This window comes from Streptomyces sp. NBC_00285 (assembly GCF_036174265.1).
Classification (GTDB): Bacteria; Actinomycetota; Actinomycetes; order Streptomycetales; family Streptomycetaceae; genus Streptomyces.
The window spans coordinates 5,483,915-5,540,814 of record NZ_CP108055.1 but is presented as its reverse complement, the minus strand read 5'-3'; the positions used below and the strand labels follow the sequence as shown (position 1 = coordinate 5,540,814).

53 protein-coding genes and 1 tRNA gene (2 of these 54 running past the window's edge) are annotated in these 56,900 nt (G+C 70.6%); 28 read left to right on the top strand and 26 right to left on the bottom strand.

Going from position 1 to position 56,900, the window contains the following annotated elements; all coding sequences use genetic code 11:
• The 3 genes from OHT57_RS25485 to OHT57_RS25475 form a co-directional block, all read left to right on the top strand.
• Positions 1-182 carry the end of a M18 family aminopeptidase gene (locus OHT57_RS25485; RefSeq protein WP_328748808.1) on the top strand. 1,114 nt of this gene lie to the left of the window's left edge, so 182 of the gene's 1,296 nt are visible here — the last part of the coding sequence; its start codon lies beyond the left edge, outside the window; its stop codon occupies positions 180-182.
• 68 nt (positions 183-250) lie between these two features.
• Entirely contained in the window at positions 251-484 is a 234-nt protein-coding gene (locus OHT57_RS25480) for a DUF6458 family protein (RefSeq protein ID WP_328748807.1), read from the top strand.
• Between the two features lie 199 nt (positions 485-683).
• Positions 684-1,181, top strand: coding sequence for an LURP-one-related/scramblase family protein (locus tag OHT57_RS25475; protein WP_328748806.1), 498 nt, complete (start codon positions 684-686; stop codon positions 1,179-1,181).
• A gap of 18 nt (positions 1,182-1,199) precedes the next feature.
• Here the strand turns inward: OHT57_RS25475 and OHT57_RS25470 are convergent, their stop codons facing one another.
• Positions 1,200-1,973 (bottom strand): carbon-nitrogen family hydrolase, encoded by a 774-nt coding sequence (locus OHT57_RS25470; protein WP_328748805.1) that lies wholly within the window; start codon positions 1,971-1,973, stop codon positions 1,200-1,202.
• 159 nt (positions 1,974-2,132) lie between these two features.
• Between OHT57_RS25470 and OHT57_RS25465 the strand changes: the two genes are divergently transcribed.
• Complete coding sequence (locus tag OHT57_RS25465; protein WP_328748804.1) at positions 2,133-2,957, top strand: maleylpyruvate isomerase family mycothiol-dependent enzyme; 825 nt, start codon at positions 2,133-2,135, stop codon at positions 2,955-2,957.
• Positions 2,958-3,124: 167 nt separating this feature from the next.
• Here the strand turns inward: OHT57_RS25465 and OHT57_RS25460 are convergent, their stop codons facing one another.
• Together OHT57_RS25460 and OHT57_RS25455 are read right to left on the bottom strand one after the other, a co-directional pair.
• Complete coding sequence (locus OHT57_RS25460; RefSeq protein WP_328748803.1) at positions 3,125-4,420, bottom strand: MFS transporter; 1,296 nt, start codon at positions 4,418-4,420, stop codon at positions 3,125-3,127.
• A complete protein-coding gene (locus OHT57_RS25455; RefSeq protein ID WP_328748802.1) occupies positions 4,417-5,067 on the bottom strand; it encodes a GntR family transcriptional regulator in 651 nt (216 codons plus the stop codon). Before OHT57_RS25455 ends, OHT57_RS25460 begins: the two co-directional genes overlap by 4 nt.
• Before the next feature lie 208 nt (positions 5,068-5,275).
• Between OHT57_RS25455 and OHT57_RS25450 the strand changes: the two genes are divergently transcribed.
• Positions 5,276-6,175, top strand: a complete 900-nt coding sequence (locus OHT57_RS25450; protein ID WP_443053484.1) for a D-alanyl-D-alanine carboxypeptidase family protein — start codon at positions 5,276-5,278, stop codon at positions 6,173-6,175.
• 173 nt (positions 6,176-6,348) lie between these two features.
• Complete coding sequence (locus OHT57_RS25445; protein ID WP_328748801.1) at positions 6,349-7,308, top strand: BRO-N domain-containing protein; 960 nt, start codon at positions 6,349-6,351, stop codon at positions 7,306-7,308.
• A gap of 88 nt (positions 7,309-7,396) precedes the next feature.
• Here OHT57_RS25445 and OHT57_RS25440 read toward each other — a convergent pair whose 3' ends face one another.
• From OHT57_RS25440 to pdhA (OHT57_RS25430), 3 genes are read right to left on the bottom strand one after another with little or no spacing between them, the layout of a single operon-like run.
• Positions 7,397-8,785, bottom strand: coding sequence for a dihydrolipoamide acetyltransferase family protein (locus OHT57_RS25440; RefSeq protein ID WP_328748800.1), 1,389 nt, complete (start codon positions 8,783-8,785; stop codon positions 7,397-7,399).
• Positions 8,786-8,795: 10 nt separating this feature from the next.
• Entirely contained in the window at positions 8,796-9,791 is a 996-nt protein-coding gene (locus OHT57_RS25435; protein ID WP_328748799.1) for an alpha-ketoacid dehydrogenase subunit beta, read from the bottom strand.
• 2 nt (positions 9,792-9,793) lie between these two features.
• Complete coding sequence (gene pdhA, locus OHT57_RS25430) at positions 9,794-10,942, bottom strand: pyruvate dehydrogenase (acetyl-transferring) E1 component subunit alpha (protein ID WP_328748798.1); 1,149 nt, start codon at positions 10,940-10,942, stop codon at positions 9,794-9,796.
• A 352-nt stretch (positions 10,943-11,294) separates the two neighbouring features.
• Here pdhA (OHT57_RS25430) and OHT57_RS25425 point away from each other — a divergent pair, with 352 nt between their 5' ends.
• The 3 genes from OHT57_RS25425 to OHT57_RS25415 all read left to right on the top strand — a co-directional run bounded on the left by OHT57_RS25425 (position 11,295) and on the right by OHT57_RS25415 (position 13,626).
• Positions 11,295-11,951: a response regulator transcription factor gene (locus tag OHT57_RS25425; protein ID WP_328748797.1), complete on the top strand. Its 657-nt coding sequence runs from the start codon at positions 11,295-11,297 to the stop codon at positions 11,949-11,951.
• Between the two features lie 59 nt (positions 11,952-12,010).
• A complete protein-coding gene (locus tag OHT57_RS25420; protein WP_328748796.1) occupies positions 12,011-12,436 on the top strand; it encodes a pyridoxamine 5'-phosphate oxidase family protein in 426 nt (141 codons plus the stop codon).
• 122 nt (positions 12,437-12,558) lie between these two features.
• Entirely contained in the window at positions 12,559-13,626 is a 1,068-nt protein-coding gene (locus tag OHT57_RS25415; protein WP_328748795.1) for a phosphotransferase, read from the top strand.
• 75 nt (positions 13,627-13,701) lie between these two features.
• Here OHT57_RS25415 and OHT57_RS25410 read toward each other — a convergent pair whose 3' ends face one another.
• Positions 13,702-15,267, bottom strand: coding sequence for a protein kinase domain-containing protein (locus tag OHT57_RS25410; protein ID WP_328748794.1), 1,566 nt, complete (start codon positions 15,265-15,267; stop codon positions 13,702-13,704).
• Between the two features lie 512 nt (positions 15,268-15,779).
• On the bottom strand, positions 15,780-16,322 hold the full coding sequence (locus OHT57_RS25405; RefSeq protein WP_328748793.1) for a bacterial proteasome activator family protein: 543 nt from the start codon (positions 16,320-16,322) through the stop codon (positions 15,780-15,782).
• Between the two features lie 136 nt (positions 16,323-16,458).
• Here OHT57_RS25405 and OHT57_RS25400 point away from each other — a divergent pair, with 136 nt between their 5' ends.
• Positions 16,459-17,103 carry a hypothetical protein gene (locus OHT57_RS25400; protein ID WP_328748792.1) on the top strand — a complete coding sequence of 215 codons (645 nt, stop codon included), beginning with the start codon at positions 16,459-16,461 and terminating at the stop codon, positions 17,101-17,103.
• Here OHT57_RS25400 and OHT57_RS25395 read toward each other — a convergent pair.
• Positions 17,100-18,080, bottom strand: coding sequence for an NAD(P)H-quinone oxidoreductase (locus tag OHT57_RS25395; protein ID WP_328748791.1), 981 nt, complete (start codon positions 18,078-18,080; stop codon positions 17,100-17,102). The genes OHT57_RS25400 and OHT57_RS25395 overlap by 4 nt on opposite strands.
• Positions 18,081-18,217: 137 nt before the next feature.
• On the opposite strand from OHT57_RS25395, the gene OHT57_RS25390 reads away from it, so the two are divergent.
• Positions 18,218-19,228 (top strand): ATP-binding cassette domain-containing protein, encoded by a 1,011-nt coding sequence (locus OHT57_RS25390; RefSeq protein WP_328748790.1) that lies wholly within the window; start codon positions 18,218-18,220, stop codon positions 19,226-19,228.
• On the top strand, positions 19,225-20,073 hold the full coding sequence (locus OHT57_RS25385; RefSeq protein ID WP_328748789.1) for an ABC transporter permease: 849 nt from the start codon (positions 19,225-19,227) through the stop codon (positions 20,071-20,073). Before OHT57_RS25390 ends, OHT57_RS25385 begins: the two co-directional genes overlap by 4 nt.
• Here OHT57_RS25385 and OHT57_RS25380 read toward each other — a convergent pair whose 3' ends face one another.
• From OHT57_RS25380 to pdhA (OHT57_RS25355), 6 genes are all read right to left on the bottom strand, one after another.
• A complete protein-coding gene (locus OHT57_RS25380; RefSeq protein ID WP_328748788.1) occupies positions 20,074-21,171 on the bottom strand; it encodes a potassium channel family protein in 1,098 nt (365 codons plus the stop codon).
• The gene (locus tag OHT57_RS25375) at positions 21,168-22,574 is read right to left on the bottom strand and encodes a molybdopterin molybdotransferase MoeA (RefSeq protein ID WP_328748787.1); all 1,407 of its coding nucleotides are present in this window, start codon (positions 22,572-22,574) and stop codon (positions 21,168-21,170) included. The genes OHT57_RS25380 and OHT57_RS25375 overlap by 4 nt, the downstream gene beginning before the upstream one ends.
• Positions 22,571-23,479 carry an NTP transferase domain-containing protein gene (locus OHT57_RS25370; protein ID WP_328748786.1) on the bottom strand — a complete coding sequence of 303 codons (909 nt, stop codon included), beginning with the start codon at positions 23,477-23,479 and terminating at the stop codon, positions 22,571-22,573. Before OHT57_RS25370 ends, OHT57_RS25375 begins: the two co-directional genes overlap by 4 nt.
• A gap of 200 nt (positions 23,480-23,679) precedes the next feature.
• On the bottom strand, positions 23,680-25,086 hold the full coding sequence (locus OHT57_RS25365) for a dihydrolipoamide acetyltransferase family protein (protein WP_328748785.1): 1,407 nt from the start codon (positions 25,084-25,086) through the stop codon (positions 23,680-23,682).
• Positions 25,086-26,090 (bottom strand): alpha-ketoacid dehydrogenase subunit beta, encoded by a 1,005-nt coding sequence (locus OHT57_RS25360; RefSeq protein WP_328748784.1) that lies wholly within the window; start codon positions 26,088-26,090, stop codon positions 25,086-25,088. Before OHT57_RS25360 ends, OHT57_RS25365 begins: the two co-directional genes overlap by 1 nt.
• On the bottom strand, positions 26,087-27,217 hold the full coding sequence (gene pdhA, locus OHT57_RS25355) for a pyruvate dehydrogenase (acetyl-transferring) E1 component subunit alpha (protein WP_328748783.1): 1,131 nt from the start codon (positions 27,215-27,217) through the stop codon (positions 26,087-26,089). Before pdhA (OHT57_RS25355) ends, OHT57_RS25360 begins: the two co-directional genes overlap by 4 nt.
• A 175-nt stretch (positions 27,218-27,392) precedes the next feature.
• Between pdhA (OHT57_RS25355) and OHT57_RS25350 the strand changes: the two genes are divergently transcribed.
• Positions 27,393-27,893: an Lrp/AsnC family transcriptional regulator gene (locus OHT57_RS25350; protein ID WP_443053483.1), complete on the top strand. Its 501-nt coding sequence runs from the start codon at positions 27,393-27,395 to the stop codon at positions 27,891-27,893.
• Between the two features lie 2 nt (positions 27,894-27,895).
• Here OHT57_RS25350 and OHT57_RS25345 read toward each other — a convergent pair whose 3' ends face one another.
• Positions 27,896-28,486, bottom strand: a complete 591-nt coding sequence (locus OHT57_RS25345; protein WP_328748782.1) for a TetR/AcrR family transcriptional regulator — start codon at positions 28,484-28,486, stop codon at positions 27,896-27,898.
• Entirely contained in the window at positions 28,483-30,000 is a 1,518-nt protein-coding gene (locus OHT57_RS25340) for a 3-hydroxyacyl-CoA dehydrogenase (protein ID WP_328748781.1), read from the bottom strand. Before OHT57_RS25340 ends, OHT57_RS25345 begins: the two co-directional genes overlap by 4 nt.
• A 160-nt stretch (positions 30,001-30,160) precedes the next feature.
• Between OHT57_RS25340 and paaN the strand changes: the two genes are divergently transcribed.
• The gene (gene paaN, locus OHT57_RS25335) at positions 30,161-31,852 is read left to right on the top strand and encodes a phenylacetic acid degradation protein PaaN (RefSeq protein WP_328748780.1); all 1,692 of its coding nucleotides are present in this window, start codon (positions 30,161-30,163) and stop codon (positions 31,850-31,852) included.
• On the opposite strand, the gene OHT57_RS25330 is transcribed toward paaN, so the two are convergent.
• From OHT57_RS25330 to OHT57_RS25320, 3 genes are read right to left on the bottom strand one after another with little or no spacing between them, the layout of a single operon-like run.
• Entirely contained in the window at positions 31,849-32,595 is a 747-nt protein-coding gene (locus OHT57_RS25330) for a TrmH family RNA methyltransferase (protein WP_328748779.1), read from the bottom strand. The genes paaN and OHT57_RS25330 overlap by 4 nt on opposite strands.
• A complete protein-coding gene (locus OHT57_RS25325; RefSeq protein ID WP_328748778.1) occupies positions 32,592-34,010 on the bottom strand; it encodes an HTTM domain-containing protein in 1,419 nt (472 codons plus the stop codon). The genes OHT57_RS25330 and OHT57_RS25325 overlap by 4 nt, the downstream gene beginning before the upstream one ends.
• A complete protein-coding gene (locus OHT57_RS25320; RefSeq protein WP_328748777.1) occupies positions 34,007-35,149 on the bottom strand; it encodes a DUF5819 family protein in 1,143 nt (380 codons plus the stop codon). The genes OHT57_RS25325 and OHT57_RS25320 overlap by 4 nt, the downstream gene beginning before the upstream one ends.
• A gap of 316 nt (positions 35,150-35,465) precedes the next feature.
• Between OHT57_RS25320 and paaA the strand changes: the two genes are divergently transcribed.
• The 6 genes from paaA (at position 35,466) to OHT57_RS25290 (ending at position 40,324) form a co-directional block, all read left to right on the top strand.
• On the top strand, positions 35,466-36,476 hold the full coding sequence (paaA, locus tag OHT57_RS25315; protein ID WP_328748776.1) for a 1,2-phenylacetyl-CoA epoxidase subunit PaaA: 1,011 nt from the start codon (positions 35,466-35,468) through the stop codon (positions 36,474-36,476).
• Positions 36,473-36,760 (top strand): 1,2-phenylacetyl-CoA epoxidase subunit PaaB, encoded by a 288-nt coding sequence (paaB, locus tag OHT57_RS25310; RefSeq protein WP_328748775.1) that lies wholly within the window; start codon positions 36,473-36,475, stop codon positions 36,758-36,760. The genes paaA and paaB overlap by 4 nt, the downstream gene beginning before the upstream one ends.
• A complete protein-coding gene (gene paaC / locus OHT57_RS25305; protein ID WP_328748774.1) occupies positions 36,757-37,506 on the top strand; it encodes a 1,2-phenylacetyl-CoA epoxidase subunit PaaC in 750 nt (249 codons plus the stop codon). Before paaB ends, paaC begins: the two co-directional genes overlap by 4 nt.
• Positions 37,500-38,024, top strand: coding sequence for a 1,2-phenylacetyl-CoA epoxidase subunit PaaD (paaD, locus tag OHT57_RS25300; protein ID WP_328748773.1), 525 nt, complete (start codon positions 37,500-37,502; stop codon positions 38,022-38,024). The genes paaC and paaD overlap by 7 nt, the downstream gene beginning before the upstream one ends.
• Entirely contained in the window at positions 38,024-39,082 is a 1,059-nt protein-coding gene (locus tag OHT57_RS25295) for a 2Fe-2S iron-sulfur cluster-binding protein (RefSeq protein WP_328748772.1), read from the top strand. Before paaD ends, OHT57_RS25295 begins: the two co-directional genes overlap by 1 nt.
• Positions 39,083-39,181: 99 nt before the next feature.
• Positions 39,182-40,324 carry an acyl-CoA dehydrogenase family protein gene (locus tag OHT57_RS25290; protein WP_328748771.1) on the top strand — a complete coding sequence of 381 codons (1,143 nt, stop codon included), beginning with the start codon at positions 39,182-39,184 and terminating at the stop codon, positions 40,322-40,324.
• Positions 40,325-40,454: 130 nt separating this feature from the next.
• Here the strand turns inward: OHT57_RS25290 and OHT57_RS25285 are convergent, their stop codons facing one another.
• The 5 genes from OHT57_RS25285 to OHT57_RS25265 form a co-directional block, all read right to left on the bottom strand.
• Positions 40,455-40,784 (bottom strand): rhodanese-like domain-containing protein, encoded by a 330-nt coding sequence (locus tag OHT57_RS25285; RefSeq protein WP_328753323.1) that lies wholly within the window; start codon positions 40,782-40,784, stop codon positions 40,455-40,457.
• A gap of 57 nt (positions 40,785-40,841) precedes the next feature.
• Entirely contained in the window at positions 40,842-41,696 is an 855-nt protein-coding gene (locus OHT57_RS25280; protein WP_328748770.1) for a J domain-containing protein, read from the bottom strand.
• Positions 41,697-41,776: 80 nt separating this feature from the next.
• A complete protein-coding gene (locus OHT57_RS25275; protein ID WP_328748769.1) occupies positions 41,777-43,294 on the bottom strand; it encodes a DUF2252 domain-containing protein in 1,518 nt (505 codons plus the stop codon).
• Between the two features lie 399 nt (positions 43,295-43,693).
• Positions 43,694-44,308, bottom strand: a complete 615-nt coding sequence (locus OHT57_RS25270) for a response regulator transcription factor (protein WP_328748768.1) — start codon at positions 44,306-44,308, stop codon at positions 43,694-43,696.
• Between the two features lie 17 nt (positions 44,309-44,325).
• Positions 44,326-45,606 carry a sensor histidine kinase gene (locus OHT57_RS25265; RefSeq protein ID WP_328753322.1) on the bottom strand — a complete coding sequence of 427 codons (1,281 nt, stop codon included), beginning with the start codon at positions 45,604-45,606 and terminating at the stop codon, positions 44,326-44,328.
• A gap of 391 nt (positions 45,607-45,997) precedes the next feature.
• On the opposite strand from OHT57_RS25265, the gene OHT57_RS25260 reads away from it, so the two are divergent.
• Complete coding sequence (locus OHT57_RS25260) at positions 45,998-46,738, top strand: ABC transporter ATP-binding protein (protein ID WP_328748767.1); 741 nt, start codon at positions 45,998-46,000, stop codon at positions 46,736-46,738.
• The gene (locus tag OHT57_RS25255) at positions 46,732-49,173 is read left to right on the top strand and encodes an ABC transporter permease (protein ID WP_328748765.1); all 2,442 of its coding nucleotides are present in this window, start codon (positions 46,732-46,734) and stop codon (positions 49,171-49,173) included. Before OHT57_RS25260 ends, OHT57_RS25255 begins: the two co-directional genes overlap by 7 nt.
• A 630-nt stretch (positions 49,174-49,803) precedes the next feature.
• On the opposite strand, the gene OHT57_RS25250 is transcribed toward OHT57_RS25255, so the two are convergent.
• Positions 49,804-49,887, bottom strand: a tRNA-Leu gene (locus tag OHT57_RS25250).
• Positions 49,888-50,354: 467 nt separating this feature from the next.
• On the opposite strand from OHT57_RS25250, the gene OHT57_RS25245 reads away from it, so the two are divergent.
• The 6 genes from OHT57_RS25245 to pknB form a co-directional block, all read left to right on the top strand.
• Complete coding sequence (locus tag OHT57_RS25245; RefSeq protein ID WP_328748764.1) at positions 50,355-51,251, top strand: DUF3662 and FHA domain-containing protein; 897 nt, start codon at positions 50,355-50,357, stop codon at positions 51,249-51,251.
• A 10-nt stretch (positions 51,252-51,261) separates the two neighbouring features.
• Complete coding sequence (locus OHT57_RS25240) at positions 51,262-51,777, top strand: FHA domain-containing protein FhaB/FipA (RefSeq protein ID WP_328748763.1); 516 nt, start codon at positions 51,262-51,264, stop codon at positions 51,775-51,777.
• 98 nt (positions 51,778-51,875) lie between these two features.
• Entirely contained in the window at positions 51,876-53,438 is a 1,563-nt protein-coding gene (locus OHT57_RS25235) for a Stp1/IreP family PP2C-type Ser/Thr phosphatase (protein WP_328753321.1), read from the top strand.
• Positions 53,439-53,465: 27 nt separating this feature from the next.
• Complete coding sequence (locus OHT57_RS25230) at positions 53,466-54,911, top strand: FtsW/RodA/SpoVE family cell cycle protein (RefSeq protein ID WP_328748761.1); 1,446 nt, start codon at positions 53,466-53,468, stop codon at positions 54,909-54,911.
• Positions 54,908-56,383, top strand: a complete 1,476-nt coding sequence (locus OHT57_RS25225) for a peptidoglycan D,D-transpeptidase FtsI family protein (RefSeq protein WP_328748760.1) — start codon at positions 54,908-54,910, stop codon at positions 56,381-56,383. The genes OHT57_RS25230 and OHT57_RS25225 overlap by 4 nt, the downstream gene beginning before the upstream one ends.
• A gap of 169 nt (positions 56,384-56,552) precedes the next feature.
• Positions 56,553-56,900, top strand: the start of a protein-coding gene (pknB, locus tag OHT57_RS25220) for a Stk1 family PASTA domain-containing Ser/Thr kinase (RefSeq protein WP_328748759.1). It continues 1,668 nt past the right edge of the window; the window shows 348 of its 2,016 coding nt (coding positions 1-348); it begins with the start codon at positions 56,553-56,555; its stop codon lies beyond the right edge, outside the window.

The window sequence follows — 56,900 nt, the reverse complement described above, 5'->3', positions numbered from 1 at the left end:
TCGTCTCCAACAACTCCATGCCCTGCGGCACGACGATCGGCCCGATCACCGCGGCACGGCACGGCATCAAGACCGTGGACATCGGTGTGGCGATCCTGTCGATGCACAGCGTCCGGGAGTTGTGCGGCGCGGACGACCCGCATCTGCTGGCGAACGCTCTGGTGGCGTTCCTGGAGGGGTAGTTCGCGGAAAGTGGGGGTACTCGCGAGTTCGGACCGGAACGACCGGACCGGACAGGGAGGCGACACTCATGGGCCTCGGCGGGTGCATCATCCTCATCGCCGCAGGAGCAATCCTCACGTTCGCCACCGACTGGCACATGCAGGGGGTCAACCTCGACCTGGTCGGTGTGATCCTGATGATCGTGGGACTGATCGGCGTGACGACGTTCAGCAGCATCGCCCGGCGACGGCGTGTGGTGGTACCGCCCACCGCGCCGACGGTCATAGAGCAGGAGCGGCGCCGGGACGGATACGGCATGTAAGTCGCATTCGTGAACAACCGTCAGCAATGCGCGGATCGGGTCGACGTTGTGAGCCCGGGGGGTCTGCGGTACCGGGCGTGAACCAGCAGCACACCCGGGGGCTCCCCGTGCTTCGCGCGCGTGTGCGAAGTGGGACGGGACTCGGCCCGTCGGCCTACAGACGGCGTTTCGGGCCGGCCACGGGGGAAGCGGTAACGGCATGAGATTCCTCGTACGCGACCGGCTCCTCGGCTTCGGTGACGACTACTGGATCGAGGACGACCGGGGCACCAAGATGTTCCTGGTCGACGGCAAGGCAATGCGGCTCAGGGACACCTTCGAGTTGAAGGACACCCGCGGGCGGGTCCTGATCGACATCCGCCAGAAGATGTTCGCCCTGCGCGACACCATGCTGATCGAACGGGACGGCGAGCCGCTGGCGACGATCAGACGGAAACGCCTGTCGCTGCTGCGCAACCACTACCGGGTCGCCCTCGCCGACGGCAGCACCGAACTCGACGTCAGCGGCAAGATCCTCGACCGCGAGTTCGCCGTGGAGTACGACGGCGAGCTGCTCGCGGTGGTCTCACGACGATGGTTGCACGTCCGCGAGACCTACGGCGTCGACATCGTCCGCGAGGACGCGGATCCGGCGCTGCTCATCGCCGTGGCCGTGTGCGTGATCCACCTCGCCGAGAAGGAACGCGAGGACGACTGACCGCCCCGCGGTGCGGCGTCAGAGGACCCGGTCCTTCAGAGCCGGGAACTGTTCCCTGGTCACGGCCACCTTGCCGGGGTCGAACTCCACGCTGAGGACCTCCTCGCCCGCGCCCGCCTCCGCCAGGACCTCGCCCCACGGATCCACCACGATCGAGTGACCGGCCTGTGGAACTCCGGCGTGCGTCCCGGCCGTTCCACAGGCAAGCACGAACGCCTGGTTCTCGACCGCCCGCGCCTGGGCCAGCAGCGTCCAGTGCGCCCGGCGGCGCTCCGGCCAGCCCGCCGAGATCAGCAGGGTCTCGGCGCCCGCGTCGACGAGACCACGGAAGAGTTCGGGGAAACGGAGGTCGTAGCAGGTGGCGATGCCCAAGGTCGTCCCGGGCAGTCGGACCGTCACCAAGTCCTCGCCCCGGCCCATCAGCACGGCCTCGCCCTTGTCGAAGCCGAAGCGGTGGATCTTGCGGTAGGTGGCGGCCAGTTCGCCCGAGGGGGAGAAGAAGAGGGAGGTGTTGTAGAGAGTTCCGTCAGCGGACCGCTCCGGGATCGAGCCCGCGTGCAGCCACACGCCCGCGTCGCTCGCCGCCTTCGCCATCGCCTCGCACGTCGGCCCTTGCAGCGGCTCGGCCTCGCGCCCGAACTCCTCGAAGGCGAACGCCCCGGTGGTCCACAGCTCCGGCAGCACGACGAGATCGGCACCGGCCTGATCCCGTACCAGCGAGGCCATCCGGCCCCGCCGCGATGCGACCGATTCGCCCTCATCCACGGCGATCTGGATCAGAGAGGCGCGCACACTACCACCGTCCTGGCATTCGAGCCGTTCACACGGGCCTACGATCGTCACACGAAAGCACTGCCGGGGTGCCTCACAGCAGCGTAACTTAGCGTTCCAAGACACCCGCCGACAGCCACCACCTCCACCCGTGCTCCGACCGCCGAGGGGTCCCGTTCCGTGAGTCTGCATCCCACCCTCCAGCCCTACGCCGACGCCTGGACCCACTCCATCGAAGCGATATCCGAGCTGGTGAACCCCCTCGTGGAGGGCGAGTGGAACCGTCGTACGCCGTGCCCGGGCTGGTCGGTCCGGGACATCGTGTCTCATGTCATCGGCCTGGACACCGAGATGCTCGGAGATCCGCGCCCCATCCACTCGCTGCCCCGCGACCTGTACCACGTCACCAACGAGCACCAGCGGTACACGGAGATGCAGGTCGACGTCCGCCGTCACCACACGGCACCGGAGATGACGTCCGAGCTCGAGTACGTGATCATCCGTCGCAACCGTCAACTGCGCAACGAGTCGCGCGACCCGGGCACCAAGGTCCGCGGCCCCCTCAGCACCGAACTCACGCTCGAAGAGTCGATGCGCCGACACGCCTTCGACGTCTGGGTGCACGAACAGGATCTGCGTACCGCCCTCGGCCGGCCCGGCAACCTCGACTCCCCCGGCGCCCACATCGCCCGTGACGTCCTTCTCGCGGCGCTCCCCGACATAGTGGCCACCAAGGCCGACGCGCCCCGCAGTTCGGCGATCGTCCTCGACGTCCACGGCCCCATCGAGTTCCTGCGCACGATAAGGGTCGACATCCAGGGCCGCGGCACCCTGGAGACCGCCCCGGCCCTCGGTCCCGCCGCCACCCTCAGCCTGGACTGGGAGACCTACGTCCGCCTGGCCTGCGGCCGGGTGACCCTGGAGTCGGTGGCGGACCGGGTGAAGGCGGAGGGTGTCCCGGAACTGACCTCGGCAATCCTCAGGAACTTCGCGGTCACGCACTGAGGGACGGCGGTCGGGGCAGTCACGGTGGATCCGTCCCCGCGGCGGGCGGCGATTCCGGTCCGTCCCCGACAGCCGTGGCGGGGGCCCGGTCGCCGGCGGTCGAGCCATGACCGGCGCGCGGCGCGACGCCGGCCATGCGCGGCCCGCCGGTTCAGCAGCTCCGCGGCTCACACCGGCACGTGCACCGTCTCCACCCGGCTGGCCACCAGCCGCTCCCGCTCCCGCCGGATCGCCCGCTTCCGCAGCCGCAGGATCTGGCTGACGCCGAGCGCCTGGAGCACGAAGACGGACGAGAAGGCGACGCTGTAGTTCCCGTCGGTCGCGTCGAGGAGCACACCGACGGCGAACAGCGTGGTCATGGAGGCGACGAAGCCGCCCATGTTCGTGATGCCGGAGGCGGTGCCCTGTCGTTCCGGCGGGTTCGCCGGCCGCGCGAAGTCGAAGCCGAGCATCGAGGCCGGCCCGCACGAGCCGAGCACCGCGCACAGCACGATCAGCAGCCACATCGGCGCGTGGTCACCCGGGTACGCCAGCGTGGCCGCCCAGAGCAGGGCCGTCGCCCCCACCGTCCCGAGCGCGAGCGGCAGCCGGGCCTCGTGGTGCCGGGCGACGACCTGGCCGTAGACCAGTCCGACGACCATGTTGGACAGCACGACCAGCGTGAGCAGTTCGCCCGCCACCGCGCGGGACAGCCCCTGCGCCTCGACGAGGAACGGCAGGCCCCACAGCAGCAGGAACACCATCGCCGGGAACTGGGTCGTGAAGTGCACCCACAACCCCAGCCGGGTGCCCGGCTCCCGCCAGGACGCGGTGATCTGCCGCCGTACGTAGGCCGCGCCCCGGTGCGGGAACGGCTCCGGCTCGTGGCCCTCGGGGTGGTCCTTGAGGAAGAGGAGCAGCAGGACCAGCACCACGACCCCGGCGAGTGAGCTGCCCGCGAACGCGGGTGTCCAGCCGATGCCGTGCAGCAGCCGGGCCAGGACCAGCGTGGAGACCAGGTTGCCCGCCATGCCGACGAGCCCGGCGAGCTGCGCGACCAGCGGACCGCGCCGGGCCGGGAACCAGCGGCTGCCCAGGCGCAGCACGCTGATGAAGGTCATCGCGTCGCCGCAGCCGAGCAGGGCACGCGAGGCGAGGGCGGTGCCGTACGACGGTGAGAACGCGAAGCCGAGCTGTCCCGCCGTGAAGAGCACCACGCCCAGCGTCAGCACCTTCTTGGTGCCGAGCCGGTCGACGAGCAGGCCGACGGGTATCTGCATGCCCGCGTAGACGAGGAGCTGGAGGATCGAGAAGGTCGACAGGGCCGAGGCGTTCACATGGAAGCGGTCGGCGGCGTCGAGGCCGGCGACCCCGAGGGACGTACGGAAGATGACGGCGACGAAGTACACGGAGACGCCGACGCCCCACACGGCCATCGCGCGCCGCCCGCCCGGAGGGTCGCCGGGGAGGCTGTACCGGCTCATCGGACCTCGCCCCGGGCCAGGTGGGAGAACCACTCGACGTGCCCGTGGATGAGGCCCACGACCGCCTCCGCGTCTCCGGAGCGCAGGGCCGTCAGGATCTGCTCGTGCTCGACGAGGGTCTTGGTGATGCGGTCCGGGTGGGCGTGCATCACGGCGACGCCCATCCTGAGCTGGCGGTCGCGGAGCTGGTCGTAGAGCCGGTTCAGGATCTCGTTGCCGCCGCTGCGGACGATCTCGGCGTGGAAGCAGCGGTCGGTGACGGCGGCGCCCGCCAGGTCCCCGGCGGCGGCCTGTTCCTTCTGCCGTGCGAGCAGTTCCTCAAGACGCGCGATGAGCTGAGGGGACGCCGGTACGGCCTTGCGCGCGGCGTGCTCCTCCACGAGCTGCCGGGTCTCCACCACGTCCGCGATCTCCTGGGCGGAGACGGGCAGGACCAGCGCTCCCTTTTTCGGGTAAAGCTTGATCAGCCCCTCGACCTCCAGCCGCAGCAGCGCCTCGCGCACCGGAGTGCGGGACACCCCGGTGGCCTCGGCGAGCTCGCCCTCGGTGAGCAGGGTCCCGCCCTCGTAGCGGCGGTCCAGGACACCCTGTTTGACGAGGGCGTAGACACGGTCGGCGGCGGGGGGCTGTTTCACGGCCAGGCTCATGGCGACAGCTTAGATACAACACGTACGCAAGAGGAGACCGGTCCAGCATGCGGACCACCGGCGGCCCCCCGGCCACCGAAACCCACACCCGCCCCAACTGGCGCACAACCTTCCGTGCTATCTACGAGTCAGACATGTGCGGCCTCAGCTTTTTCCCCACCAACTCGGCCGCACCACAGGGTCATTCGACGTATTCGGGGTATTTAAGTTGATTACCGCCACCAAGGGCTTCCGGGCCCGCAGAGCCGCAGCCGTCGCCCTGACGACCGGCGCAGTGCTCGCCACCGGAGCCCTCACCGCGGCACCTGCGCAGGCGCTGACGACGCCCACCATCACCGCCAAGGGCGGATTCCTGATGAACAGCGCGACCGGCGCGACGCTCTACAGCAAGGCGCCCAACACGAAGCGGCTCACCGCTTCCACCACGAAGATCATGACCGCGAAGATCGTGCTCTCGCAGTCGAACCTGAACCTGGACGCCAAGGTCACCATCAAGAAGGCGTACAGCGACTACATCGTTTCCAAGGGCGCCTCCTCCGCCCACCTGATCGTCGGCGACAAGGTCACCGTCCGTCAGCTGCTCTACGGGATGATGCTGCCCTCCGGCTGCGACGCCGCGATGGCCCTCGCCGACAAGTTCGGTACCGGCACGACGGTCTCCGCGCGTACGAAGTCGTTCATCGCGAAGATGAACACGACGGCGAAGAGCCTCGGCATGACGAACACCAAGTTCGACTCGTTCGACGGAAACAGCAACGGCGCGAACGCCTCCACGCCGAAGGACCTCACGCTGCTCGCTCGCAGCGTGATGAAGAACTCGACCTTCAAGTCCGTCGTCAAGACCAAGTCGTACACGGCGAAGACGGTCACGAAGACCGGCAGCACCCGCACCATGGCTGCCTGGGCGAACACCAACACCCTGCTCGGCTGGAACGGCACGCTCGGCATCAAGACCGGTTCGGGCACCGAGTCCAAGTACTGCCTCGTCTTCGCCGCGACGAAGAACGGCGAGTCCGTCATGGGCGCCGTCATGACCGCCCCCGATGCGACCAACCGCACGGCCGACGTGAAGAAGCTCATCACCTACGGCTACGCGAAGATCAGCTGACGCCTTTGCGTTTCACCGCACACGGCCCGTGCACCTGGGACAGCACCCAGTGGCACGGGCCGTTCGCTTGCACCAGCGAAATCAGCGGCATTCCCTCGCAATAGTGAACATCACTGCGCTGGTTGGCATATTCGATTTCCTCCGCCCTAAGTTCCGCAGCGGAGGTGGTTCACATGATCGAACCCAGCAAGCACGAACCCAGCCCGCGTATGCGGCACGAGGCGATCGATATCGGCGACTTCGTGTACGCGGCCACAGGAGCTCGCGTACGACGGCTGACCATGCCGGACTCGGCACACTGGTTCCCGGCAGTCGACGTGTGCAGGCAGTTGGGACACACAAATCCACAGAAGGCACTCTCCGACCACGTCCCAGAGGACCAGCGAGAGACCCTTGAGACCCTAACTGGAGGTTACGGTCTCAGCATTCCCGCAGGTAGAGAGTGGCGTCGAGACCTGAACGTCATCTCTCTCCAGGGTTTGATCCTTCTGGTCAACGCCTGTACGAAGCCCACGTGTCTGCCCTTCAAGCAGTGGGTCGCCGAAGTGATCGAGGCCGTGCAGAGGGACGGTTCCTACGCACTCGCGGAAGCCGAGGTGCAGACCTCCGCGCCCGGCGGCCCCATCGCGTACGCCATGCCGGAACAGATCGCCGAAGCCATCATCCGGCTCGAAGAGCGCAATCTCCTGGCGGACGAACAGTTCGCCGCCTCACAGCACAGGTCGATCGCGCTCCAGGAGGAAATCCTGGAAACGCAGCGTGCCGCCCTCGCCGCGCAGCAAGCCATGGCCCTGGCAATGGAGCGCATCGCGGACCGGCTGGACTCCCTGGCTCTCGAACGGCCGGCACCCACCGCCGACCTGTCCGCGGAGCCGACCACGGAGTCCGTGCTGGCCGACTGGCGGCGGCGGTTGTCGGTGACAGAGGACGTCTGGACCGTGGCCGTCGTCATCGCGCCGGTGCTCGTCGAGGAGGGTGAGCTGCGGCGCCCGCTCGAATCGATCGCGGCACGGACGGGTCTGTCCGTACACCGCGTCAACGAATGCCTGCGGCTGCTGCGCAAGCACGCCTGCATCCGCTCGCAGGGCGCATCGGAGGACGGGGCTCCGGTGTACGTGCTCAACCGATGCTGACCACTGCGGTGAACGACTGAAGGGGCGGCCGCAATCCAAATTTGCGGCCGTCCCTTCAGTGTTGAACAACTTATCCGCTGCGCGCGGGTCACGCCCAGGTGATGAGTTTCTTCGGTTGTTCGAGGATCGCGGCCACGTCGGCCAGCACCTTGGAGCCCAACTCCCCGTCCACCAGCCGGTGATCGAAGCTCAGCGCCAGCGTGGTGACCTGGCGGGGCTTGACCTTGCCCTTGTGGACCCACGGCTGGAGCCTGATCGCGCCGACGGCCAGGATCGCGGACTCTCCGGGCGGGAGGATCGGGGTGCCGGTGTCGACGCCGAAGACGCCGACGTTGGTGATGGTGACCGTGCCCCCCTGCATCGCGCCCGGGGAGGTACGGCCGTCCTTCGCCGTGGCCACCAGCTCGCCCAGTGCCTCGGCCAGTTGCGGCAGCGTCTTCGCGTCGGCGTCCTTGATGTTCGGGACGATCAGGCCACGGGGTGTGGCCGCAGCGATGCCCAGGTTGACGTAGTGCTTGAGCACGATCTCCTGGTTCGCCTCGTCCCAGGACGCGTTGATGTCCGGGTGGCGACGGATCGCGACGAGGAGCGCCTTGGCGATCAGCAGCAAGGGGTTCACGCGCAGTCCCGTGAACTCCTTGTCCTGCTTCAGCTCCTCGACCAGCTTCAGCGTCCGCGTCACGTCCACCGTCACGAACTCCGTGACATGCGGGGCCGTGAAGGCGGAGCCGACCATCGCCAGCGCCGTGGCCTTGCGGACTCCCTTGACCGGGACACGGGTCTCCCGGACGGAGTCGTACGACGCGGCGGGGGCCGCCGGGACCGGAGCCGTGACGGGCGCCTGTGTCACCGGCGCAGGTGCGGACGCTTCGGCAGGGGCCGCCGCGTGCACGTCCTCGCGCGTGATGACGCCGTCCGGGCCGGTCGGGACCACGGTGGTGAGGTCGACGCCCAGGTCCTTGGCGAGCTTGCGCACCGGGGGCTTGGCGAGGGGGCGGGACTCCACCGCGGGAGCCGCTGCATGGCCGTTCAGCTCGGTCCGGATCGCCTCCGACGCCTGCTGGACCGGGACCTCGGGACCCTTGCGGGGCCGGCGCTTGGTCGAGGTGGTGGCCACGCCGTAACCGACGAGGACCGGCTGGCGCTTCTCGGGTGCGGCGGGGGCCGCGGAGGGCACGGGGGTTTCGGCCGGCTGCTCCGGTGCCACCGCGGTGCCGCCCGACACGTCGACCGCGATGATCGACGTGCCCACGTCCACCGTGGTGCCCTCGGGGAAGCGCAGCTCGCGCACCACCCCGTCGTACGGGATGGGCAGTTCGACGGCCGCCTTGGCCGTCTCCACTTCGCACACCACCTGGCCGTCGGTGACCGTGTCCCCGACCTTGACGTACCACTTGAGGATCTCGGCCTCGGTGAGCCCCTCGCCCACGTCGGGCATCTTGAATTCGCGTACGGACGCTTCCGTCATCGTCGTCACGACCCTCTCCTCAGTACGCCAGGGCACGGTCGACGGCGTCGAGCACCCGGTCCAGGCCCGGCAGGTACTCCTCCTCCAGGCGGGCCGGCGGGTAGGGGGCGTGATAGCCGCCGACCCTGAGCACCGGAGCCTCCAGGTGGTAGAAGCAGCGCTCGGTGATCCGGGCCGCGATCTCCGCGCCCGAACCGAAGAACACCGGGGCCTCGTGGACCACGACCAGGCGCCGGGTCTTCTCCACCGAGGTCTGGATCGAGTCGAAGTCCAGGGGTGAGATCGAGCGCAGGTCCAGGATCTCCAGCGACCTGCCCTCCTCGGCGGCCGCGTTGGCGACCTCCTTGCAGAGCTTCACCATCGGGCCGTACGCGACGAGGGTCAGGTCGGTGCCCTCACGGACCACCTGGGCCTTGTGCAGGGGGCCGGGGATCGCCTCGGTGTTGACTTCGCCCTTGTCCCAGTACCGGCGCTTGGGCTCGAAGAAGATCACCGGGTCGTCGCTCTGGATGGCCTGCTGCATCATCCAGTACGCGTCGGAGGGGTTGGAGGGGCTGACCACCTTCAGGCCCGCCACGTGCGCGAAGAGCGCCTCGGGGGACTCCGAGTGGTGCTCCACGGCGCCGATGCCGCCGCCGTAGGGGATGCGGACGACGACCGGCATCTTGACCTTGCCCAGCGAGCGCGCGTGCATCTTCGCGAGCTGGGTGACGATCTGGTCGTAGGCCGGGAAGACGAAGCCGTCGAACTGGATCTCCACCACCGGGCGGTAGCCGCGCAGGGCGAGGCCGATCGCGGTGCCGACGATCCCGGACTCGGCGAGCGGGGTGTCGATGACCCGGTCCTCACCGAAGTCCTTCTGGAGGCCGTCGGTGACGCGGAAGACGCCGCCGAGCTTGCCGACGTCCTCGCCCATGACGAGGACCTTGGGGTCGGTGTCCAGGGCGCGCCTGAGCGATTCGTTGATCGCCTTGGCCAGTGCCAGGTTCGTGGATGTCACGTTTTCCGCTGCCATGATCAGGCCCCTTCCCCATCCGCGAACGACGCCTGGTAGGCGGCGAACTCGGCCCGCTCCTCGTCGACGAGCGCGTGTCCGTCCGCGTACGCGTGCTCGAAGAGGGCGAAGCGGTCCGGGTCCGGCATGGCACGGACCGCTTCACGCACTCGCCTGCCCAACGCCTCGGACTCGGTCTCCAGTTCCGCGAAGAATCCCTCGTCCGCGTGGTTTGAGGCCTCCAGGTACCGGCGAAGTCGCAGGATCGGGTCCTTCGCCTCCCACGCCTCGCGCTCCTCGTCGGCCCGGTACTTGCTCGGGTCGTCGGAGGTGGTGTGGGCGCCCATCCGGTAGGTGTACGCCTCGACGAGCGTCGGGCCCTCACCGTTGCGGGCGCGCTCCAGGGCCCACTTGGTGACGGCCAGCGAGGCGAGCACGTCGTTGCCGTCGACCCGTACGCCGGGGAAACCGAAGCCCTGCGCGCGCTGGTAGAGCGGGACGCGGGTCTGCTTCTCGGTCGGCTCGGAGATCGCCCACTGGTTGTTCTGGCAGAAGAACACGACCGGGGCGTTGTAGACCGCGGAGAAGGTGAACGATTCGGCCACGTCGCCCTGGCTGGAGGCCCCGTCGCCGAAGTAGGCGATGACCGCCGAGTCCGCGCCGTCCTTGGCGACACCCATCGCGTAGCCGGTGGCGTGCAGGGTCTGGGAGCCGATGACGATCGTGTAGAGGTGGAAGTTGTTCCCGTTGGGGTCCCAGCCGCCGTTGTTCACGCCGCGGAACATGCCGAGCAGGTTGGTCGGGTCGACCCCGCGGCACCAGGCCACGCCGTGCTCGCGGTAGGTCGGGAAGACGTAGTCGTCGTCGCGCAGGGCCCTGCCGGAGCCGATCTGGGCGGCCTCCTGGCCGAGCAGCGAGGCCCACAGGCCCAGCTCGCCCTGGCGTTGCAGGGAGGTGGCCTCGGCGTCGAAGCGCCGGGTGAGCACCATGTCGCGGTAGAGGCCGCGGAGTTCTTCGGGGGTGATGTCGGCGACGTACTTGTCGTACGTGGCGTCCTTGACGCGCTTGCCCTCGGGCGTCAGCAACTGAACCAGTTCGGGCTTGGTGCTCGGGGACTTCCTCGTCCCGGCGCTCCGTCGCGGCTTGCGCGCGGCAGTGCTCTCCACGGTCACGTGTGCTCCTCCGTCGGTCCGGCCCTCGGGGTTGCCGGGAGCTGGGGGTCCCCCAGCTCGTTCAGAGCCCGGGGAAGCGGCTCACCTGTTTCCGGCACCCGTGCACGGGGTGGGTGCCAATCGGCCGGAACAGGCGTGACAGGTGCCCCGGCGAGCGCCCTGCAAGAATCACGTTACCCAGTGCTTCACATTTCTGTGAAACCCCCTTTGACCTGCGATTTTGCTTGGATTTCCAAGTAAATCGAGAAAGGGTGGAAGCGGCGCTGGTCACAGCCTTGCAGGAGGCCGGAGCAACGGCACGTTATCCCGTCTACCCAGGTCACCGGAAGGGTTTCCGTGTTTGACTTACCGAGTGCGCGAAAACGGAAAAATCAGGGTATTTCTTGTCGACGACCATGAGGTGGTCCGGCGGGGTGTCCATGAACTCCTCTCGGTGGAGGACGACATCGAGGTGGTCGGCGAGGCCGGCACGGCGGCCGAAGCTCTGGCGCGGATTCCGGCCACCCGGCCCGACGTGGCGGTGCTCGACGTACGACTCCCCGACGGCAGCGGGGTCGAGGTGTGCCGGGAGATCCGCTCGCGGGACGACTCCGTGAAGTGCCTGATGCTGACCTCGTTCGCCGATGACGAGGCTCTTTTCGACGCGATCATGGCCGGGGCATCCGGTTACGCCCTGAAGGCCATCCGTGGCGCCGAACTGCTGGATGCGGTCCGGGGCGTGGCCGCCGGCAGGTCCCTGCTGGATCCGGTGGCCACCGCGCGCGTCCTGGAGCGGCTGCGGGACGGCGGCGCCAAACAGGACGACCGGCTCGCGCACCTCACCGACCAGGAGCGCAGAATCCTCGATCTGGTGGGCGAAGGTCTCACCAACCGCCAGATCGGCGAGCGGCTGCACCTCGCCGAGAAGACGATCAAGAACTATGTGTCGAGTCTGCTTTCCAAACTCGGCATGCAAAGACGTTCCCAGGCCGCCGCGTACGTGGCTCGCCTGCAGGTGCAGCGGCATTGACGCGTTTTAGGGACCTACGTCCCTGGTGCTCACGCCTTCTCGTCACGCACAGTTCCCGTATGTCCTCTGCCGAACAGCTCGCCGTCGGACTGCTCGCCCGTACGGACCACGGCCAGGTCGCCACCAGCATGCGCGCCCTGCCCTTCCTCGCCTTCGCCCGTCACATCGTGGCGGACGGCCGGATCCTGCTCCGGATGCCCGGGAGCGCCGGCCACCACCGGGCGTGCGCGGGCAGCGTGGTGGCGTACGGCTCGGACAACCTGGGCTCCGCCCGGCCGGGGGAGGACCTGTGGTCGGTGCAGGTGGTGGGCGAGTGTGCGGCGTACGAGCCCAGCGCCGCCGAGATCGAGCGCTTCGGGCCCGCCCCCCGCCTCGCCGACGGTGAGCCGTACGAGCCCGTCTACCTGTCCGTGGAGCCGCGATTCGGGTCCGTGCACTCGACGGACGGCGGCCCCGGAAGGCATGTCGAGCACCGCACGGCGTGACCGGACACGACCGTCCGTGACCGGCGGCGACTGTCCATGACTTTCTGTGACAACGCCCAGTTCACGGCGTCGGCTCGTGCCCTAGCATCTGGCGCGTGCCGCGCTCTCCCGTACCACCCCTTATGCCTCACGCGCCCCCGCTGGGCGCCCTCCTCCGCCAGTACTCCGCCGGATCCGCCCTCGCCTGCGACCCTGTCGACGAGGGCCTCCTCAACCGCGGCTACCGGCTGCGCACGACCCGCGGCCGGTACTTCCTCAAGCACCATTTCGACCCCGAGACGGCCGCCCCGGAGGCCATCGCCCGCCAGCACCGGGCCACCCAGCGCCTGGCCGACCTCGGCGTCCCGGTGGCACCGGCACTCCCCGGCCACGACGGCCGTACGGTCGCGGTCGTCGGCGGCCACGCCTACGCCCTGCACCCCTGGATCGACGGCCGGCACCGAAACGGCGCCCAGCTCACCACCGGTCAGTGCGAACGGCTGGGGGCGCTGCTGGGGGTGGTGCACGCCAGCCTGGAACGCGTGATGCCGACGCACGCACGCGTGCGTGCCGAACCGACCCGGAGCGCCTGCCCAGCCGTCACCGACACCGATGCGGATGGCGCCTGCCCGGCCGTCGTCGATGCGGGCGCCGACCCCGACACCACCTTCGCCCTCATCGACGACCTCCTCGCGCGCGTGCGCCGGCACCGGCCCGCCGACTCCTTCGACGAGTTGGCCCGACACCGGCTCCTGGAGCGGCGCGAGCTGCTCGAACAGCACGTGGGGCGGCGTCCTCCGCACGGCGGGCCGGTGGGCTGGGTGCACGGGGACTTCCACCCCTTCAACCTGCTCTACCAGGGCGACGCGCCCGCCGCGATCGTCGACTGGGACCGGCTCGGCGTGAAGCCCCGCGCGGAGGAGACCGTACGGGCCGCCGCGATCTTCTTCGTACGGCCCGCTGGGACGCTCGACCTGCCGAAGGTGCGGGCGTACGCACGCGCGTACCGGCGTACGGCCGGTGCCACGCCCTCGGAACTCACGGCGGCCGTGCACCGCGTGTGGTGGGAGCGCCTGAACGACTTCTGGATGCTGCGCTGGCACTACGAGCGCGGCGACACCCGCGCGGACCCCCAGTTCCCGGCGGCCTCGGCGCTGGTGGTGTGGTGGACGCGGGAGTACGACGCGGTGTGCGACGCCTTCGTGGGCTGACCCGGCCGTGCGGCGGCACGCACGCGCGCGTGAGGACCGTTTCCGGACCCACGCGCGCGTGGTTGGCTCAGCAGATCAGGAGTCGCTCCCGCCGTCCGTGCCGGCCACGAGGCCGCCACCGTCGGTCGGGGCGCCCGTGTCCGTGGGTTCGGCCGTCGCCGTGTCCGTCGGCTCGGTCGTGTCGCTCGGCGTCGCCGTCTCGGTGGGCTGCGTCGCCGTGGGCGACGGCGTGTACGAGTTCGTGTACGACGGCGTGTAGGAAGGCGTGTAGCCCGAGCCGCCGGAGCTGCCGCTGTCGTCCGTGGACGTCTCGGTCGACTCGTCCGTCGTCTCGTCGCTCGGCGTCCCGCTGGCCGTCTGGTCGTCGGTGGTCTGTGAGGTGGTCGGCGACTTGGTGGTGTCGGTGTCACCGCTACCACCGCCGCCGCCGTTCTGGAGCGCCAGCGCGACGCCCGCCGCGATGGCGATCACCGCGAAGACGGCGAGTATCCACAGCTTGCCGCGTCCGCTGCCCCGGTTGCCGTGCCCCTCGAAGCCGCCCTCGTCCCCGCCGCCGTAGCCGGAGGGCATGATCGGCTGCGGGATCTGGGTGGTGCCCGATGCGGCGCCGGAGTGCGGCAGCACGCTGGTGCTCGCGAAGCCCGCCGAGGGCGTGTTCCGGCCGTCGTGCGCCGCCACCGGGCCGGTGTTCCAGGTGCCGGTGTGGCCGCCCTGGTCATACAGCATCTGCAGGCCGTACTGAACGAGCCCGCGCATCTCCTCGGCCGTCTGGAAGCGGTCGTCCGGGTCCTTGGCGAGCGAGCGCATGACCAGGCCGTCGAGCTCCGGCGGCACGGCCGTCGAGACCGCCGACGGGGGCGTCGGGATGTCCTGGACGTGCTGGTAGACCACGGAGAGCGGGGTCTCGCCGGTGAACGGGGGCCTGAGGGCGAGGAGTTCGTAGAGAAGGCAGCCCGTGGCGTACAGGTCGGAGCGGTGGTCGACTGCCTTGCCGAGCGCCTGCTCCGGGGAGAGGTACTGCGGCGTGCCCATGACCATGCCGGTCTGCGTCATCGTCGTGGACGCGCCGTGCAGGGCGCGGGCGATGCCGAAGTCCATCACCTTGACCGCGCCGTTGTGCGTGATGATCACGTTCGCCGGCTTGATGTCGCGGTGCACGATGCCGTGCTGGTGCGAGTAGGCGAGCGCCTCCAGGACGCCCGAGACGATGATCAGGGCCTGCTCGGGCCCGGGCGCCTCGGCGTTGATCAGCAGGTCCCGGATCGTCCGTCCCTCGACGATCTCCATGACGATGTACGGCACCGACAGGCCGCCCACGAAGTCCTCGCCGGAGTCGTACACGGCGACGATCGCGTGGTGGTTGAGGCCGGCCACGGACTGGGCCTCGCGCGTGAAGCGGGCCTTGGAGGTCGGGTCCTCGGCGAGGTCGGCACGGAGCAGCTTGACCGCCACGGTCCGGCCGAGCCGTACGTCCTCGGCCGCGAACACCTCGGCCATGCCGCCTCGGCCGAGTCTGTGGGTCAGCCGATACCGGCCGTCCCCGACCAGTCCGCCGTTACCCCACAGCTCCGGCGCATCCGACATTCCGCCGCCAGTCGCCTCGGGGTCGGACGGGCCCTGGGCGCGCTGCTGCTGTGCCATCGGTCCTCGCCGTCGTTTCTGCCCGCGGTGCGCGCGGTGTTGTTACGGTCTCCGTCGGCCACGCTACAGCCTTCGCGCAAGCCGCCGGTCCGGGATGAGCCCGGGGGCCGGCCCGTGACGGACCGGTCATGAAACCTGTACTACGTCCCGGCGTGCAAATCCTGTGTACCGACGGTGGGGCACCTGTAACGCCCGCGCGACCGTTCTTTCGCCGACGGCCACGGAACGGGCACCGGTCCCGGACGCGGATCCCGTGGCCAAGGTCACGCCCACGGGCGTCGCCGGGGATCCGAAGAAGAACCCGAACGAGCGTTTTTGCAGGCGAGACGAAGGGCCCGGCAGCGGACGCTGCCGGGCCCTTCACGAGTCCAGGGGGTTTACATCTACAACAGCCATAAGTACGGCGGTCAACGGTGCAGCCCTACAGGACTGGCCGTAGCGGAACAGCTTCCACCGGATACGGCCTCTGCAGGTACGGCTTCCAACAGGTACGGCCTCTACAGGTACGGCCTCTACAGGTACGGCCCGCCCGAGCGGCCGCCCGTGCGCGGGTCACCGCCCTCATCGAGGCCGCCGACGCCCGGGGGCAGCGCGCGGCGCATCTGCTCCAACTGGGCCCGCGCGGCCATCTGCTGGGCGAACAGGGTGGTCTGGATCCCGTGGAAGAGACCCTCCAGCCAGCCCACCAACTGGGCCTGCGCGATGCGCAGTTCCGCGTCGCTCGGGGTCACGTCCTCGTTGAAGGGCAGCGAGAGCCGCTCCAGCTCGTCCACGAGCTCGGGGGCCAGGCCGTCCTCCAGCTCCTTGACCGAGCTGTGGTGGATCTCCTTGAGACGGGCCCGGCTGGCCTCGTCGAGGGGAGCCGCGCGCACCTCTTCGAGCAGCTGCTTGATCATGCTGCCGATCCGCATGACCTTCGCGGGCTGCTCGACCATCTCCGTGACCGGAATCTCGCGGGAGTCCTCGTCACCCCCGCCGCCCAGTGCCATCCCGTCCTGGCCCACGACCAGGATCTGGGGGGTTTCCGGCGAACCTTCGCTCCTCGGCATCTCCATGCAGCCATTCTCTCGCACCCGTACATCTCATGTGTGGGGTGCCCCCGGTGCGCGCTGATCCACCGTTCGCGGAGCAGATCGACACCACAGATCCACCCGGAATGCCGGTTAGGCGGCTGAATGCCAGTCTTGTTCCGTGACTCCCTGGCTGCATGTGACGGTACTGGTGATCATGGCGGGGTCGAGCACGGCCGTCGTACCGCCGGGGCACCTGCCGCACGGGTCGGAGACGCGGTACGGCACCGAACGGACGTACGGCGCCGAGCCGCGGTCACGCGCTTCCACGGACACGTCGGCCTCCCCCTCCGGCGTCCCGTCCCGCCCGGGCCCGGCCCCCGGCCCGCGGCACACCGCCGCGAGCCCGTCGGCCGTCCTGCCCGGTGATCCCCGTGATCCCTCCCCGGGCCACGGTCCGCTCCGCGCCCCCTCCTCGGCCTCCGCTGCTCCCTCCCCCGCCGCCGCCCCCTCGCGTGCCGGAAGCCGTGCGGGTGAGGGGCGGCAGCGGCCCGGGCGGCAGGAGGAACCGGTCGCGGAGGACGAGGAGGCCTCCGCCGGCGCGTCCGGTGACTCCTCGGGTGCCGACTCCGGCGACGGCGACCTGGCCGCCGTACCGCAGCCGCCCCGACCGACCGCGGCCGCCTCACCCGCCCCGCAGGCACACTCCACCGAGCGGACCGCGGCCGCGCCCAAGGTGTTCATCCTGCCGCTCGGCACCGGGCTGGTGCTGATCGGACTGGGGCTGGGCCTCGGCCTGTTCGCGCTGCGGTCGCGCCGCGGCTAGGACGTGACCAGCAGGACCTTGCCGATGTGGCCGCTCTCCTCCACGACCCGGTGCGCGGCGCCCGCGTCGCTCATCGGCACCTCGCGGTCGACGACGGGACGGATGTGCCCGGCATCCAGCAGCGGCCACACATGCTCCCGTACGGCCGCCACGATCGCCGTCTTCTCCTCCAGGGGCCGCGCCCGCAGCGAGGTCGCACTGATCGCGGCCCGCTTGCTCAGGAGCGCGGCGATGTTCAGCTCGCCCTTGACGCCGCCCTGCATGCCGATGATCGCGAGCCGCCCGTTGACGGCGAGGGCCTGCACGTTGCGGTCGAGGTACTTGGCGCCCATGTTGTCGAGGATGACGTCGGCCCCCGCCCCGTCGGTGGCCTTCCCGATCTCCTCGACGAAGTCCTGCTCCCGGTAGTTGATCAGGATGTCCGCGCCCAGCTCGGCACAGCGGTCCAGCTTCGCGCGCGTGCCCGCGGTCACCGCGACCCTGGCGCCGACGGCCTTGGCCAGCTGGATCGCCATCGTGCCGATGCCACTGGAACCGCCGTGCACGAGGAGCGTCTCGCCGGGGCGCAGATGGGCGACCATGAAGACGTTCGACCAGACCGTGCAGACCACCTCGGGCAGCGCTGCAGCGCGATGAAGGTCGACGCCCTTGGGCACGGGCAGCAACTGGCCCGCCGGTACGGCGACCTTCTCCGCGTAGCCGCCGCCCGCGAGCAGCGCGCATACCTCGTCGCCGACGGACCAGCCGGAGACGCCCGGGCCGAGCGCGGTGATCCGCCCGGAGCACTCCAGACCGGGATAGGGGGAGGCGCCGGGCGGAGGGTTGTAGAAGCCCTGCCGCTGAAGGATGTCGGCGCGGTTGACGGCCCCGGCCACCACCTCGACCAGCACCTCGCCCTCGCCGGCCACCGGGTCCGGGACCTCGCTCCACACCAGCGCCTCGGGCCCACCGGGTTCGGGAATCGTGATCGCATACATGGATCCGACGCTACTCCCCGCGCCTCCGACTCCGCCCTCCCTGGGCCCGGCCCCGAAAAACCCGGTGCGTGAGCGATGAGTTCGCGCGACGGTAAAGGTCTCCCCATGCGTAGCCCATGTACGCGGAAGGACACACCATGAGCCAGCACACGTCAGCCCTGGCCATCGAGACGGCGGGCCTGGTGAAGACGTTCGGCGAGACCAGGGCCGTGGACGGAGTCGACCTCGCCGTGCCGGCCGGCACGGTCTACGGCGTCCTCGGCCCCAACGGCGCAGGCAAGACCACCACCGTGAAGATGCTCGCCACCCTCCTGCGGCCCGACGGCGGCCAGGCCCACGTCTTCGGCCACGACGTCGTCCAGGAGGCCGACGAGGTCCGCGGACGGGTCAGCCTCACCGGCCAGTACGCCTCCGTCGACGAGGACCTCACCGGCACCGAGAACCTGGTCCTGCTGGGCCGTCTCCTGGGCCATCACAAGAAGGCCGCACACGTGCGTGCCGGTCAGCTCCTGGAGGCCTTCGGGCTGACGGACGCGGCCAGGAAGCAGGTCAAGCACTACTCCGGCGGCATGCGGCGCCGTATCGACATCGCCGCGTCCATCCTCAGCACCCCCGACCTGCTCTTCCTGGACGAGCCGACCACCGGGCTCGACCCGCGCAGCCGCAACCAGGTGTGGGACATCGTGCGCGCGGTCGTCGCCCAGGGCACCACCGTGCTGCTGACCACGCAGTACCTGGACGAGGCCGACCAGCTGGCCTCGCGGATCGCCGTCATCGACCACGGCCGGGTGATCGCCGAGGGCACCAAGGGCGAACTGAAGGCCTCCGTGGGCGCCGGGACCGTACATCTGCGCCTCAGGGACGGCGGTCGGCGGCCCGAGGCCGCAGACGTCCTACGACGCTCCCTGGACGCCGAGGTGCAGCTGGAACCCGATCCGGTCGCCCTGACGGCCCGCCTGGCCACCGCGGCGGGTGACACCGCCGCCGAACAGGCCTCCCGCGCCCTCGCGGAACTGGCCCGCACCGGCATCACCGTCGACAACTTCTCGCTGGGGCAGCCCAGCCTGGACGAGGTGTTCCTCGCCCTCACCGGACACTCCACCGAAGACACTCAGGCCGGCGAGGACACCGAGGAGGTCGCGGCATGAGCACCGTGACGCAGACCGAGGCCCAGGATCTCGCCCCCGTCAGCGCCGAGTCGCTGGCCGCGCTGCTGGTCACCGGGGAGCGGCCACCGCGCCCGAGCGCGCTGTCGGCCTCGCTGACCTTCGGCTGGCGGGCGATGCTGAAGATCAAGCACGTGCCGGAGCAGCTCTTCGACGTCACCGCGTTCCCGATCATGATGGTGCTGATGTACACGTATCTGTTCGGGGGCGCCCTGGCCGGGTCCCCGACGGAGTACATCCAGTTCCTGCTGCCGGGCATCCTGGTGATGTCGGTCGTGATGATCACGATGTACACCGGCGTATCGGTCAACACCGACATCGACAAGGGCGTCTTCGACCGCTTCCGTACGCTGCCGATCTGGCGGCCCTCGGTGATGGTCGGCTATCTGCTCGGCGACGCCCTGCGCTACACCATCGCGTCCGTGGTCATGCTCGTCGTCGGTCTGGCCATCGGCTACCGCCCGGACGGCGGGTTCAGCGGTGTGATCGCCGGCATCGTGCTGCTGGTCGTGTTCTCGTTCGCGTTCTCGTGGATCTGGACGATGTTCGGGCTGCTGCTGCGCACCGAGAAGTCGGTGATGGGCGTCAGCATGATGGTGATCTTCCCGCTGACCTTCCTGTCCAACGTCTTCGTCGACCCGAGGACCATGCCGGGCTGGCTGCAGGCCTTCGTGAACAACAGTCCGGTCACTCATCTGTCCTCGGCCGTCCGGGAACTGATGGCGGGTGACTGGCCCGCCGACGAGATCGCCTGGTCCCTGGGGTGGGCGGGCCTGTTCATCGCGGTCTTCGGGCCGGTCACGATGCGGCTCTACAACCGCAAGTGATCAGTTCTGCGGCATGGGGCGGACGTCGGGTGCAACCTGGGTGCCCGGCGTCGCCCGCACGATCGTGATCAGCCGGTCCGTCAACGCAAGCGTCCCGACGGCAGGATCGTCGTATCCGAGCACCCGGTGTCCGCGGACGATACTCACCACCAGGTCCTCCGTCTCCCGCGGCTTCATGCCCACCTCGGCCTTTATGACCGGCCGTTCGACGATGTCCAGCCCGCTGCCCTGCTGGATCAGGTCCTCCATCACCATGCCCGCGGCAGGGCTCAGCACCGACAGGCCCAGGAGTCGTCCGGCCGCGCTGGCGCTGGTGATGACCGCGTCCGCCCCGGACTGCTTGAGCAGGGGCGCGTTCTCCTCCTCGCGCACGGCGGCCACGATCTTCGCCGTCCGGTTCATCTGCCGGGCCGTCAGCGTCACCAGGACCGCGGTGTCGTCGCGCTGCGTCGCGATGATGATCTGCCGGGCCCGGTGCACCTCTGCCTGCTTGAGCACATCGCTGCGTGTCGCGTCGCCCATGACCCCCGCGTAGCCGTCGGCGGTCGCGGCCTCGATCACCTTGCCGCTCGGGTCGACCACCACGACCTGCTCCTTCTTCAGCCCCGTCACGCAGACGGTCTCGATCGCCGACCGTCCCTTCGTGCCGAAACCGACGACGACGGTGTGGTCGCGCAAGGTGGACCTCCAGCGGTTGAGTCGCCATTCCTCCCGGGTGCGTTCGGTGAGAACCTCAAGGGTCGTACCGACCAGAACGATCAGGAACAGCACCCTCAGGGGTGTGATGACGAAGATGTTGGTGAACCGGGCGGCGTCGCTGACCGGGGTGATGTCGCCGTATCCGGTGGTGGAGAGCGTGACGGTCGCGTAGTAGAAGGAGTCGAGCAGGTCGACGGAGCCGTCGGAGTTGTCGTTGTAGCCGCCGTGGTCGGCATAGACGATCAGCGCGGTCGCGACCAGTAGGAACAGTGCCAGGAAGAGCCGTCTGGCGACCTGCCGGAACGGATGCTCCACCATCTTCCTGGGGAGCTTCACCTTCCGGGTCACCAGATGCTCGTCCGCCTGCCGGGCGATCGCGTCATGGCCCGGAAGTTTCACGTGAAACACACCCCGATTCCTGCGGCCGCCCAGGGCAGATCGAGGAGTTCGGTCTCCTGCCCCGGACGGGTGCCCCCGGGCGGTACGACGGCGAGGGCGTCCGCGGCGGCGATGCCCCGCAGCATGGCAGGCCCGTTGTAGTGCAGCGGAACCGCCACGTCGCCGCGCAGGACGACGGGGACGAGCCGGGTGTCGTACGGGTGACCGTGCGTCTCGTCCCTCAGGGGCAGGGCGTACGGCTCCGGGGCCGGACGTGCTGCCAGGGCGCGCAGCAGCGGCTCGGCGAGTGTGAGCAGGCCGGAGACCGCGGCCAGGGGGTTGCCCGGCAGACCGACGAGGTGCTGGTTCTCCTTGGTGCGGGCCAGCAGCATGGGGTGACCGGGACGCACCTTCACGCCGTCGACCAGGAGTTCGGCGCCGATGCGGCGCAGGGTCGGATGGACGTGGTCGACGGGTCCGGCCGCGGTGCCGCCGGTCGTGACGATCACATCGGCCGCGGAACGGGTGACCGCCTTGTGCAGGGCCTCGGCAGCGTCGCCGAGCCGGCGTACGGCGATGACCTCGGCGCCCAGCGCGCGCAGCCAGGGCGGGAGCATCGGGCCGAGCGCGTCCCGGATCAGACCGTCTCGGGGGGTGCCCTCGGTGAGCAACTCGTCGCCGAGGACGAGGACTTCGACGCGAGGGCGGGGGACGGCGGCGAGGGTGTCGTACCCGGCGGCCGCGGCGAGGCCCAGGACGGCCGGGGTGACGAGGGTGCCGGACGGCAGGAGCTGGTCGCCGCTGCGGCACTCCTGTCCGCGCGGGCGGATGTCCTGGCCGTGCACGACCTCGCGGGTGGCGTGCAGCCGGCCCTTCTCGTCGATCTGGCCGTGCTCGCTGCGCAGGACGGCGGTGGTGTCCAGGGGGACGCGGGCGCCGGTGGCGATGCGGACCGCCTCGCCGTCGGTGAGGGGCGCGGGTTCGGCGTGCCCGGCCAGTACGCCCTCGTCCCGTACGGCCCAGGGGCCCGGTCCGGCGACCGCCCAGCCGTCCATCGCCGAGGTGTCGAAGGAGGGCAGGTCGGTGAGGGCGTCCAGGGGGGCGGCAAGGGTGAGGCCGAGGGCGTCGTCGAGCCGTACGGAGACCGGGGCGAGGCGGCCGCTGCGGGGGACGGCGCGCGCCGCCCGGGCGGCGGTCTCGCGAGCCTCGGACCAGGGGGTCGCCTTGTGGTGGGCGTGCGGGCGGTGCCCGGGGCCGTGCCGCGGTCCCTGCTCCGGGGCGGGGGTGCCCGGCGAGGGCACCTGGTCGCCAGGGGCGCGGTCGTGGTCGTCCCTCACGAGGGCCAGAGCCTCCTCGACGTCGAGTTCGTCGGCGTCCTCGGCGGCTCCGGTGTTCTCGCCGGTGCGCAGGGACCGGGCGGTCATCCGGCGTCCGGGCGGGCGTCGGGGGCCCCGTCGGGTGCGGCGGCGTCCTCGTCGGCCCAGCGCAGGGCCAGTGCGACGGCCTTGCGGGAGGCCTCGGCGACGGCCTCGGGACCGCCGCCTGCCTGCGCTGCCGCGTAGCCGACGAGGAAGGTGGTCAGCGGTGCGGCGGGCCTGGCCACACCGTGGGCGGCGTCACGGGCGAGGTCGAGGAGCACGCCGGTGTCGACGTCGAGGTCGATGCCCAGTTCGTCCTTGACTGCGGAAATCCATTCATCCAACACGTGCCCATGCTCCCTGATGCGTGCCCTGGCGGTGGCGATGTCGTCCCAGGTGTCGCAGTCGAAGGACGCGACGGGGTCGGGGACGCGGGTGAGGTCGAGCACGGCGGTCAGCCGGCGCAGGGGGAGGCCGGTGAGGGTGCCGTGCTCCTTCGTGAGTACGCCGAATTCATGGCGCAGTGAGTGCGAGCGGTACACGGCCACCAGCGGTTGGTCGCGGCCGTCGGCGTCGGTGAGCAGCACACCGTCGGCGCCACCCGTGCGCAGGACGGTCAACAGCAGCCGTACGGTGGCCTCCTGGAGGAACGGCAGGTCGGCGGAGACCACCAGGACGTACCGTGCCGTGACCTGTCTCAGGCCGGCGTCGAGGGCGGCCAGCGGGCCGCCACCGGGCGGGTCCTCGCGGGCCCAGGTCACCGGCCGGGCGGTCGGACGGGGATCGGCGACGACGACGGTGGTGCGGGCCCCCGCGCAGGCGGCGAGGACCCGGTCGAGCAGGGCACGTCCGCCCACCCTGACACCGGGCTTGTCGGCGCCGCCGAGCCGCCGGGCACCGCCCCCGGCGAGCACGACCACGTCGTACACGGGGTCGGCGCCCGGGTCGGCCAGGGGCTCGTACGAGGTCACCCCCTGAGTATGGGTGCCACCGCGATCACAGGGAACGTGCGGGCGGCGCCGCGATCAGAGTCGGCGCGATCACGGGTGCCGTCTGTGCAGGGCGCCGCGAGCGCAGGCAGCGGTCCGCGGGCGGCGCGGGACTGCGGCGCCGCGAGGGCGTAGGCGGAGGGCGCCGCGATCGCAGGGGTGGTCTGCGGGCGGCGCCGTGATCAGAGCGTGCGCAGCAGGACCGTGGGCTGTTCGACGCAGTCCGCCACGTACCGCAGGAAGCCGCCCGCGGTGCCGCCGTCGCACACCCGGTGGTCGAAGGCCAGCGAGAGCTGGACGACCTGGCGCACCGCCAGCTCGCCCTCGTGCACCCACGGCTTGGGGACGATGCGGCCGACGCCGAGCATGGCCGCCTCGGGGTGGTTGATGATCGGCGTGGAACCGTCGACACCGAACACGCCGTAGTTGTTCAACGTGAAGGTGCCGCCGGTGAGTTCCGCGGGGGTGAGGCCCCCGGTGCGGGCCGCCTCGGTCAGCCGGGCGAACTCCGTGGACAACGATTCGGCGTCGCGCGCGTGCGCGTCCTTCACCACCGGTACGACCAGTCCGCGTTCGGTCTGCGCGGCGAACCCGAGATGCACGGCGTCCAGTCGCACGATCTCCCTGGCCGCCATGTCCACGGTGGAGTTGAGCTCGGGGAACCGGGCCAGGGCGGCGGTGCAGATGCGGGCGAGCAGCGCGAGCAGGGAGATCTTCGGCCCCCCGGCGGCGTTCATCGCCGCGCGGGCCCGCATCAGCTCCGTCGCGTCCGCGTCCACCCAGCAGGTGGCGTCGGGGATCTCGCTCCGACTGCGCGACAGCTTGTCGGCCACGGCGCCTCGGACGCCCTTGAGGGGGATGCGGGTCCCTCCGGACGGGGTCGCAGAAGCCGGCGCCGGGGTGGCGGACGGCGCGGGTGCCGGACGCCTCTGCACGGCGGCGGCACGCAGGGCGTACTCGACGTCCGCCCGCAGGATCAGCCCGTCGGGGCCGGTTCCGGTGAGCTCCTTGAGGTCGAGGCCGTTCTCCCGTGCGAGACGGCGCACCAGGGGCGAGATCACGGCAACGGGGCCGTCCACCACTTGCTCGGGCGCACCGGCCCGACCGTTCGCGATCGCCCCGGACCCGTCGACCCGTCCCGCCTCGGACGCATCCCGCCCGGCCGTGTCCGCCCGCGGCCCGTCGCCCCGCTCCTCAACCGACTCGGCGGCGATGCTCCGGCCGTTCACGGCCGCGGCCGCCGCGGATGCCGGACGTACCCTCCGCCGCCGCGCGGGTGCCTCGGAGGTGCCGTACCCGACCAGTACGTTCCCCGAGCCCTCCGTCGGACCGCCGGAGTCCGCCGCGCCGACCGCCACCGTGATCAGCGGCGCCCCCACGGGAAGCTCCGTGCCCTCCTCGCCGAAGCGGGCCGTGACCACGCCTGCGTAGGGACAGGGGACGTCGACCATCGCCTTGGCCGTCTCGACCTCGACGACCGGCTGGTCGATCGCGACGACGTCGCCCACCTCGACCAGCCAGCGGACGATCTCCGCCCCGGTCAGGCCCTCGCCGAGATCCGGCAGCCTGAACTCGAGCACCTGCGCCATCAGCTCTCCGCCTCCCACTGAAGACGCCCCACGGCGTCCAGGATCCGGTCCACACCGGGCAGGTGGTGACGCTCCAGCATCGGCGGCGGGTACGGAATGTCGAACCCGGCCACGCGGAGCACCGGCGCCTCCAGATGGTGGAAGCAGCGCTCGGTGACCCGGGCCGCGATCTCCCCGCCCGGCCCGCCGAACCCGCCCGACTCATGCACGACGACCGCCCGCCCGGTCCTGCGTACCGAGGCCGCGACCGTGTCGTCGTCGAACGGCACCAGCGAGCGCAGGTCGACGACTTCGAGGTCCCAGCCCTCCTCACGCGCGGCCTCGGCGGCTTCGAGGCACACGGGTACGGACGGCCCGTACGTGATGAGTGTGGCGCTCCGGCCCGAGCGCCGCACCACCGCGCGGCCTATCGGTTCAACGGCTTGCGGGTCGTCCGGGTTCCAGGAGTCCTTCGACCAGTAGAGCCGCTTGGGCTCCAGGACGACGACCGGGTCGTCGGAGGCGATGGCCGCGCGCAGCAGGCCATAGGCGTCGGCGACGGTCGCGGGCATGACGACATGCAGCCCGGGCGTCGCCATGTAGTACGCCTCGGAGGAGTCGCTGTGGTGCTCGACCCCGCCGATACCGCCGCCGTAGGGGACGCGGATGGTGATCGGGAGCGGCATCGCCCCGCGCGTGCGGTTGCGCATTTTCGCCACATGACTGATGAGCTGCTCGAACGCCGGGTAGGCGAAGGCGTCGAACTGCATCTCCACGACCGGGCGCAGCCCGTACATCGCCATACCGACGGCCGCGCCGAGGATGCCCGCCTCGGCGAGCGGGGTGTCTGTGCAGCGGTCCTCGCCGAACTCCTTGGCGAGGCCGTCGGTGACCCGGAAGACACCGCCGAGGGTGCCGACGTCCTCGCCCATGACGTGCACGCCGGGGTCGGCCGCCATCGCGTCGCGCAGCGCGCGCGTGAAGGCCTGCGCCATGGTGGCCGGCTTGAGGGCGACGGTGGTCATCGGGTGTCCCCCTCGGCCTCCAGCTCGGCCCGCAGCACGGCCTGCTGCTCGCGCAGCTGCGGGGTGGGCTCGGCGTAGACGTGGGCGAAGAGGTCCATGGGGTCGAGGACCGGGTCCTGGTTCATGCGCTCGCGCAGGGCGGCGGCGAACACCTCGGCGTCCTGGCGTACGGCCTCGATGCCGGCCTCGTCGATCAGCCCGCGCTCGGTCAGTTCGTGCTCCAGGAGGGCGATCGGGTCGTGCCCGCGCCAGGTCTCGACTTCGGCGTCACCGCGGTAGCGGGTCGCGTCGTCGGCGTTGGTGTGGGCGTCCACGCGGTAGGTGATCGCCTCGACCAGGGTGGGGCCGCCGCCCGCGCGTGCGTGCCGTACGGCGGCGGTGAGGACCTCGTGCACGGCGGCCGCGTCGTTGCCGTCGACCAGCCGGCCCGGCATGCCGTAGCCGACGGCCTTGTGGGCCAGTGAGGGGGCCGCGGTCTGCTTGGCGAGCGGGACGGAGATGGCGAAGCCGTTGTTCTGGACGAGGAAGACGACCGGCGCCTGCCAGACGGCGGCGAAGTTCAGCGCCTCGTGGAAGTCGCCCTCGCTGGTGCCGCCGTCGCCGACCATGGCGAGCGCGACCACGTCGTCGCCCTTGAGGCGGGCGGCGTGCGCGAGGCCCACGGCGTGCGGGAGCTGGGTGGCGAGGGGGGTGCACAGGGGGGCGACGCGGTGCTCGCGCGGGTCGTAGCCGGTGTGCCAGTCGCCGCGCAGGAGGGTGAGGGCCTGGACGGGGTCGAGGCCTCGGGCGACGGCGGCGAGGGTGTCCCGGTAGCTGGGAAAGAGCCAGTCGCGGTCCTGCAGGGCGAGCGCGGCGGCAACCTCGCAGGCCTCCTGGCCGGTGCTGGAGGGGTAGACCGCGAGACGGCCCTGCTTGGTGAGGGCGGTGGCCTGCGTGTTGTAGCGGCGACCGCGGACCAGTTCGGCGTGCAGGCGGCGCAGGAGGGCCGGATCGGCCTCACCGGCCGCGTCGGTGCCGAGGACCCGGTACGGCTCGGCGTCGGGCAGCAGCGGCACGGGGTCCGTGCGGGGCTGCCAGGCGGGCGGCGGTGATGGCCGGTACGCGCCCCGCTGCTCCATGACCGTCATGACGGCACCTCCTCGTGGGAGACGGCTTCGGGCGCAGCACGGCTGTGAGGCGCCTCACCTACCGATTGTTCGGTCGTCGGCACATTTTGGCTACAGGCCCCCTCAGGCTGTGGACAAACGGTTCTCCACAGCCTGAGATGGACGCAGTACGTCCATGGTAGGGAGGCGGGGGGACATGGCACCTGAACAAATGGCCGACGGCCCGGAGGGCGGCACCCCGCTCCAGCCCCCGCGTCCTCTCGACGCCATCGATCAGGACATCCTCCAGATGCTCCAGGCGGACGGCCGCGCGTCGATAAGGTCGGTCGCCGAACGGGTCCACGTCTCCCGCGCCAACGCCTACGCGCGCATCAACCGCCTCGTCGAGGACGGCGTCATCCGCGGTTTCGGGGCCCGCGTCAACCACGAACGCGCGGGACAGGGCACCTCGGCCTACGTCACCCTGAAGATCGTCCAGAACTCCTGGCGCACGGTCCGCGAGCAGCTCAGGCAGCTGCCCGGGGCCTCCCACATCGCCCTGGTGGGCGGGGACTTCGACGTGCTGCTCCTCGTCCACACCCCGGACAACAGGTCCCTGCGCGAACTGGTCCTCACCCGCCTCCAGGCGATCCCCGAGGTCCTCAGCACCCGCACCCTGCTGGTCTTCGAGGAGGAGGACCTGGAGCCGCAGGGCTGACTTCAGGACGCGTTTCGCAGCCCTTCGAAGACCAACTGCGCGACCGCGTCCGTCACTTCACGCTCGCTCCCGCCCCGTCCGTCCGGCCGGTACCACTCCACGACGGAGTTGATCATGCCGAACATCAGCCGGGTCGCGAGCCGTACCTCCACGTCACCGCGCACGTCCCCGTCCGCGGCCGCCGCCTTCAGCAGCTCGGCGACCCGGTGGTCGAAGTCGCGGCGCCGCTCCAGGGCCCAGCGCTCCGTGTCGGTGTTGCCGCGTACCCGCAGCAGCAGCGTCACGTACGGCAGTTCGGCGATCAGTACCTCGACCATGCGCCGCACGACGTACTGCAGGCGCTCGGAGGCACGCCCCACGCGCGCGTGCTCCTCGTCGAGGATCCCGAAGAGGCCGTCGAGGGCCCGGCTGACCGCCCGGCGCAGCAGCTCCTCCTTGCCGGAGACATGGTGGTAGATCGACGACTTGGAGATGCCGGCCGCCTTGGAGAGGTGCTCCATGGACGTGCCGTCGTAACCGCGCTCGTTGAAGACCTGGACGGCGACGGACAGCAGCGTGTCCGGGGTGTACGTGTCGCGCTTGGCGGTCGTCATGAGGTGCTGCCCTCCCGCTTGTCGGAGGCGTACGCGTGGCGGTACAGCGCGAGCGACGGCGCGTACCGCCCGGAGGGGTCGCGCATGTGCAGGTCGTCCAGGAGTGCGTAGGCCCAGTTGCGGCCGAGCCTGCGGCTCCACTCGAACGGGCCCAGGGGGTAGTTCACCCCGAGCCGCATCGCGGTGTCGATGTCCTCCTCGGTGGCCACGCCCTTGGCCACCGCGTCGTGCGCGAGGTCGACGATCCGGGCGACCGTACGGGCGACGATCATGCCGGGGACGTCACCGATGACGCTGACGTCCTTGCCGAGCGCCTGGAACAGCCCGATGGCCTCACCGAGGGTCTGCTGCGAGGTGTCCTGGGAGGCGGACAGCGCGAGGCGGGTGGCCCTGCGGTAGTCCAGCGCGAGGTCGAAGTAGACGACGTCCCGGAACTCCACCGAGGTCTGCCCGTCGGCGAGCGCGAGCTGGCCGCCGCTCGGCATGACCAGACGGGTGCCGTGGTCCTCCTCCTCCTCGCGGACCTGGATGCCCGCCTCGCGGATCAGAGCGAGCAGTTCGGACGCGGGGCCCAGGTCACCCTCGGCGACGACGTACGCGGGCGGCTGGGCCCGCTCCGCGGTGTGCGGCTCGTCGCGCTCGGCGCCGTCCGTGTAGTCGTACCAGCCCTGCCCGCTCTTGCGGCCCAGCCGGCCCGACTCGACCAGGCGCTGCTGGGCGAGCGAGGGCGCGAAGCGCACGTCCTGGAAGAAGGCCCGCCACACGGAGTGCGTGACGGACTCGTTGACGTCCTGGCCGATCAGGTCGGTCAGTTCGAACGCGCCCATCTTGAACCCGCCGGACTCGCGCAGCACGGCGTCGATGGTGGCGGGCTCGGCGCCCTGGGTCTCGTGGACCGCGAAGGCCTCGGCGTAGAACGGCCGCGCGATGCGGTTGACGATGAAGCCGGGGGTGTCGGCGCAGGCGACCGGCGTCTTGCCCCACGCACGTGCCATCTCGTACGCGCGCGTGGCCGACGAGACGTCGGTGGCGAACCCGGAGACCACCTCGACCAGCGGCAGCAGCGGCGCCGGGTTGAAGAAGTGCAGGCCGACGACACGGCCCGGGTTGCGCACGGCGCCGGCGACGGCGGTCACCGACAGGGAGGAGGTGTTGGTGGCGAGCAGGCAGTCCTCGTCGACGACGTCCTCCAGCTCACGGAACAGCTGCTGTTTGACGTCCAGCCGCTCCAGGACGGCCTCGACGACCAGGGCGCAGTCCGCGAGGTCGGTGAGGTGCCCGGCGGGCACGAGGCGGGTGCGCGCCGCGTCCCGGTCCGACGCGGTGAGCCGGTCCTTCTCGACGAGCCGGTCCAGCCGGGCGCCGATCGCGTCGGCCGCCTCCTGCGCGCGACCGGGCACGGCGTCGTACAGCCGCACGCGGTGACCGGCGACCAGCGCGACCTGGGCGATGCCCTGGCCCATGGTGCCGGTGCCGACAACGGCCACGGGGCTGCTTAGGTCGAGTGCTGTCATGTGCGCGATCCTCCCGCACGACGTTTTCCACAGATGCGGCGGACCCCCTTATCCCGACCGATCGTTCGGTTACTCTAACCCTGAGTGGCTGTTCCTGCCCATGTTTCTGCCCAGGTCATGAGCTCGACGAAGAGTTCGAAAGACGAGGAGTTGGTCCCGCATGGCCGCCGAACCGACCGCCCACCAGCTGATCGCCAAGCACCGGCCCACCCTCGACCAGGCGCTCGAAGCGATCCGCACACGCGCGTACTGGTCCCCCCATCCCGAGCACCCCAAGGCCTACGGCGAGAACGGCAGCCTCGACATGGCGGCGGGCAAGGCCGCCTTCGACGCCCTCCTGGGCACCCGCCTCGACCTCGGCCAGCCCGGCACGGACGACTTCGTCGGCGGCGAGGTCTCGCCGTACGGCATCGAACTGGGTATCGAGTACCCGCACGCGGACGTCGACGTGCTGCTGCCCGCGATGAAGGCGGGCCAGAGGGCCTGGCGGGACGCGGGCGCGGAGATCCGCGCGATGGTCTGTCTGGAGATCCTGGCGCGGATCAGCGACCGGACCCACGAGTTCGCGCACGCGGTCATGCACACCAGCGGCCAGGCCTTCATGATGGCGTTCCAGGCGGGCGGCCCGCACGCGCAGGACCGCGGCCTGGAAGCGGTGGCGTACGCGTACGTGGAGCAGGTCCGCACGCCCGACACCGCGGAGTGGACCAAGCCGCAGGGCAAGCGCGACCCGCTCGCGCTCACCAAGCAGTTCACGCCGGTCCCACGCGGGATCGGCCTGGTCATCGGCTGCAACACCTTCCCGACGTGGAACGGCTACCCGGGCCTGTTCGCCTCCCTCGCCACCGGCAACGCCGTGCTGGTGAAGCCGCACCCGCGCGCGGTGCTGCCGCTCGCGCTCACGGTCCAGGTCGCGCGGGACGTGCTGAGCGAGACCGGCTTCGACCCGAACCTGGTCGCGCTCGCCGCCGAGCGCCCCGGCGAGGGCATCGCGAAGACCCTGGCCACGCGCCCGGAGATCCGGATCATCGACTACACGGGCTCGACGGCGTTCGGCGACTGGCTGGAGGCCAACGCCCGCCAGGCGCAGGTCTACACCGAGAAGGCCGGCGTCAACACGGTGGTCGTGGAGTCGGCCGGCGACTACAAGGGGATGCTCGCCAACCTCGCCTTCTCGCTGTCGCTGTACAGCGGCCAGATGTGCACGACCCCGCAGAACCTGCTGATCCCCCGGGACGGCATCCGCACCGACGAGGGCCCCAAGACCTTCGACGAGGTGGTCGCCGACCTTGCCCGCGCGGTCGACGGTCTCCTCGGCGACGACGCGCGCGCGAACGGGCTGCTGGGCGCGATCGTGAACCCCGACGTGAAGTCCCGTCTGGAGGCGGCGTCGGGGCTCGGTGAAGTCGCCCTCGCATCGCGGGAGATCCGCAACCCCGAGTTCCCGGACGCGGTCGTCCGTACGCCCGTCGTCGTCAAGCTGGACGGCGCCAAGCCGGACGACGAGGCCGCCTACATGAGCGAGTGCTTCGGACCGGTCTCCTTCGCCGTCGCGGTCGACTCGGCGGCCGACGCGGTGGAACTGCTGCGGCGCACGGTCCGCGAGAAGGGCGCCATGACGGTCGGCGCCTACACCACGGACGACGAGGTCGAGCAGGCCGTCCAGGAGGTCTGTCTGGAGGAGGCGGCCCAGTTGTCGCTGAACCTCGTCGGCGGCGTGTACGTCAACCAGACAGCCGCGTTCTCCGACTTCCACGGGTCGGGCGGCAACCCTGCGGCGAACGCCGCACTGTGCGACGGCGCGTTCGTCGCCAACCGGTTCCGCGTGGTCGAGGTTCGCCGGGACGCCTAGGAACCGGCGAGACTCCAGTGGTAGAGCGTCATCGCCACGCTCGTCGCCAGGTTGTAGCTGGAGACCTGGGGGCGCATGGGGAGCGCGACCAGGTGATCGGCATGCGCGCGTAGGTCGGCGGACAGTCCACTGCGCTCGGAGCCGAAGGCGAGGACGGCGTCGTCCGGGAGCTTCACTCCCCGGATGTCGTCGCCCTCGGGGTCCAGCGCGAACACCGGGCCGGGCGGCAGTTCGGCGACGGTGAGCCGTTCCACCGCGGTCGCGAAGTGCAGGCCCGCCCCGCCGCGCACGACCGTCGGGTGCCAGGGGTCGAGCGTGCCCGTGGTGACCACACCCGTCGCCCCGAAACCCGCGGCCAGGCGGATCACGGCCCCCGCGTTGCCGAGGTTGCGCGGGTTGTCCAGGACCACGACGGGGGCGGTACGCGGCGCGTGCGCCAACTTCTCGAGGTGGACGGCTCGGGACGGTCGTACGGCCAGTGCCGCCACCTCGGTGGGGTGCGGGCGCGGCACGAGGGCCCGGTACACCTCCGCAGGGACCTCCGTCAGTAGCGCGTCCAGCGTGGGCCGTACGTCCGGCGCCATTTCTTCGGCCAGGGCGAGCGCGGCACCCCGGTCGACGGTGACCGCCACCGGGACCTCGGCCCCGAAACGCACCGCGTGCTTGAGGGCGTGGAAGCCGTCCAGCAGCACGGAGGAGTCGGCGAGCCGGTGCCACAGGCTCACGGGATCGGTACCGGTCATGCGGGGAAGCCTACGTGCGTGTGATCGGGGTTTTCGGGGTCGCCGGGGTGACTGGGGCTTTCGGGGTGACCGGGGTTGCCGGGCGTTTCGGGGTTGCCGAGGTTGCCGGGGTCTTTGGGTTTTTCGAGGTTGCCGGGGTTGCCGGGGTCTTTGGGGTGGCCGCCTGGGTCGGCGGCGGACCGGGAGTGCTGCGTAGCCCTTGGCTCCTTCCCAGCGCCCTGCTCCGTCGGACCGCGCCGGCCCGGCAGACCCGGATCCGGGCCGGCTCCGCCCGCGAACCGCGCCCACAGCCGGCCACGCGTGCGTGCGGCCCCGTCGCCGAGCCGGCGCAGGAACGACGTCGGCAGGAAGACCGAGTCGGCGGCGATCATCGCCAGCGAGAAGAACGGCAGGCCGAGGACGATCGCGATCACCGCGTGCTCAGTGATCATCGCCGCCAGCAGGACGTTCTTGACCCGCCGGTTGAACAGAGTGAACGGGAAGGCGACCTGCACGGCGACCGTCCCGTACGTCACCAGCATCACCATGACGCCGTGGGACGACAGCAGGTGGGCGAGAGCGGGCCACGGCGAGAAGGACTCCAGCTGGAGGGGGTAGTAGACGGCGGTGCCGTCCTGCCAGCGCGACCCCTGGATCTTGTACCAGCCCGCCGTCGCGTAGATCAGACAGGCCTCGGCCATGATCACGAGCAGGGCGCCGTTGTGGATGATGTTGGCCACCACGTCGAGCATGATCCGTGGCTGGTCCGACCTGACGAAGCGCAGGACCACCCACCACAGGACCTGCGTCAACCACAGGGCCCACAGCAGCGCCGGAACCACCCAGTCGCCGCTCAGCTTGCCGAGGAATGCCGCCGCCACCAGGACCAACCCGAGGATGGTCCACAGGGCCGGGCCGACCCGGTCCACGACGTGCTCCCCACGCGCGCGTGCCTCACGGGTTCGCCGGGCCCGCCGCGCGTCCAGCGACCAGACCTGGCCGCAGCGCGTGAAGACGAGGTAGATGCACATCAGGTGCAGGACGTTGTCGCCGCCGTCGCCCATGAAGATGCTGCGGTTCTGCAGCGAGAGCACGCCGACCATGAACAGCACGGACATCGTGCGGCTGCGCCATCCGAGCAGCAGCAGGAGGCTCGACAGGACCGCGAGCACATAGACGGTCTCGAACCAGAGCCGGCCGTCCGACCACATCAGCGCCGTGAACGCGCCATTGGTCGCGATCAGCTGCTCGGCGAGATTCCAATTCCACGGGCCGTCCGGACCGTACAGCTCCTGTCGGTGCGGGAACTCACGCAACAGGAACAGCAGCCAGGTCGCGCTGAAGCCTATGCGGATCATCGCGCTCTGCCAGGGGCCCAGGGCTGCCTCGGTGACGCGGGCGATGCCGTTCGACACCGCCAGGGCGAATCGGTTCACCGGGTGCTCCCCTCGGTGTCGTCCGCCGTCACGGCCCACCAGGACTGCCCTCGGTAGACCGGTTGCACCGACACCTTCTCCTCGCTCCACTTCGGCGGGGGGACGTTGGTGGTCCTGGAGCGAACCTGGACGCTCGTGAGGACACCGCCCCGCGCGGTCACGTCCTCGCGCTCCAGCCGCAGCACCACGATGCGCCGCAGATACGTCTCGGACAGGGTGCCGCGCAGACCGATCGGACGGTTGCCGGAGTCGTGCGTGGCGACGAAGAAGTCCCAGGAGCGGCGCAACTCGTTCTGCTGGGTGTGACTCGGCAGCAGATTGCCGTCTATGGCCCGGCCGTCCTGGGCGGACAGGTCGTACCACCCCGTCGTACGACTGCCGCCGTCGGCGCTACGGACCCGGGCCCGTACCTGCACCGCGATGTCCTGCTGAAGCGGGTTCGGGGCGAACAGCTTCCAGTTCTGCTCGAACTCCGGGTAGATCCAGTCGTCGACCGCTCTGCCGTGCTGCTTGGTCACCGTGTTCGACGGCGCGACATGCAGAAACACCATTCCGATGTGCACACAGACGGTGATGGCGACGACAGCCAGCGCCAGGGCGACACCGATCTGGTAGCGGAGGGAGAGTGCGGCGACACCGGTACGGGGGTCGGGGTCGGTGCGCGGATCGGGGAACGCGGTGCGGCCGCCTGCGTGCCCGGAGAACCCTCCGTGGAAGCCGGGGGGAGTGCCGGCGGGTTCGTCGTGGGTATCGGGCACGGGTCGACGTATCGCGGTGCGGGTGTCTGTGGGGCGGGTCTCCGCGGGGCGGGTGTCTGTGGACTCGACAGGCCGATCCGAGGTGACCGGCCACCCGCCCGCGGAAACGCGGTCCAGCTCAGGGGCGGTCGGCTGCGGGGCTGCCGGACCGGCGGACGAGGTGGGCGCGACCTGCGAGGTCGGCGAGGTCGGCGAGGTCGGCGAGGTCGGCCGGGGCAGCTCGGTCTGCTCAACCGACGCCGTCGAATCTGTCGGCTCGGTCTGTGCGGGTGCGGTCGAATCCGTCGGCTCGACCCGGTCGTCCTGCTCGGGGGCATCGCCCGGCCCGCTCGGGGCGCCCGGTCCTCGCCGGGCGTTCGAGCCTCCGTCGTACGCGTCCATTCCGCCCCGTTCCCGATTCCGGTCCGTCTTCCGGCCGCCTCGGCCGCAGGGCGCCGCGGCACCCTTGAACGGCGCCCGCGCCCGCGTCACCGCGGTGGCTCGCACCGGCACGGTACTCAGGCCCGACCGTCCCGCACAGTCCTTGTCGACAGGCCCCGCCGTGGCCGTTCTCACGCCCACCTTGGTTTTCCACAGGCGGCACCCCGGGTTTTCCACAGCGGTTGACACCTTACGGCGCCCGGCACACCATGGAATCGCACGAACCGAACGATCGGTCGGGAGCAGATTCCGGCGGAGCCCAGGTCGAGGGGGCCTCATGGCGACAGCAGCCGTGCACAAGACGGCGAGTACACAGGCGTACGGCGCTCAGGGCGCCGTCGGCGACACGAGCACGTACGAGAGGGACTTCGACGCCGCCGTGGCCGCCGACGAGCGCATCGAGCCGCGCGACTGGATGCCCGACGCCTACCGCGCGACCCTCGTCCGCCAGATCGCCCAGCACGCCCACTCCGAGATCATCGGCATGCAGCCGGAGGCGAACTGGATCACGCGCGCGCCTTCGCTGCGCCGCAAGGCCATCCTGATGGCCAAGGTGCAGGACGAGGCAGGGCACGGTCTCTACCTCTACAGCGCGGCTGAAACGCTCGGCACCAGCCGCGAGGAACTCCTCGACAAACTGCACGCCGGCCGCCAGAAGTACTCCTCGATCTTCAACTACCCCACCCTGACCTGGGCGGACGTCGGTGCGATCGGCTGGCTGGTGGACGGGGCCGCGATCACCAACCAGGTCCCCCTGTGCCGCTGCTCCTACGGCCCGTACGCGCGCGCCATGGTCCGGGTCTGCAAGGAGGAGTCCTTCCACCAGCGCCAGGGCTACGAACTGCTGCTGGCCCTGAGCAACGGCACCCCCGAGCAGCACGCCATGGCCCAGGACGCGGTGAACCGCTGGTGGTGGCCGTCCCTGATGATGTTCGGCCCGCCCGACGACGAGTCCGCGCACTCCGCGCAGTCGATGGCCTGGAAGATCAAGCGCCATTCCAACGACGAGCTGCGCCGGCGCTTCGTGGACATCTGCGTCCCGCAGGCCGAGTCCCTGGGCCTCACGCTCCCCGACCCGGACCTCAGGTGGAACGAAGAGCAGGGGCACCACGACTTCGGCCCGATCGACTGGACGGAGTTCCAGGAGGTCCTGAAGGGCAACGGGCCGTGCAACGAACAGCGCATAAGCCAGCGCAGGAAGGCGCATGACGAGGGCGCCTGGGTGCGGGAGGCGGCCGTGGCCTACGCGGCGAAGCACACCGGCGGGACAGGAGCGGCACGCGCATGACGAACATCGACTGGCCCCTGTGGGAGGTCTTCGTGCGCTCGCGGCGCGGTCTCTCCCACACCCACGCCGGCAGCCTGCACGCCCCGGACGCGGAGTTCGCCCTGCGCAACGCCCGCGACCTGTACACCCGGCGCGGCGAGGGCGTCTCGATCTGGGTGATCCCGTCGTCCGCGATCACGGCCTCCTCACCGGATGAGAAGGACCCGTTCTTCGAGCCGTCCGCCGACAAGCCGTACCGGCACCCGACGTTCTACGAGATCCCGGAGGGGGTGAAGCACCTGTGAGCACACCTGAGACGACGGCCGCTCCCTCGGCCTCTCCGATTGCCCGGGCTGCCGCCCTCGCCCTCGGCGACGACGCGCTGGTGCTCTCGCACCGCCTGGGCGAATGGGCGGGTCACGCGCCGGTCCTGGAGGAGGAGGTCGCTCTCGCCAACATCGCCCTGGACCTGCTCGGTCAGGCCCGGGTGCTGCTGTCCATGGTCGGCGACGAGGACGAGTTGGCGTATCTGCGCGAGGAGCGTGCCTTCCGCAACCTCCAGCTGGTGGAGCAGCCGCGCGGCGACTTCGCCCACACCATCGTCCGTCAGCTCTACTTCTCCACCTATCAGCACCTGCTCCACGCCGAACTGGCCGCGCGCGGCGGCCCCTTCGCCCCGCTCGCCGCGAAGGCCGTCAAGGAGGTCGCCTACCACCGCGACCACGCCGAGCAGTGGACCCTGCGGCTCGGCGACGGCACCGAGGAGAGTCACGAGCGGATGCGGCGGGCGTGCGAGGCGTTGTGGCGGTTCACCGGCGAGATGTTCCAGCCGGTGGAGGGCCTGGACGTCGACGTGGAGCGCATGGAGGTGGCCTGGCTCGCGTCCGTGGGGGATGTGCTGCGCCAGGCCACCCTGACCGTGCCCGAGGGTCCGCGGACCGGCGCGTGGACGGCCGGGGCGGGGCGGCAGGGTCTGCACACCGAGTCCTTCGGCCGGATGCTCGCCGAGATGCAGCATCTGCACCGCAGCCACCCGGGGGCGTCATGGTGACCCTCACCCACCTGGAGACCGAACTGTTCGCGCTCGCCGGTTCGGTGCCCGACCCCGAGCTGCCCGTCATCACCCTGCGCGAGCTGGGTGTGCTGCGCGCGGTGCATGTGCGCAGTGCGGACTCGATCGAGGTCGAGCTGACCCCGACCTACACCGGCTGCCCGGCCGTCGAGGCGATGTCCTTGGACATAGAGCGGGTGCTGCGCGAACACGGCGTGCGAGAGGTCACCGTACGCACGGTCCTCGCACCGGCCTGGTCGACCGACGACATCACGGCCGAAGGCCGCCGCAAGCTGCGGGAGTTCGGCATAGCGCCACCCCGCGTGGCGGCGGCCGGGCCGGTCACGGTGGGACTGGGGCCGACGCGGACACGCGACGCGGAGGCCGAAGCCGTCCGCTGCCCGCTCTGCGGTTCCGCCGAGACGGAGCTGCTCAGCCGTTTCTCCTCCACCGCGTGCAAGGCGCTGCGCCGGTGCCTGGACTGCCGTGAACCGTTCGACCACTTCAAGGAGTTGTGATGGCCCGCTTCCACCCGCTCCCGGTGGCCGCGGTCGACCGGCTCACCGAGGACTCCGTGGCCCTGACCTTCACCGTGCCGCCCGGGCTGCGCGAGGAGTACCGGCACGCCCCGGGCCAGCATCTCGCCCTGCGCCGCACGGCAGACGGCAAGGAGATACGCCGGACCTACTCGATCTGCTCCCCTGCACCAGACGGCGAGGGGACGGGTGAACTGCGGGTCGGGGTGCGGCTGGTGGAGGGCGGGGCCTTCTCGACGTACGCGCTCAAGGAGATCAACGTCGGCGACCAGCTGGAGGTGATGACACCGGCGGGCCGCTTCACCCTGGACCCGGCGCCCGGGCTGTATGCGGCGATCGTGGGCGGTAGCGGCATCACCCCGGTGCTGTCGATCGTGGCGACGCTGCTGGCGCGCGAGCCCGAGGCACGGTTCTGTCTGATCCGCAGCGACCGCACCTCCGCGTCCACGATGTTCCTGGAGGAGGTGGCGGACCTGAAGGACCGCTACCCCGAGCGGTTCCAGCTCGTCACGATGCTCTCGCGCGAGGAGCAGCAGGCCGGACTGCCGTCCGGCCGGCTCGACCGGGAGCGGCTGACCGAACTGCTGCCGGCGCTGCTGCCGGTGGAGCAGGTGGCGGGATGGTTCCTGTGCGGACCGTTCGGGCTGGTGCAGGGCGCGGAACGGTCCTTGCGGGAGCTGGGGGTTCCCCGCACCCGCGTCCACGAGGAGATCTTCCACGTGGACGAGGGGACGCCCCTGGCGCAGACCGTGCCCGCGCCCGCGCACAGCACGGTGACCGCCCGGCTCGACGGACGCGGCGGCAGCTGGCCCGTCCAGGACGGCGAGTCGCTTCTGGAGACGGTGCTGCGCAATCGGCCCGACGCGCCCTACGCCTGCAAGGGCGGGGTGTGCGGGACCTGCCGGGCGTTCCTCGTCTCGGGAGAGGTGCGCATGAACCGCAACTTCGCGCTGGAACCGGAGGAGACGGATGCCGGGTATGTGCTGGCGTGCCAGTCGCATCCGGTGACGGAGAAGGTGGAGCTGGACTTCGACAGGTAGGTCGGGGGAGCCCGTTCCCTTCTTCTAGAACCTGTTCTATCTTGACGGACCGTCAGATCGGCTGACCCGATCTGCCGACCCGTCGGAAGGACATGGACCGTGGACTTCACCTTCAGCGAGGAGCAGCAGGCGGCGGCCGAGGCGGCGCGGGGGGTGTTCGCCGATGTCGCGCCGGACGCGGTGCCGAGCCCGGCGCTGACCACGGGTGCCGTGGCCGACACGCACGACCGCGCACTGTGGGCCAAGCTCGCCGACGCGGGCCTGCTGAGCCTGCTCGTGGCCGAGGAACACGGCGGGGCGGGCCTGGACGCCGTAGCGCTGTGCCTGGTGCTGCGCGAGTCGGCGAAGGTGCTGGCACGGGTGCCGTTGCTGGAGAGCAGCGCGGCCATGGCGGCCGTACAGGCTTACGGCGGGCCGGAGTTGAGGGCCGCGTTGCTGGAGCGGGGCGGACGCGGGGAGGTCGTCCTGACCGTCGCCGCGAGCGGCCGTACCGGCCACGACCCCGCCGAACTCGCCGTCACCGCGCGGCAGGACGAGGGGGAGGGCGGCGACTGGACCCTGGACGGCGTGCAGACGGCGGTGCCGTGGGCGTACGACGCGGACTTCGTCGTCGTACCCGCACACACGGCAGTGGGCCGGACCGTTCTCGCGCTGGTACCCCGGGTCCATGACGGGGTCGCGCTCGGTGAGCAGTTCTCCACCAGCGGGGAGAGGCTGGGCGAGCTGCGGCTTGAGTCGGCGCGGATCGCCGCACGGGACGTGATCGACGTCGAGGGCGCGTGGGAGTGGCTGCGCGATCTGCTGACCACGGGGACGTGCGCGCTGGCGCTCGGTCTGGGCGAGCGGGTGCTGCGGATGAGCAGCGAATACACCAGCAAGCGGGAGCAGTTCGGGTTCCCGGTGGCCACCTTCCAGGCCGTCGCCGTGCAGGCCGCCGACCGTTACATCGATCTGCGCGCGATGGAGGTCACGCTGTGGCAGGCCGCGTGGCGGATCTCCTCGGGGTCGCGGGGCGCGCTGCCGGTCGCGGGGGACGTCGCCGTGGCGAAGATCTGGGCCTCGGAGGGGGTACGGCGGGTGGTGCAGACGGCCCAGCATCTGCACGGCGGCTTCGGCGCGGACGTCAGCTACCCCCTGCACCGCTACCACGCCTGGGCCAAGCACCTGGAACTGTCGCTCGGCCCGGCGGCGGCACACGAGGAGGCGTTGGGGGACCTGCTGGCAGCGCATCCCCTGGGCTGACACCCCCCACCACACCAAGCGCCCGGCGTCCACTGCCCACCGTCCGGCACCCGGCACCCGGCACCCGGCACCCGGCACCCGATATTTCGCCACCAGGCGCCCGCGAGTCAGAGCTGCCGACGGCTGGTTTCTAGAGCACGAACCCCGGACTGCCGTCGTCGGTCACCACGGGGCGGCCCGTCTCGGCCCACAGCTGCATGCCGCCGTCGACGTTCGCGGCGTCGATGCCCTGCTGGGCCAGATACATCGTGACCTGGGCGGACCGGCCGCCGGAGCGGCAGATCACGTGGACGCGGCCGTCCTGCGGGGCGGCCTCGGTCAGCTCGCCGTAGCGGGCCACGAACTCACCGATGGGGATGTGCAGCGCCCCTTCGGCATGACCCGCCTGCCACTCGTCGTCCTCGCGGACGTCCAGCAGGAAGTCGTCGTCCTTGAGGTCCGTGACCTGCACCGTGGGCACACCAGCACCGAAATTCATGGGCCCGACGCTACCCGACACCCGTGGGGGCGCGGTCGGTCACTCCTGTGCGAGCAGCTCCGCGAGCTCCGCCTCGCGCGCGGAGACATCGGCGAGGAGCTTCTCGGCGATCTCCTCCAGGAGGCGGTCCGGGTCGTCCGGGGCCATCCGGAGCATCGAGCCGATCGCCCCCTCCTCCAGCTCCCGCGCGACCACGGACAGCAACTCCTTGCGCCGGGCGAGCCATTCGAGGCGGGCGTAGAGCTCCTCGCTGGGCGTGGGGCCCTGCTCCGGGGGCTTGGGACCGGCGGCCCATTCCTCGGCCAGTTCGTGCAGGAGTACCTCGTCGCCGCGGGAGTAGGCCGCGTTGACCCGGGTGATGAACTCCTCGCGCCGGGTCCGCTCGGTCTCGTCCTGGGCCAGGTCCGGGTGGGCCTTGCGGGCGAGCTCACGGTAGAGCTTTCGGGCCTCGTCGCTGGGGCGCACCCGCTGCGGGGGCCGCACCGGCTGCTCGGTGAGCATCGCGGCGGCCTCGGGGAACAGGCCCTCCCCGTCCATCCAGCCGTGGAACAACTCCTCCACGCCGGGCATCGGCATCACCCGGGCGCGGGCCTCGTCCGCCTTGCGCAGGTCCTCCGGGTCGCCGGTGCGGGCGGCCCGGGCCTCGGCGAGCTGGGCGTCCAGTTCGTCGAGGCGGGTGTACATGGGGCCGAGCTTCTGGTGGTGCAGCCGGGAGAAGTTCTCCACCTCGATGCGGAAGGTCTCCACCGCGATCTCGTACTCGATGAGCGCCTGTTCCGCGGCCCGCACGGCCCGCTCCAACCGCTCCTCGGGCCGGGCCACGCTCTGGCCTTCGGCAGCCACCTGCTCCGCGCCGGCGCCACCACCGTGCCGCTCAGCTTCCGGGGTCGTCATCCGAACAGCGTAGGCCACGAGCGGAGCGCCGCCTCAACGATCGCCCCGGGCACCTCCGCACCGGCTCTCGGAACGGTCGCTCACACCCCCGGCTCCCCCGCGATCCGCCCCGCCCGAACGGCTGCCACCAGGTCCGCGTGGTCCGCCTCTGTGCGGTCGGAGTAGGTCACGGCGAACGTGGCGATCGCCTCGTCGAGTTCGTCGCTCTTGCCGCAGTAGCCGGAGATCAGGCGGGGGTCGACGCTGTGGGAGTGGGCGCGCGCCAGCAGGGCGCCGGTCATGCGGCCGTAGTCGTCTATCTGGTCTGCGGCGAGGGCGGCCGGATCGACGCTGCCCTTGCGGTTGCGGAACTGGCGGACCTGGAAGGGGCGGCCCTCGACGGTCGTCCAGCCCAGCAGGATGTCGCTGACGACCTGCATCCGCTTCTGGCCCAGCACGACCCGGCGGCCCTCGTGGTCGACCGGCGGTGTCTCGAAGCCCGCGGTGAGCAGATGGGGCAGCAGGGCCGAGGCCTTCGCCTCCTTGACCTGGAGGACCAGCGGTTCCCCGCAGTGGTCCAGCAGCAGCACCACGTACGAGCGCATGCCCACACTGCCCGTGCCCACGACGCGGAACGCCACGTCGTGCACGGCGTGCCGGGCCAGCAGCGGGTGGCGGTCCTCGGAGAGCGTGCTCAGGTAGTGCTCCAGGGCCGCGGCCACCGCAGCGGCCTCCTCGTCCGGCACCCGGTGCAGCACCGGTGCGGCGTCCACGAAACGGCGGCCGCCGTCCTCGGTGAGTTCCGTCGACCTCTCCGCGAAGCGCCCGCTGGTGTTGGCCCGTGCCTTCTCCGAGACCCGCTCCAGCGTGCCGACCAGATCGTGGGCGTTCGCGTGCGAGACGAGTTCCTCGTCGGCGATCGCATTCCACGCGTCCAGCACCGGGAGCTTGGCGAGCAGCCGCATGGTGCGCCGGTACGCGCCCACCGCGCCGTGCGCCGCCGCACGGCAGGTGTCCTCGTCGGCGCCGATCTCGCGGCCCGCGAGGACCAGGGAGGCGGCGAGCCGCTTGAGATCCCACTCCCATGGGCCGTGCACGGTCTCGTCGAAGTCGTTCAGGTCGATGACCAGGTCACCGCGCGCGTCGCCGTACAGACCGAAGTTGCCCGCGTGCGCGTCACCGCAGATCTGGGCGCGGATCCTGGTCATGGGCGTGCGGGCCAGGTCGTGGGCCATGAGGCCGGCCGAGCCGCGCAGGAAGGCGAACGGTGTGGCCGCCATCCGGCCCACCCGGAGCGGCGCAAGCCCGGGAATGCGGCCGCGGCTGGACTCCTCGACCGCCTCGACCGCGCCGGGACGGGCGATGTCGAGGTCGAGCTCGGCATGGGCACTGCGCGGGACGCTCTCCCGCAGGGCCTTGCCCTCCTTCTTGGGCGAGCCCTCGACGGGCCACTGGGCGAAGCCGGGCACCAGGGGCCGCCGTGCCGATCCCGTGCCGGCTGTCGGCTTCGCCGCCGACGGCTCCTGGACGTCGGCCGACCCACCGGCTCGCGTCCCGGCCGTCGCCTCCACACCGACCTCGGTCACTGCGACCGCCTCCCCCGTGACTAGCAAGAACATCAACTCGTGCCGACCGTACAACCACCGGCCGAAACGCGTCAGACCCTGTGGAAAACTCCACAGCTGTGGACAAGGGATATCCGCCCGGTCCCGGGGTTCAGCCCAACTCGTCCCCCCTCTGGCAGTACGTCCACGCCATCGCGTCGCACGACGGCTTCTCCACGGTCACGCCTTCACGTCGCACGACGGCTTCCTCACACCCAAGTACGTGGCGCGGACGTGCTTCAGGTCGGCGCGGACACGTCGGCCGGGCGGCCCTTGTCGGTGTCGAAGATGCCCGCGGCCGTATCGGTGCGGTAGCCGAGACCCCGCCGGACATAGGCGTTCACGAACGGGAATCCGAAAGGTTGCCGGGCGACCTGGCCGCCGAATTACTCGCCGGGGTACCGCACCTGGACGTCACGCCCGCAAATATGCCAGCACCGCGAGCACCCGTCTGTGCGTCTCGTCCGCCGGCGGCAGATCCAGCTTCGTCAGGATCCCCCCGATGTGCTTGCCCACCGCGGCCTCCGACACGACCAGTTGCCGCGCGATCGCCCCGTTGGACTTGCCCTCCGCTATCAACGCGAGGACCTCCCGCTCACGCGGGGTGAGCCGCTCCAGCGGATCACGGCGACGGCGCAGCAACTGCCGTACGACCTCCGGGTCCACGACCATGCCGCCCTTCGCGACCTCGGCCAGCGCGTCGACGAACTCCTCGACCTGTCCGACACGGTCCTTGAGGAGGTAGCCGATGCCTGTGCCGTCGCCGGAGTCGAGGAGTTCGGAGGCGTACGCCCGCTGCACGTACTGGCTGAGGACCAGCACCGGCAACCGGGGGCGGCTCTCGCGGAGTTGGACCGCCGCATGCAGGCCCTCGTCCTGGAAACCGGGCGGCATACGCACGTCGGTGACGACGATGTCCGGACCGTGCTCCTCGACCGCCGCGATCAGTTCCTGCGCGTCACCGACGGCCGCCACGACCTCGTGGCCGCAGCGGGCGAGCAGACCGACGAGACCCTCTCGCAGCAGCACGCTGTCCTCGGCCAGGACTACGCGAAGCGAGCGGCCGCCGCGCGCAACTCGGTCGCCTCGCAAGGGAACTCCACACGCAGCAGGGTCGGTCCGCCCGGCGGGCTGGACAGGGAGAGTCTGCCATTCAGGACCGACACCCGATCCGCGAGTCCGGTCAGCCCGCTGCCCGCCGAGGCGTCCGCTCCACCGCAGCCGTCGTCGCGCATCTCAAGAACCAGCCGGCCGCCCGCGTGCCCGCCACGCACCTCCGCGCGACTCGCCCCGCTGTGCTTGTCGATGTTGGCGAGGGCCTCACAGACCACGAAGTACGCGGCCGCCTCCACTGCCTGCTCGAACCGTCCCGGCAGTGGGAGCTCCACGTCGACGGGGACCACGGAACGGTCCGCCGCGTCGGCCACGGCGGCTTCGAGGCCGTAGTCCGCCAGGACCTTCGGGTGGATGCCGTGGATGAGTTCGCGCAGTTCCGCCAGCGCTCCGCCCGCCTCGTCGTGGGCCTTGGCGAGCTGGTCGGCCAGCGGTCCCGGAGGGGCGTCGAGACGGGCCAGGCCCAGGGTCATCGTCAGGGCGACCAGGCGTTGCTGAGCTCCGTCGTGCAGATCGCGTTCGATGCGTCGGCGCTCCGCCTCGAAGGCATCCACCAACCGCACGCGCGAGCGGCTCAGTTCGACCACCCGGGAACCCAGGTCGCCGTCCCGGTCGGCGATCAGCAGCCGGGTCAACTCCGCGCGGGCCCCGGCCGCGGCGCCCAGGACGTAGGCGCCGAGGGCCAGGAGCAGCAGACCGAGCACGGCCACCCCGAACGCCGTCGGCCAGGTGGTGACCGTCCAGTGCTTGAGCACCTTGGTCTCACGACCCCCGCCGATCGTGGCCATGAGCAGCGGGGTGGCGGCCATGGACACCGGGAAGAGCAGGGCGACCGTGAACACCAGGGCGTCCAGCGGCCAGAGGAGGGCCGAGAACAGCACGGTGTACGCGAGTTCACGCCAGGTGACCTGCTCCCTCAGCCGGGTCGTGAGCCACGGCCACAGTCCCTCGGCGGCCGGTGTCCGGTGCGGATCGGACGCCGGGTCCAGGTCGACCAAGGCCAGCCGGCGCCGCTCCACCCAGGCGACCGGCAGACCGGTGAGAGCGAGCACGACCAGCAGCGGAATCCCCACGAGAACTACGGCCAGCGCCCCGCCGACGACCGCCAGCATCACCAGACCGACCAGAACGAGAACACCGCTGACCGCGCCGGTCAGCAGATAGCCGACCGAACGCCAGGGCCACGCCGACAACAGGAAGCCGGGCCGGGACATGGCCTGCCACACATTCCGAGGGTGCATGGCCATCACCGTAGAAGGGCGGCCGGGGCCGGGCCATGGGGCCAGGGGGCGGTCGGGGGGTATGCCCAGCCCTACCCCAAGTCTCGTCCCTGCCGCACTGCGCCCGGGTGTCTCCGCACGGTTTCGTGGAGTCGCCAAGAAGGTCACCAAGAAAGTCACCAAGAAGGCGAGAGAAGCACTACCGGAACGACGGCCCGGTCGGCGGAGCAGGCGGTGACGTGGGGCGGTGCCGGAGGCGAGGACGGGCCGGCACCGGTGCGCCCGGGCCCGCCCGCAACAGCCCCGCCCGCACCGACTCCACAGCCCCCGCACTCCCGTCCCGCCCAGCCGCGCGGGAGAACCGACACCGAACGAGTGGGGACAGATGAACAACGACGACGCCATCCAGTTGCGCTCCGTCAGCAAGAAGTACGGGTCGGGCGACAACGCCGTGACGGCGCTCGACCAGATCTCCCTGTCTTTCCCCCGCGGTACCTTCACCGCCGTCATGGGTCCTTCCGGCTCCGGCAAGTCGACCCTGCTCCAGTGTGCCGCGGGCCTGGACCGTCCCACCTCGGGCTCGGTCTCCGTGGGCGACACCGAGCTGACCAAGCTCGACGAGACCAAGCTGACGCTGTTGCGGCGCGAGCGCATCGGATTCGTCTTCCAGGCGTTCAACCTCCTGCCCGCGCTGACCGCCGAGCAGAACGTCGCCCTTCCCCTGCGCCTGGCCGGCAAGCGGGTCGCGAAGTCCAGGGTCCGCGAGGTGCTCGATCAGGTCGGTCTCGGCGAGCGCGCCAGGCACCGGCCCACGGAGATGTCCGGCGGCCAGCAGCAGCGCGTCGCCCTGGCCCGCGCGCTGATCACCCGCCCCGAGGTCCTCTTCGCCGACGAGCCGACCGGCGCCCTGGACTCGGGGACCAGCCGTGAGGTGCTGAGCCTGCTGCGGTCCATGGTCGACCGCGAGGGCCAGACGATCATCATGGTCTCCCACGACCCGGTGGCCGCCTCCTACGCCGACCGCGTGGTCTTCCTCGTCGACGGCCGGGTCAACGGCGAGCTGACCGACGCGAACGCCGACGACATCGCCGCACGCATGACCAAGCTGGAGGCCGTGCCGTGCTGAGTGTCGCCCTGTGCACCCTGCGTACCCGCTGGGCCACCTTCGTCGGCAGTTTCGTCGCGCTCTCACTGGGTGTCGCACTGCTCGCCGTGATGGGCCTGGCCCTCGCCTCCTCCCTGGACGCGCCCGAGCGACAGCCGGAGCGGTTCACCACCGCGCCGATCGTCGTGCAGGGAAAGAACACCCTGACCGTGCCGACCCCGATCGGCGACCGCGTCCAGAAACTCGCCCACCCTCGCGCGGTACCCGAGGCGACCGTGGCGAAGCTGCGGCAGCTCGGCACGGTCGTCGCAGACCGGTCCTTCGCCGTGCGGGCCACGAAGGGCCCCGGCGATCTGGTGGGCCACCCCTGGTCCACGGCCGCCTTCGCGCCGTACGAGATCGAGGCGGGCCGTGCGCCCGCCTCGCCAGACGAGGTCGTCGTCACCGGCGCCTGGGCCCGGCCCGGCGAACACGTCGCCACCGACCGCGGCACCGTGACCGTCGTCGGCACCGTCGCCTCACGCGGCTTCGAGGACGCCGTCTTCTACACCGACGCGCGCACCGTCGAACTGTCGCCGAAGAGCACCCAGTTGGTGGTCGAGGCGGACGCTGCGGACGTACGCGAGGCCGTCGCGGGCCAGGATCTCCAGATCCTCACCGGCACCGACCGCCGCCTCGCCGACGCCGACCCGGGCCGCGACAGCGAGGCGCTCACCGCGATGAACGCCATGTTCGGCACTGCCGGCGGGGTCACCGCGTTCGTGTCGGTGTTCGTCGTGGCGTCCACGTTCGCCTTCGCGGTCGCCCAGCGGCGCCGGGAGTTCGGCCTGCTGCGCACGGCGGGGGCCACGCCCGGCCAGGTCCGGCGGATGGTCCTCGCGGAGGCACTGGTGATCGGCGTGCTCGCGTCGGCGGCCGGGTGTGTGCTCGGCGCGTACGGCGCCCCGAAGCTCGCCGCGTGGGTGGTCGACGGCGGTCTCGCGCCCAGCTGGTTCACCATCGGCGACTTCACCTGGCCGTATCACATGGCCTTCTGGACGGGTCTGCTCGTCGCCCTGCTCGGGGTGATCGCCGCCTCCTGGCGGGCCGGCCGCACCGGGCCCACCCAGGCGCTGCGCGAGGCGTCCGTGGACACCAAGGCGATGACGTGGGGCCGCTGGCTGTTCGGGGCGGGGCTGCTGCTGACCGCGGCCGTGACGCTGGGGCTCGCCCTGGTCTCCGACCCGGGCGAGCTGCTGCACCGCAAGACCTATGTGAGCCGTCCGATGCTGCTGATCACCGCGATCGCGCTGCTCTCGCCCATCCTGGTGCGTCCGCTCACCCGGCTGATCGCCTGGCTGCCGGCCCAACTGCCGGGCGCGGGCGGGATGCTGGTGCGGGAGAACGCCACCGCCGGCATCCGCCGTACGGCTGCCATCGCGGCGCCGGTCCTGGTCACCGTCGCCCTCGCGGGCTCACTCCTGGGCGCCACGGCGACCCTGAACGAGGCGAAGGCCACCGTGACGCGTGAGCAGACGGCAGCCTCGTTCGTCGTCACCCCGGCCGGGGACGCCGGGTTCGACGCGGCGACCGTGAAGAAGCTCGAAGCGGTCAGGGGTGCCGTGGTCTCGGCCACCTTGTCGAGTGCCGTCTACGTCCTGGAGGACGGTGTCGCTCTCATCAAGTCCGAGGCCCGCGCGGCGCAGGCGGGCCCACTCGCCGAGACCGTGCACCTGCCGTTGGTCGCCGGGAAGGTGAGCGATCTCGACGACGAGTCGATCATCGTCAACGAGGAGTGGGAGAAGCACACCGTCGGGCAGACCGTCGACGTATGGCTCGGCGACGGCACCGCGAAGTCGCTGCGGATCGCGGCGGTGATGACGACCGGTACCGGCGACAACGGCGCCTACGTCACCCCCGCCAACGCACCCGGCGCAAGCGTCGACCGCGTTGACGTCGCCCTCGCCGACGGCGCCGACCCGGCCGCGGTGGCCGCCGCGCTCACCAGGGCCGGCGGGCACGTCTTCACCAAGGACCAATGGGTGCAGGCCAGTTACCCCGAGACCGACCGGACTACACGGTACGGCTTCATGCTGGTCCTCGGCATCGCCCTCCTCTTCACCGGCATTTCCCTGGCCGGCACGATGATCATGGCGACCTCCGACCGGGTCCGCGACCTGGCCGTCCTGCGGTTGGCCGGCGCCACCCGGTGGCAGGTCCTGCGGCTGGTCGCCGGCGAGGCACTGATGGTCGTCGCGGTCGGCGGAGTGCTCGGACTCCTGGTCGCCGGGCTCAATCTGGCGGGCATGTGGATCGCGCTCGGCCTGCTGTCCGTGTGGAGCCCGATAGAGATGCCGTGGACGGAAATCGGGGCGACCGTGGGCGCGTGTGCCGTGCTTGCCGTGGTGTTCTCCGTCGCCCCGGCCGGGCTGGCCATGCGCCGACCGGCAGTGCAGTTGACCGGCCTTCGGGAGTGACCCCGGGCCCGGCACGGGTCGGCACCTCCCTCGTCCAGGACAGCGAGCAGCTGCAACTCACTGTTTCGCTACAGCAGTCCGGCACGCACATGTTTCACGTGAAACGTCGGCCGGTCGACTGGTCGGCTGGTCGACCAAGCGGCTCCCAAGTCGAGCGCGACCGGCCGACGCCGTTCAGGAGCAGGAGAAAGGCACTGGAGAAAAGCACAGGAGAGTCAGACCGCCAGGTCGTAGGCCTCCGCCATCCGGGACACGGCAACCGCGGCGTGGTGCTCATCCCCGCCCCGGGGTGCTGACGACGCGTTCCTGGGTCCTGCGACCGAACCGGAACCGGCTCCGCCGGGCTCGGCAGACGGACAGCCGGATCGACCCCAGGCGTACACCCTGGCGCCGACCGGTCATTCGACACCGGCCGCCCGGACAGCCCCCGCCACCGGCGCGACCCGGGGTCCCACCCAGGCCCGCAGCACGACACCGGCAGACCCGGCCCGTGAAATTGATCACGGGCCGGAGCCCGCTGCATGTCCTGACAAGGCTGTGTGATGCCTCACAGAAACCGACACAACGAGGAACGGGCCCCTGCGGTGACTTCCGTCACCAGCAGAGACCCGTTCCGTCGGTTCTTCGCTGTGCGCGAGGGGGGAGTTGAACCCCCACGCCCTTTCGGGCACTGGAACCTGAATCCAGCGCGTCTGCCTATTCCGCCACCCGCGCATTGGGTGTGTCCTCGGGCCCCGTTCCTTGCGGTGCGGCGCCCTGCGACATGCAGAACATTAGCACGCTGGAGGTGGTGGGTTCACATCTCTTATCGGGGGGCAGCCGCCCACCAGCGGCTTCTTGGAAGGCCCCCGAACCGGGGCGCCGCAAGCCATGTGTCAACCCGTACCGGTTCACGTATCAACCTCGTACCGGTAGCCCCCGTCTCCCCAGGAGCCGGTCCGGGTGCACAGTCAGGTGCGGGACACTGGTCCACGGCCGCCTCTACGATCCTTGACAAAGGAGTTCGACAGCGGAGTTCGAAGTGGAGCTCCACAGGGAACTTCGGAGGCGTCGACACCTGTCGACAGTGCCGACAGGGGGAACCAGCCGATTCACCGGCGCGTGGATACGATCAGTAAGCAGTACCAGGTAGGCAGCACGCAGCGCAGTACCCAGGACGGCAAGGACGGAGGAGGTGCCTCATGGGAGTCCTGAAGAAGTTCGAGCAGCGTCTCGAAGGTCTGGTCAACGGCACCTTCGCCAAGGTGTTCAAGTCCGAGGTCCAGCCCGTGGAGATCGCGGGAGCGCTCCAGCGGGAATGCGACAACAACGCGACCATCTGGAACCGCGACCGTACGGTCGTACCCAATGACTTCATCGTGGAGCTGAGCACGCCGGACTTCGAGCGGCTCAGCCCCTACTCGGGCCAGCTCGGCGACGAGCTCGCCGGCATGGTGCGCGACTACGCCAAGCAGCAGCGATACGCCTTCATGGGCCCGATCAAGGTCAACCTGGAGAAGGCGGACGACCTCGACACCGGTCTGTACCGGGTGCGCAGTCGTACGCTCGCCGGCTCCACCGACCAGCAGGCTCCCGGAACCGCGGCCCCGGCCGGCCGGCCCGGCACGCAGGGACCCGGCGCGGGAGCCGGCGGCTACGGCTTCCCGCCGTCAGCCGCTTCCTCCGGCGCCCCGCCCATGCCTGCCGCACCGCCGCCCGCCGGCCGTGGCGCCGCCGGCGGCAGCTACGGCTACCCGCAGCAGGCCCAGCCCCAACGCCCGGCAGGCGGCCCGGTCGGCGCGCCCGCTCCGGGCTCCCGCACCCGCCACTGGATCGAGATCAACGGCGCCCGCCATCAGATCTCCCGCGCAACGCTGGTGCTGGGTCGCAGCACCGAGGCCGACGTGCGGATCGACGACCCCGGCGTCTCGCGTCGGCACTGCGAGATCCGGACCGGAACGCCCTCGACGATCCAGGATCTCGGATCCACAAACGGCATCGTGGTGGACGGGCAGCACACCACCCGCGCTACGCTCCGCGACGGCTCGCGGATCGTCGTGGGCAACACCACCATCATTTACCGGCAAGCCGAAGGGTGAAGCGGGGGCAATGTCAGAGCTGACCCTCACGGTCATGCGGCTGGGTTTCCTGGCCGTACTGTGGCTGTTCGTGATCGTGGCCGTGCAGGTCATCCGCAGCGATCTGTTCGGTACGCGCGTCACGCAGCGCGGAGCCAGGCGCGAAGCCGCCCGGCCCCAGCAGGCCGCCGCCCGGCAGCAGGCGGCGCCTCCGCAGCAGCGCCAGCAAGCCGGCGGCCGCCAGCGCCGTAACGCACCCACCAAGCTGGTCGTGTCCGAGGGCACGCTCACCGGCACCACCGTCGCCCTCCAGGGCCAGACCATCAGCCTGGGCCGGGCACACGACAGCACCATCGTGCTGGACGACGACTACGCCTCCAGCCGCCATGCCAGGATCTACCCGGACCGCGACGGTCAGTGGATCGTCGAGGACCTGGGCTCGACCAACGGCACGTATCTCGACCGATCGCGGCTGACGACCCCCACACCGATTCCGCTGGGCGCGCCGATCCGCATCGGCAAGACCGTCATCGAGCTGCGGAAGTAGTGCTACATCATGAATAGGCGTGAGCGGAGCGAGCACCCGGCGTGGGCCCCCACCCCGGGCCCCGGCGCGCTCCCGACCGGAGGGTGGGCACCGTGCGGATGTACCCGGAGCCGACAGGCGAGGTGCGCATGAGTCTGTCACTGCGCTTCGCCGCCGGATCGCACAAAGGCATGATCCGGGAGGGCAACGAGGACTCCGGATACGCCGGTCCCCGGCTGCTCGCCATCGCGGACGGCATGGGCGGCGCCGCCGCCGGTGAGGTCGCCTCCTCCGAGGCCATCTCCACCATCGTCGCCCTCGACGACGACGTCCCCGGCTCCGACGTCCTCACCTCGCTCGGCGTGGCCGTACAGCGCGCCAACGACCAGCTGCGGTCCATGGTCGAGGACGACCCCCAGCTGGAGGGCATGGGCACGACGCTCACCGCCCTGCTGTGGACCGGCCAGCGGCTGGGCCTCGTGCACGTCGGCGACTCGCGTGCCTACCTCCTGCGCGACGGCGTCCTCACCCAGATCACCCAGGACCACACCTGGGTGCAGCGTCTGGTCGACGAGGGCCGCATCACCGAGGAAGAAGCCACCACCCACCCCCAACGCTCCCTGCTGATGCGTGCGTTGGGCAGCGGCGAGCACGTCGAGCCCGACCTCTCGATCCGCGAGGTCCGTGCCGGCGACCGCTACTTGATCTGCTCCGACGGCCTGTCCGGCGTGGTCTCCCACCAGACCCTGGAAGACACCCTGGCCAGCTACCAGGGCCCCCAGGAGACCGTGCAGGAGCTGATCCAGCTCGCACTGCGCGGCGGCGGCCCCGACAACATCACGGTCATCATCGCCGACGTCCTCGACCTGGACACCGGGGACACCCTCGCCGGGCAGCTCTCCGACACTCCGGTCGTGGTCGGCGCGGTCGCCGAGAACCAGAACCACCTGCACGACCCCGGCCTCATGCAGACCCCCGCGGGACGCGCCTCCGGGCTCGGCCGGCAGGTACCCGGACAGGGTGGCGAGTTCGGCCCGCCCGGCTCCGGCGACGCCGCCGGCTACGCCCCCGCGGGCAGCTACGGCGACTACACCGACGACGACTTCGTCAAACCCCGCAAGGGCCGCAGGTGGCTGAAGAGATCCTTCTACTCGGTCCTCGCGCTCGCCGTCATCGGCGGCGGCCTGTACGGCGGTTGGCGCTGGACCCAGACGCAGTACTACGTCGGCACCAACGGCGAGCACGTCGCCCTGTACCGGGGCATCAGCCAGGACCTGGCCTGGGTATCGCTCTCGAAGGTCTCCAAGGACCACCCCGAGATCGAACTCAAGTACCTGCCGCCGTACCAGCAGAAGTCGGTCGAGGGCACCATCGCCGAGGGCGGCCTGAAGACGGCCCAGAAGAAGATCGTCGAACTGGGCGTCCAGGCGGCCGCGTGCAAGAAAGAGGCTGCGGCGCAGGCCACGGAGAGCAACAAGAACTCCAAGACGGGCGAGGGGCAGGCCGGTGGCACCACGGGAACCAGCCGTACCTCACTGACGTCCAAGGCCACACCGACCCCGACGAGCACGTCCGCCCCGTCCCCGAGCGCTTCCGGATCCCCGACCGTGCCCACTCCTACCCCCGGCCCCACCCTCTCGGACGAGGAGAAGCAGGTCGTCGGGAACTGCAGTACGCAGTAGGCGAGCCGTGAGAGGCCCTGTCACACGATGAGCAGCAGTACATCGAACACCTCGACGCACCACACGTCCACGATCGGCGCGATCGGCGCACCGAGCCGCCGCAACACCGAGCTGGCGCTACTGGTGTTCGCCGTCCTCATCCCGGTCTTCGCGTACGCCAACGTGGGCCTGGCCATCAACGACCAGGTCCCGGCCGGGCTGTTGAGCTACGGCCTGGGCCTCGGCCTGCTGGCCGGTGTCGCCCACCTCGTCGTGCGCAAGTTCGCGCCGTACGCGGACCCGCTGATGCTGCCGCTGGCCACCCTGCTCAACGGGCTCGGGCTGGTCGCGATCTGGCGCCTTGACCAGTCCAAGCTGCTCCAGTCGATCGGCCAGTCCGGCGGCAAGGCGACCAACCAGCTGATCTACACGGCGATGGGCATCGCCCTGTTCGCCGTCGTCCTGATCTTCCTCAAGGACCACCGGGTCCTGCAGCGCTACACCTACATCTCCATGGTCGGCGCGCTGGTCCTGCTGCTCCTCCCGCTGGTCCCGGGCCTCGGCGCCAACATCACCTACGGCGCCAAGATCTGGATCCAGGTCGGCAGCTTCACCATCCAGCCCGGAGAGTTCGCCAAGATCGTCCTGGCGATCTTCTTCGCCGGCTACCTGATGGTGAAGCGCGACGCGCTCGCCCTGGCCAGCCGCCGCTTCATGGGCCTGTACCTGCCGCGCGGCCGCGACCTCGGACCGATCATCGTCGTATGGATGATCTCGATCCTCATCCTGGTGTTCGAGACCGACCTCGGTACCTCGCTGCTGTTCTTCGGAATGTTCATCATCATGCTGTACGTCGCCACCGAGCGGACCAGCTGGATCGTCTTCGGTCTGCTGATGTCCGCCGCGGGCGCCGTCGGTGTGGCCAGCTTCGAACCGCACGTCCAGCAGCGCGTCCAGGCCTGGCTCGACCCGATGAAGGAGTACACGCTCTCCCGGCAGAACGTCGTCGGCCACTCCGAGCAGTCCATGCAGGCACTGTGGGCCTTCGGCTCCGGCGGCACCCTCGGCACCGGCTGGGGACAAGGGCACTCCGAGCTGATCCGCTTCGCCGCCAACTCCGACTTCATCCTCGCCACCTTCGGCGAGGAACTGGGCCTCGCCGGCATCATGGCGATCCTGCTGATCTACGGGTTGATCGCGGAGCGCGGAGTACGCACCGCCCTCGCCGCCCGCGACCCCTTCGGCAAGCTCCTCGCGATCGGCCTGTCCGGCGCCTTCGCCCTCCAGGTCTTCGTGGTGGCCGGCGGCGTGATGGGCCTCATCCCGCTGACCGGCATGACGATGCCCTTCCTGGCCTACGGCGGTTCCTCCGTCATCGCCAACTGGGCCCTGATCGGCATCCTGATCAGAATCAGCGACACCGCACGCCGCCCGGCGCCCGCCCCCGCCCCCAGCCCCGACGCCGAGATGACCCAGGTGGTCCGCCCGTCATGAACAAGCCCCTGCGCCGGATCGCGATCTTCTGCGGCCTCCTGGTCCTCGCCCTGCTGATCCGCGACAACTGGCTCCAGTACGTCAAGGCCGACGCCCTCAAGGACGACCCCGACAACCGTCGCGTCCTCATCGCCCGGTACGCCACACCGCGCGGCGACATCATCGTCGACGGCAAGGCCATCACCGGGCACGCGGAGACGACGTCGGGCGACTTCAAGTACAAGCGCACCTACAAGGACGGCGCGATGTGGGCGCCGGTCACCGGCTTCGTCTCGCAGTCCTACGGCGCCACCCAGCTGGAGTCCATCGAGGACGGCATCCTCACCGGCACCGACGACCGGCTCTTCTTCCGCAACACCCTCGACATGCTCACCGGCAAGGCGAAGGAGGGCGGCAACGTCGTCACCACCCTCAACGCCGCCGCTCAGAAGGCCGCCTACGACGGTCTGAAGAAGCAGGGCGGCAAGGGCGCGGTCGCCGCCCTGGACCCGTCCACCGGCAAGATCCTGGCGCTGGCCTCCTACCCGTCGTACGACCCCTCGACGATCGCCGGCGGCAGCAACTCCGACGCCGAGGCCTGGAAGAAGCTCGACAAGAAGAACGACCCCGACGACCCGATGCTCAACCGGGCCCTGCGCGAGGTCTACCCCCCCGGCTCCACCTTCAAGGTCGTCACCGCGGCCGCCGCCCTGCAGAACGGCCTGTACAGGGACGCCGACTCGGCCACGAAGTCGCCGCTCCCGTGGACGATGCCGGGCACCACGACCCAGTTGCCGAACGAGGGCAACATCCCCTGCAAGAACGCCACCCTGCGAGTCGCGCTCCAGTACTCCTGCAACACCGTCTTCGGCAAGGTCGGCTCCGACCTGGGCAACGACAAGATGCTGGAAGAGGCCAAGCTGTTCGGCTTCGACGAGGAGCAGTTCACCCCGGTGCGCTCCAGCGCCTCCGTCTTCTCCAAGGACATGGCGCCCTCCGAGGTGGCCCTGTCCTCGATCGGCCAGTTCAACACCGCCGCGTCCCCGCTCCAGATGGCCATGATCGCCTCGGCCGTCGCCAACAACGGCACCCTGATGAAGCCGTACATGGTCGACTCGCTCCAGGCCCCCAACGTCGACACCCTCCAGAAGACCGACCCGGAGAAGCTGAGCGAGCCGCTGTCCGCGGAGAACGCCCAGATCCTCCAGTCGATGATGGAGACGGTCGTCAAGGACGGCACCGGCAAGAAGGCGCAGATCAGCGGCGTCACGGTGGGCGGCAAGACCGGTACCGCCCAGCAGGGCGAGAACAACAGCAAGAACCCGTACGCCTGGTTCATCTCGTACGCCAAGGTCGGTGACAGCTCTCCGGTGGCGGTCGCCGTCGTGATCCAGGACGACAATGCGGCGGCCCGCGAGAACATCTCCGGCGGCGGGCTCGCGGCCCCCATCGCGAAGAACGTGATGGAGGCCGTCATCAACTCCCAGAAGTGACCCCGATCACGTCCCCCTCGCATCGGTGCACGTTGCGATACCGGTCCTGTATCGGGTGACGCACTTGGCCAGGTCACACAAAGCTAGCCGGGTACGGTAGGCCCGGACTGCAGCCTCCGACCGCACACCTGTGCCGGTCGGGACCGACGGAGAGGGCTGGTAGGAAGCTATGGAAGAGCCGCGTCGCCTCGGCGGCCGGTACGAGCTGGGCCAGGTGCTCGGCCGTGGTGGCATGGCGGAGGTATACCTCGCCATGGACACACGCCTCGGCCGCACCGTTGCGGTGAAGACGCTCCGCGCGGACCTCGCGCGCGACCCGTCCTTCCAGGCCCGGTTCCGCCGGGAGGCCCAGTCGGCCGCCTCGCTCAACCATCCCGCGATCGTGGCGGTCTACGACACGGGCGAGGACTACATCGACGGGGTCTCGATCCCGTACATCGTCATGGAGTACGTCGACGGCTCCACCCTGCGTGAACTCCTCCACAGCGGCCGCAAGCTGCTCCCGGAGCGCACGCTG

Coding starts and splice junctions, on each gene's coding strand:
- OHT57_RS25280 (WP_328748770.1), bottom strand. CDS start 41,696: ATGACGACCCCGGAAGCTGAGCGGCACGGTGGTGGCGCCGGCGCGGAG.
- OHT57_RS25480 (WP_328748807.1), top strand. CDS start 251: ATGGGCCTCGGCGGGTGCATCATCCTCATCGCCGCAGGAGCAATCCTC.
- OHT57_RS25375 (WP_328748787.1), bottom strand. CDS start 22,574: ATGACCGCCCGGTCCCTGCGCACCGGCGAGAACACCGGAGCCGCCGAG.
- OHT57_RS25360 (WP_328748784.1), bottom strand. CDS start 26,090: ATGACCACCGTCGCCCTCAAGCCGGCCACCATGGCGCAGGCCTTCACG.
- OHT57_RS25395 (WP_328748791.1), bottom strand. CDS start 18,080: ATGTATGCGATCACGATTCCCGAACCCGGTGGGCCCGAGGCGCTGGTG.
- OHT57_RS25365 (WP_328748785.1), bottom strand. CDS start 25,086: ATGGCGCAGGTGCTCGAGTTCAGGCTGCCGGATCTCGGCGAGGGCCTG.
- OHT57_RS25445 (WP_328748801.1), top strand. CDS start 6,349: ATGATCGAACCCAGCAAGCACGAACCCAGCCCGCGTATGCGGCACGAG.
- pdhA (WP_328748783.1), bottom strand. CDS start 27,217: ATGACGGTCATGGAGCAGCGGGGCGCGTACCGGCCATCACCGCCGCCC.
- OHT57_RS25240 (WP_328748763.1), top strand. CDS start 51,262: ATGTCAGAGCTGACCCTCACGGTCATGCGGCTGGGTTTCCTGGCCGTA.
- OHT57_RS25230 (WP_328748761.1), top strand. CDS start 53,466: ATGAGCAGCAGTACATCGAACACCTCGACGCACCACACGTCCACGATC.
- OHT57_RS25265 (WP_328753322.1), bottom strand. CDS start 45,606: ATGTCCCGGCCCGGCTTCCTGTTGTCGGCGTGGCCCTGGCGTTCGGTC.
- OHT57_RS25455 (WP_328748802.1), bottom strand. CDS start 5,067: ATGAGCCTGGCCGTGAAACAGCCCCCCGCCGCCGACCGTGTCTACGCC.
- OHT57_RS25330 (WP_328748779.1), bottom strand. CDS start 32,595: ATGACCGGTACCGATCCCGTGAGCCTGTGGCACCGGCTCGCCGACTCC.
- OHT57_RS25385 (WP_328748789.1), top strand. CDS start 19,225: ATGAGCACCGTGACGCAGACCGAGGCCCAGGATCTCGCCCCCGTCAGC.
- OHT57_RS25295 (WP_328748772.1), top strand. CDS start 38,024: ATGGCCCGCTTCCACCCGCTCCCGGTGGCCGCGGTCGACCGGCTCACC.
- OHT57_RS25405 (WP_328748793.1), bottom strand. CDS start 16,322: ATGGAGATGCCGAGGAGCGAAGGTTCGCCGGAAACCCCCCAGATCCTG.
- paaD (WP_328748773.1), top strand. CDS start 37,500: ATGGTGACCCTCACCCACCTGGAGACCGAACTGTTCGCGCTCGCCGGT.
- OHT57_RS25225 (WP_328748760.1), top strand. CDS start 54,908: ATGAACAAGCCCCTGCGCCGGATCGCGATCTTCTGCGGCCTCCTGGTC.
- OHT57_RS25275 (WP_328748769.1), bottom strand. CDS start 43,294: ATGTTCTTGCTAGTCACGGGGGAGGCGGTCGCAGTGACCGAGGTCGGT.
- OHT57_RS25415 (WP_328748795.1), top strand. CDS start 12,559: ATGCCTCACGCGCCCCCGCTGGGCGCCCTCCTCCGCCAGTACTCCGCC.
- OHT57_RS25460 (WP_328748803.1), bottom strand. CDS start 4,420: ATGAGCCGGTACAGCCTCCCCGGCGACCCTCCGGGCGGGCGGCGCGCG.
- paaA (WP_328748776.1), top strand. CDS start 35,466: ATGGCGACAGCAGCCGTGCACAAGACGGCGAGTACACAGGCGTACGGC.
- OHT57_RS25320 (WP_328748777.1), bottom strand. CDS start 35,149: ATGGACGCGTACGACGGAGGCTCGAACGCCCGGCGAGGACCGGGCGCC.
- OHT57_RS25340 (WP_328748781.1), bottom strand. CDS start 30,000: ATGACAGCACTCGACCTAAGCAGCCCCGTGGCCGTTGTCGGCACCGGC.
- OHT57_RS25345 (WP_328748782.1), bottom strand. CDS start 28,486: ATGACGACCGCCAAGCGCGACACGTACACCCCGGACACGCTGCTGTCC.
- OHT57_RS25390 (WP_328748790.1), top strand. CDS start 18,218: ATGAGCCAGCACACGTCAGCCCTGGCCATCGAGACGGCGGGCCTGGTG.
- paaN (WP_328748780.1), top strand. CDS start 30,161: ATGGCCGCCGAACCGACCGCCCACCAGCTGATCGCCAAGCACCGGCCC.
- OHT57_RS25245 (WP_328748764.1), top strand. CDS start 50,355: ATGGGAGTCCTGAAGAAGTTCGAGCAGCGTCTCGAAGGTCTGGTCAAC.
- OHT57_RS25420 (WP_328748796.1), top strand. CDS start 12,011: ATGTCCTCTGCCGAACAGCTCGCCGTCGGACTGCTCGCCCGTACGGAC.
- OHT57_RS25435 (WP_328748799.1), bottom strand. CDS start 9,791: ATGGCAGCGGAAAACGTGACATCCACGAACCTGGCACTGGCCAAGGCG.
- OHT57_RS25350 (WP_443053483.1), top strand. CDS start 27,393: ATGGCACCTGAACAAATGGCCGACGGCCCGGAGGGCGGCACCCCGCTC.
- OHT57_RS25410 (WP_328748794.1), bottom strand. CDS start 15,267: ATGGCACAGCAGCAGCGCGCCCAGGGCCCGTCCGACCCCGAGGCGACT.
- OHT57_RS25475 (WP_328748806.1), top strand. CDS start 684: ATGAGATTCCTCGTACGCGACCGGCTCCTCGGCTTCGGTGACGACTAC.
- OHT57_RS25235 (WP_328753321.1), top strand. CDS start 51,876: ATGTACCCGGAGCCGACAGGCGAGGTGCGCATGAGTCTGTCACTGCGC.
- paaB (WP_328748775.1), top strand. CDS start 36,473: ATGACGAACATCGACTGGCCCCTGTGGGAGGTCTTCGTGCGCTCGCGG.
- OHT57_RS25260 (WP_328748767.1), top strand. CDS start 45,998: ATGAACAACGACGACGCCATCCAGTTGCGCTCCGTCAGCAAGAAGTAC.